The 55,209-nt window shown below is 70.1% G+C and carries 56 protein-coding genes and 1 tRNA gene (1 of these 57 running past the window's edge); 34 read left to right on the top strand and 23 right to left on the bottom strand.

Annotation, left to right across the window (positions count from 1 at the left end):
- Window positions 1-23: 23 nt before the first annotated feature.
- Complete coding sequence (glsA, locus tag ACH3VR_RS05510) at window positions 24-1,196, bottom strand: glutaminase A (RefSeq protein WP_396639765.1); 1,173 nt, start codon at window positions 1,194-1,196, stop codon at window positions 24-26.
- A gap of 20 nt (window positions 1,197-1,216) precedes the next feature.
- On the opposite strand from glsA, the gene rpe reads away from it, so the two are divergent.
- The 16 genes from rpe (at window position 1,217) to ACH3VR_RS05430 (ending at window position 18,785) form a co-directional block, all read left to right on the top strand.
- Window positions 1,217-1,897 carry a ribulose-phosphate 3-epimerase gene (rpe, locus tag ACH3VR_RS05505; protein WP_396639764.1) on the top strand — a complete coding sequence of 227 codons (681 nt, stop codon included), beginning with the start codon at window positions 1,217-1,219 and terminating at the stop codon, window positions 1,895-1,897.
- A gap of 52 nt (window positions 1,898-1,949) precedes the next feature.
- Window positions 1,950-2,213 (top strand): phosphoribosyl-ATP diphosphatase, encoded by a 264-nt coding sequence (locus ACH3VR_RS05500; RefSeq protein ID WP_345802511.1) that lies wholly within the window; start codon window positions 1,950-1,952, stop codon window positions 2,211-2,213.
- Between the two features lie 46 nt (window positions 2,214-2,259).
- Window positions 2,260-3,102, top strand: a complete 843-nt coding sequence (hisG, locus tag ACH3VR_RS05495) for an ATP phosphoribosyltransferase (protein ID WP_396639763.1) — start codon at window positions 2,260-2,262, stop codon at window positions 3,100-3,102.
- Window positions 3,102-3,881 (top strand): imidazole glycerol phosphate synthase subunit HisF, encoded by a 780-nt coding sequence (gene hisF / locus ACH3VR_RS05490; protein WP_396639762.1) that lies wholly within the window; start codon window positions 3,102-3,104, stop codon window positions 3,879-3,881. Before hisG ends, hisF begins: the two co-directional genes overlap by 1 nt.
- Complete coding sequence (gene hisI, locus ACH3VR_RS05485; protein ID WP_396639761.1) at window positions 3,878-4,237, top strand: phosphoribosyl-AMP cyclohydrolase; 360 nt, start codon at window positions 3,878-3,880, stop codon at window positions 4,235-4,237. Before hisF ends, hisI begins: the two co-directional genes overlap by 4 nt.
- Entirely contained in the window at window positions 4,234-4,836 is a 603-nt protein-coding gene (locus ACH3VR_RS05480; RefSeq protein WP_396639760.1) for a Trp biosynthesis-associated membrane protein, read from the top strand. The genes hisI and ACH3VR_RS05480 overlap by 4 nt, the downstream gene beginning before the upstream one ends.
- 34 nt (window positions 4,837-4,870) lie before the next feature.
- Window positions 4,871-5,101, top strand: coding sequence for a DUF6704 family protein (locus ACH3VR_RS05475; protein WP_396639759.1), 231 nt, complete (start codon window positions 4,871-4,873; stop codon window positions 5,099-5,101).
- A 2-nt stretch (window positions 5,102-5,103) separates the two neighbouring features.
- The gene (gene trpC / locus ACH3VR_RS05470; protein WP_396639758.1) at window positions 5,104-5,880 is read left to right on the top strand and encodes an indole-3-glycerol phosphate synthase TrpC; all 777 of its coding nucleotides are present in this window, start codon (window positions 5,104-5,106) and stop codon (window positions 5,878-5,880) included.
- Window positions 5,877-7,142 (top strand): tryptophan synthase subunit beta, encoded by a 1,266-nt coding sequence (gene trpB / locus ACH3VR_RS05465; protein WP_396639757.1) that lies wholly within the window; start codon window positions 5,877-5,879, stop codon window positions 7,140-7,142. Before trpC ends, trpB begins: the two co-directional genes overlap by 4 nt.
- On the top strand, window positions 7,139-7,930 hold the full coding sequence (trpA, locus tag ACH3VR_RS05460; RefSeq protein WP_396639756.1) for a tryptophan synthase subunit alpha: 792 nt from the start codon (window positions 7,139-7,141) through the stop codon (window positions 7,928-7,930). Before trpB ends, trpA begins: the two co-directional genes overlap by 4 nt.
- Window positions 7,931-7,978: 48 nt before the next feature.
- Entirely contained in the window at window positions 7,979-8,962 is a 984-nt protein-coding gene (gene lgt, locus ACH3VR_RS05455) for a prolipoprotein diacylglyceryl transferase (protein WP_396639755.1), read from the top strand.
- 79 nt (window positions 8,963-9,041) lie between these two features.
- Window positions 9,042-13,628: a glutamate synthase large subunit gene (gltB, locus tag ACH3VR_RS05450; RefSeq protein ID WP_396639754.1), complete on the top strand. Its 4,587-nt coding sequence runs from the start codon at window positions 9,042-9,044 to the stop codon at window positions 13,626-13,628.
- Window positions 13,621-15,090 (top strand): glutamate synthase subunit beta, encoded by a 1,470-nt coding sequence (locus ACH3VR_RS05445; RefSeq protein WP_396639753.1) that lies wholly within the window; start codon window positions 13,621-13,623, stop codon window positions 15,088-15,090. The genes gltB and ACH3VR_RS05445 overlap by 8 nt, the downstream gene beginning before the upstream one ends.
- 61 nt (window positions 15,091-15,151) lie before the next feature.
- A complete protein-coding gene (pyk, locus tag ACH3VR_RS05440) occupies window positions 15,152-16,594 on the top strand; it encodes a pyruvate kinase (RefSeq protein WP_396639752.1) in 1,443 nt (480 codons plus the stop codon).
- A gap of 82 nt (window positions 16,595-16,676) precedes the next feature.
- Complete coding sequence (locus tag ACH3VR_RS05435) at window positions 16,677-17,063, top strand: PLDc N-terminal domain-containing protein (RefSeq protein ID WP_396639751.1); 387 nt, start codon at window positions 16,677-16,679, stop codon at window positions 17,061-17,063.
- Between the two features lie 177 nt (window positions 17,064-17,240).
- Entirely contained in the window at window positions 17,241-18,785 is a 1,545-nt protein-coding gene (locus ACH3VR_RS05430; protein ID WP_396639750.1) for an APC family permease, read from the top strand.
- A gap of 46 nt (window positions 18,786-18,831) precedes the next feature.
- Here ACH3VR_RS05430 and ACH3VR_RS05425 read toward each other — a convergent pair.
- A tRNA-Leu gene (locus tag ACH3VR_RS05425) sits at window positions 18,832-18,914 on the bottom strand.
- A 31-nt stretch (window positions 18,915-18,945) separates the two neighbouring features.
- On the opposite strand from ACH3VR_RS05425, the gene ACH3VR_RS05420 reads away from it, so the two are divergent.
- Entirely contained in the window at window positions 18,946-19,563 is a 618-nt protein-coding gene (locus ACH3VR_RS05420; RefSeq protein ID WP_396639749.1) for an ANTAR domain-containing response regulator, read from the top strand.
- A gap of 52 nt (window positions 19,564-19,615) precedes the next feature.
- Here ACH3VR_RS05420 and ACH3VR_RS05415 read toward each other — a convergent pair whose 3' ends face one another.
- Entirely contained in the window at window positions 19,616-20,044 is a 429-nt protein-coding gene (locus ACH3VR_RS05415; RefSeq protein WP_396639748.1) for a hotdog fold thioesterase, read from the bottom strand.
- A gap of 96 nt (window positions 20,045-20,140) precedes the next feature.
- On the opposite strand from ACH3VR_RS05415, the gene polA reads away from it, so the two are divergent.
- Both polA and ACH3VR_RS05405 read left to right on the top strand, forming a co-directional pair.
- Complete coding sequence (polA, locus tag ACH3VR_RS05410) at window positions 20,141-22,780, top strand: DNA polymerase I (RefSeq protein ID WP_396639747.1); 2,640 nt, start codon at window positions 20,141-20,143, stop codon at window positions 22,778-22,780.
- 79 nt (window positions 22,781-22,859) lie between these two features.
- Window positions 22,860-24,533 carry a DUF885 domain-containing protein gene (locus tag ACH3VR_RS05405; RefSeq protein ID WP_396639746.1) on the top strand — a complete coding sequence of 558 codons (1,674 nt, stop codon included), beginning with the start codon at window positions 22,860-22,862 and terminating at the stop codon, window positions 24,531-24,533.
- Between the two features lie 44 nt (window positions 24,534-24,577).
- On the opposite strand, the gene ACH3VR_RS05400 is transcribed toward ACH3VR_RS05405, so the two are convergent.
- Window positions 24,578-25,204, bottom strand: coding sequence for a phosphoribosyltransferase (locus ACH3VR_RS05400; protein WP_396639745.1), 627 nt, complete (start codon window positions 25,202-25,204; stop codon window positions 24,578-24,580).
- Between the two features lie 86 nt (window positions 25,205-25,290).
- On the opposite strand from ACH3VR_RS05400, the gene ACH3VR_RS05395 reads away from it, so the two are divergent.
- Together ACH3VR_RS05395 and ACH3VR_RS05390 are read left to right on the top strand one after the other, a co-directional pair.
- A complete protein-coding gene (locus ACH3VR_RS05395) occupies window positions 25,291-26,334 on the top strand; it encodes an LLM class flavin-dependent oxidoreductase (protein ID WP_396639744.1) in 1,044 nt (347 codons plus the stop codon).
- A gap of 45 nt (window positions 26,335-26,379) precedes the next feature.
- A complete protein-coding gene (locus ACH3VR_RS05390; RefSeq protein WP_396639743.1) occupies window positions 26,380-27,138 on the top strand; it encodes an SGNH/GDSL hydrolase family protein in 759 nt (252 codons plus the stop codon).
- A 4-nt stretch (window positions 27,139-27,142) separates the two neighbouring features.
- Here the strand turns inward: ACH3VR_RS05390 and ACH3VR_RS05385 are convergent, their stop codons facing one another.
- Window positions 27,143-27,709 (bottom strand): dihydrofolate reductase family protein, encoded by a 567-nt coding sequence (locus tag ACH3VR_RS05385; protein ID WP_396639742.1) that lies wholly within the window; start codon window positions 27,707-27,709, stop codon window positions 27,143-27,145.
- Between the two features lie 87 nt (window positions 27,710-27,796).
- Between ACH3VR_RS05385 and ACH3VR_RS05380 the strand changes: the two genes are divergently transcribed.
- The 3 genes from ACH3VR_RS05380 (at window position 27,797) to ACH3VR_RS05370 (ending at window position 28,994) form a co-directional block, all read left to right on the top strand.
- A complete protein-coding gene (locus tag ACH3VR_RS05380; protein WP_396639741.1) occupies window positions 27,797-28,183 on the top strand; it encodes an ArsR/SmtB family transcription factor in 387 nt (128 codons plus the stop codon).
- Entirely contained in the window at window positions 28,176-28,622 is a 447-nt protein-coding gene (locus ACH3VR_RS05375; RefSeq protein WP_396639740.1) for an SRPBCC family protein, read from the top strand. The genes ACH3VR_RS05380 and ACH3VR_RS05375 overlap by 8 nt, the downstream gene beginning before the upstream one ends.
- 108 nt (window positions 28,623-28,730) lie before the next feature.
- Window positions 28,731-28,994, top strand: coding sequence for a DUF6458 family protein (locus ACH3VR_RS05370; protein WP_396639739.1), 264 nt, complete (start codon window positions 28,731-28,733; stop codon window positions 28,992-28,994).
- Between the two features lie 3 nt (window positions 28,995-28,997).
- Here ACH3VR_RS05370 and ACH3VR_RS05365 read toward each other — a convergent pair whose 3' ends face one another.
- Genes ACH3VR_RS05365 through ACH3VR_RS05355 form a run of 3 tightly spaced genes read right to left on the bottom strand, consistent with a single transcriptional unit; the run spans window position 28,998 to window position 31,191 of the window.
- Window positions 28,998-29,834, bottom strand: a complete 837-nt coding sequence (locus ACH3VR_RS05365; protein ID WP_396639738.1) for a carbohydrate kinase family protein — start codon at window positions 29,832-29,834, stop codon at window positions 28,998-29,000.
- Window positions 29,834-30,751, bottom strand: coding sequence for a pseudouridine-5'-phosphate glycosidase (locus tag ACH3VR_RS05360; protein ID WP_396639737.1), 918 nt, complete (start codon window positions 30,749-30,751; stop codon window positions 29,834-29,836). Before ACH3VR_RS05360 ends, ACH3VR_RS05365 begins: the two co-directional genes overlap by 1 nt.
- Window positions 30,748-31,191, bottom strand: coding sequence for a nitroreductase family deazaflavin-dependent oxidoreductase (locus ACH3VR_RS05355; RefSeq protein WP_396639736.1), 444 nt, complete (start codon window positions 31,189-31,191; stop codon window positions 30,748-30,750). Before ACH3VR_RS05355 ends, ACH3VR_RS05360 begins: the two co-directional genes overlap by 4 nt.
- Window positions 31,192-31,455: 264 nt before the next feature.
- Here ACH3VR_RS05355 and ACH3VR_RS05350 point away from each other — a divergent pair, with 264 nt between their 5' ends.
- The 3 genes from ACH3VR_RS05350 (at window position 31,456) to ACH3VR_RS05340 (ending at window position 35,567) form a co-directional block, all read left to right on the top strand.
- On the top strand, window positions 31,456-32,334 hold the full coding sequence (locus tag ACH3VR_RS05350; RefSeq protein WP_396639735.1) for a patatin-like phospholipase family protein: 879 nt from the start codon (window positions 31,456-31,458) through the stop codon (window positions 32,332-32,334).
- Window positions 32,335-32,814: 480 nt separating this feature from the next.
- Window positions 32,815-35,043, top strand: a complete 2,229-nt coding sequence (locus tag ACH3VR_RS05345) for a glycoside hydrolase family 43 protein (RefSeq protein ID WP_396639734.1) — start codon at window positions 32,815-32,817, stop codon at window positions 35,041-35,043.
- A gap of 80 nt (window positions 35,044-35,123) precedes the next feature.
- A complete protein-coding gene (locus tag ACH3VR_RS05340) occupies window positions 35,124-35,567 on the top strand; it encodes a hypothetical protein (protein ID WP_396639733.1) in 444 nt (147 codons plus the stop codon).
- 69 nt (window positions 35,568-35,636) lie between these two features.
- On the opposite strand, the gene ACH3VR_RS05335 is transcribed toward ACH3VR_RS05340, so the two are convergent.
- The 3 genes from ACH3VR_RS05335 to ACH3VR_RS05325 are packed head-to-tail and all read right to left on the bottom strand — an operon-like array spanning window position 35,637 to window position 37,233.
- Window positions 35,637-35,903 (bottom strand): DUF6510 family protein, encoded by a 267-nt coding sequence (locus ACH3VR_RS05335; protein WP_396639732.1) that lies wholly within the window; start codon window positions 35,901-35,903, stop codon window positions 35,637-35,639.
- The gene (locus ACH3VR_RS05330; RefSeq protein WP_396639731.1) at window positions 35,903-36,643 is read right to left on the bottom strand and encodes a ferredoxin reductase; all 741 of its coding nucleotides are present in this window, start codon (window positions 36,641-36,643) and stop codon (window positions 35,903-35,905) included. The genes ACH3VR_RS05335 and ACH3VR_RS05330 overlap by 1 nt, the downstream gene beginning before the upstream one ends.
- Complete coding sequence (locus ACH3VR_RS05325; RefSeq protein WP_396639730.1) at window positions 36,640-37,233, bottom strand: sulfite oxidase-like oxidoreductase; 594 nt, start codon at window positions 37,231-37,233, stop codon at window positions 36,640-36,642. Before ACH3VR_RS05325 ends, ACH3VR_RS05330 begins: the two co-directional genes overlap by 4 nt.
- Before the next feature lie 164 nt (window positions 37,234-37,397).
- On the opposite strand from ACH3VR_RS05325, the gene ACH3VR_RS05320 reads away from it, so the two are divergent.
- Together ACH3VR_RS05320 and ACH3VR_RS05315 are read left to right on the top strand one after the other, a co-directional pair.
- The gene (locus tag ACH3VR_RS05320) at window positions 37,398-38,318 is read left to right on the top strand and encodes an AEC family transporter (protein WP_396639729.1); all 921 of its coding nucleotides are present in this window, start codon (window positions 37,398-37,400) and stop codon (window positions 38,316-38,318) included.
- A 137-nt stretch (window positions 38,319-38,455) separates the two neighbouring features.
- On the top strand, window positions 38,456-39,016 hold the full coding sequence (locus ACH3VR_RS05315) for an HdeD family acid-resistance protein (RefSeq protein ID WP_396639728.1): 561 nt from the start codon (window positions 38,456-38,458) through the stop codon (window positions 39,014-39,016).
- Window positions 39,017-39,079: 63 nt separating this feature from the next.
- Here ACH3VR_RS05315 and ACH3VR_RS05310 read toward each other — a convergent pair whose 3' ends face one another.
- Window positions 39,080-39,853, bottom strand: a complete 774-nt coding sequence (locus ACH3VR_RS05310; protein WP_396639727.1) for an SDR family oxidoreductase — start codon at window positions 39,851-39,853, stop codon at window positions 39,080-39,082.
- A gap of 154 nt (window positions 39,854-40,007) precedes the next feature.
- Here ACH3VR_RS05310 and ACH3VR_RS05305 point away from each other — a divergent pair, with 154 nt between their 5' ends.
- The 4 genes from ACH3VR_RS05305 (at window position 40,008) to ACH3VR_RS05290 (ending at window position 42,805) form a co-directional block, all read left to right on the top strand.
- The gene (locus tag ACH3VR_RS05305; protein WP_396639726.1) at window positions 40,008-40,481 is read left to right on the top strand and encodes an NfeD family protein; all 474 of its coding nucleotides are present in this window, start codon (window positions 40,008-40,010) and stop codon (window positions 40,479-40,481) included.
- Entirely contained in the window at window positions 40,478-41,512 is a 1,035-nt protein-coding gene (locus ACH3VR_RS05300) for an SPFH domain-containing protein (protein ID WP_396639725.1), read from the top strand. Before ACH3VR_RS05305 ends, ACH3VR_RS05300 begins: the two co-directional genes overlap by 4 nt.
- Window positions 41,509-42,294, top strand: a complete 786-nt coding sequence (locus ACH3VR_RS05295; RefSeq protein WP_396639724.1) for a glycerophosphodiester phosphodiesterase family protein — start codon at window positions 41,509-41,511, stop codon at window positions 42,292-42,294. The genes ACH3VR_RS05300 and ACH3VR_RS05295 overlap by 4 nt, the downstream gene beginning before the upstream one ends.
- 127 nt (window positions 42,295-42,421) lie before the next feature.
- Window positions 42,422-42,805: an RNA polymerase-binding protein RbpA gene (locus ACH3VR_RS05290; protein ID WP_396639723.1), complete on the top strand. Its 384-nt coding sequence runs from the start codon at window positions 42,422-42,424 to the stop codon at window positions 42,803-42,805.
- A gap of 6 nt (window positions 42,806-42,811) precedes the next feature.
- Here the strand turns inward: ACH3VR_RS05290 and lnt are convergent, their stop codons facing one another.
- From lnt to ACH3VR_RS05245, 9 genes are all read right to left on the bottom strand, one after another.
- The gene (gene lnt / locus ACH3VR_RS05285) at window positions 42,812-44,407 is read right to left on the bottom strand and encodes an apolipoprotein N-acyltransferase (RefSeq protein ID WP_396639722.1); all 1,596 of its coding nucleotides are present in this window, start codon (window positions 44,405-44,407) and stop codon (window positions 42,812-42,814) included.
- Window positions 44,408-44,434: 27 nt separating this feature from the next.
- Entirely contained in the window at window positions 44,435-46,936 is a 2,502-nt protein-coding gene (locus ACH3VR_RS05280) for a DEAD/DEAH box helicase (RefSeq protein ID WP_396639721.1), read from the bottom strand.
- A complete protein-coding gene (tatC, locus tag ACH3VR_RS05275) occupies window positions 46,933-47,694 on the bottom strand; it encodes a twin-arginine translocase subunit TatC (protein WP_396640445.1) in 762 nt (253 codons plus the stop codon). Before tatC ends, ACH3VR_RS05280 begins: the two co-directional genes overlap by 4 nt.
- Before the next feature lie 63 nt (window positions 47,695-47,757).
- Window positions 47,758-48,012 carry a Sec-independent protein translocase subunit TatA gene (gene tatA, locus ACH3VR_RS05270; RefSeq protein ID WP_396639720.1) on the bottom strand — a complete coding sequence of 85 codons (255 nt, stop codon included), beginning with the start codon at window positions 48,010-48,012 and terminating at the stop codon, window positions 47,758-47,760.
- A gap of 69 nt (window positions 48,013-48,081) precedes the next feature.
- The gene (locus tag ACH3VR_RS05265) at window positions 48,082-49,044 is read right to left on the bottom strand and encodes a helix-turn-helix transcriptional regulator (protein WP_396639719.1); all 963 of its coding nucleotides are present in this window, start codon (window positions 49,042-49,044) and stop codon (window positions 48,082-48,084) included.
- Window positions 49,041-49,970 carry a helix-turn-helix transcriptional regulator gene (locus tag ACH3VR_RS05260; RefSeq protein WP_396640444.1) on the bottom strand — a complete coding sequence of 310 codons (930 nt, stop codon included), beginning with the start codon at window positions 49,968-49,970 and terminating at the stop codon, window positions 49,041-49,043. The genes ACH3VR_RS05265 and ACH3VR_RS05260 overlap by 4 nt, the downstream gene beginning before the upstream one ends.
- A gap of 123 nt (window positions 49,971-50,093) precedes the next feature.
- Window positions 50,094-51,041, bottom strand: a complete 948-nt coding sequence (locus ACH3VR_RS05255; RefSeq protein WP_396639718.1) for an FKBP-type peptidyl-prolyl cis-trans isomerase — start codon at window positions 51,039-51,041, stop codon at window positions 50,094-50,096.
- A 9-nt stretch (window positions 51,042-51,050) separates the two neighbouring features.
- Window positions 51,051-52,085, bottom strand: a complete 1,035-nt coding sequence (locus tag ACH3VR_RS05250; RefSeq protein WP_396639717.1) for a tRNA (adenine-N1)-methyltransferase — start codon at window positions 52,083-52,085, stop codon at window positions 51,051-51,053.
- The gene (locus ACH3VR_RS05245; RefSeq protein WP_396639716.1) at window positions 52,082-52,768 is read right to left on the bottom strand and encodes an HAD family hydrolase; all 687 of its coding nucleotides are present in this window, start codon (window positions 52,766-52,768) and stop codon (window positions 52,082-52,084) included. The genes ACH3VR_RS05250 and ACH3VR_RS05245 overlap by 4 nt, the downstream gene beginning before the upstream one ends.
- 117 nt (window positions 52,769-52,885) lie before the next feature.
- Between ACH3VR_RS05245 and ACH3VR_RS05240 the strand changes: the two genes are divergently transcribed.
- Window positions 52,886-53,752 (top strand): PAC2 family protein, encoded by an 867-nt coding sequence (locus tag ACH3VR_RS05240; protein WP_396639715.1) that lies wholly within the window; start codon window positions 52,886-52,888, stop codon window positions 53,750-53,752.
- A gap of 58 nt (window positions 53,753-53,810) precedes the next feature.
- Here the strand turns inward: ACH3VR_RS05240 and ACH3VR_RS05235 are convergent, their stop codons facing one another.
- Window positions 53,811-54,638: an undecaprenyl-diphosphate phosphatase gene (locus ACH3VR_RS05235; protein WP_396639714.1), complete on the bottom strand. Its 828-nt coding sequence runs from the start codon at window positions 54,636-54,638 to the stop codon at window positions 53,811-53,813.
- Between the two features lie 9 nt (window positions 54,639-54,647).
- Window positions 54,648-55,209, bottom strand: the 3' portion of a protein-coding gene (locus tag ACH3VR_RS05230; RefSeq protein WP_396639713.1) for a M20/M25/M40 family metallo-hydrolase. It continues 740 nt past the right edge of the window; 562 of the gene's 1,302 nt are visible here — the last part of the coding sequence; its start codon lies beyond the right edge, outside the window — the gene reads right to left on this strand; its stop codon occupies window positions 54,648-54,650.

Genomic DNA, 55,209 nt, shown 5'->3' with positions numbered 1-55,209 from the left:
GCACGCCGGAGGAAACCCCCGGGCTACTCCACGAAGCGGATCGTCGCCGGGAGCGCCTCGAGCTCCGACCGCAAGGCGACCATGGCGGCCGGATGCGAGCGGGCGAGCTCGCGCCCGTCGACGAGGATCACGGCATCCGGAGGAGCCATCGCCGCCATGTCTCCCAGCACGACCAGCACGCGCTCGGCCGCAGCGTACCCCAGCTCGCCGTTCAGCCGGATGACGCGGCCCTCGTCCGTGTCGACGGCGTCGACGACGGGGTGGGAGATGCTCTCGTGCGGCTCGAGCAGATGCATGCCCATGCGGTCCGAGAGCGCCTCGACGATCGCCTGTCCGCGCACGCTGTTGCCGTGCTCGTCGAGCCGCGGGCTGAACGCGGCGACGCCGAACTGCGACGGCGCGACGGCCAGGACGCCACCGCTGACGCCGCTCTTGGCCGGCAGCCCGACACGCAGGAGCCATTCGCCGGAGAAGTCGTACATGCCGCAGCTCGACATGATCGACAGAACGTCGCGGGCGACGCGCTCGTCGACGACACGCTCGTCGGTGACGGGGTTGACGCCGCCGAAGGCGAGCGTCGACGCCATGACCGCGAGGTCGCGGACGGTCACGAGGATCGAGCATTGCCGGAAGTACGTCTCCACCGCGAGCTCGACGGGCGCCTCGATGATGCCGTAGGAGCGCATGAGGTGGGCGAGGGCGCGATTGCGGTCGCCCGTCGTCGACTCGGAGCGGTAGACGTCCTCGTCGACCCGCAGGCGCCGACCCGCGAATGCCGACAGCGTCGTGAGGATGCTCTCGGTGCGCTCGTCGACGTCAGCGCCCGACACCATGCCCGTCGTCGCGATGGCACCGGCGTTGACCATGGGGTTGGCGGGGCGCCCGCTGCCCTCCTCGAGGCTGATCGCGTTGAACGGCTCTCCGCTGGGCTCGGCACCGACACGCTCCAGCACGGCGGTCAGCCCGCGCTCGGCGAGCACGTGCGCGAGCACGAACGGCTTCGACATCGACTGGATCGTGAACTCGACCTCGTCGTCGCCGACCGATCGGATGCGCCCGCGCGGGCCCACGACGCCGAAGGCGAGCCGGTCGGGATCGACGGTCGCGAGCTCGGGGATGTACGAGGCGGGGGCGCCGCGATCGTCCCCTCGGATCTCGTCGAGCACGTCCTGCAGCACCGCCGTGATGGGATCCACGGCTCGACCATAATGGACGGATGACACCCCGCGACGAGGACGCCATCCGGATCAACCCCAGCATCCTCGCCGCGGATTTCGTGAACATGCAGGCCGAGCTCGCGCGCATCGCGGGCGCCGACTTCGTGCACGTCGACGTCATGGACAACCACTTCGTGCCCAACCTCACGTTCGGCACCCAGATGGTCGGGCGCATCCAGGCGACGAGCCCCGTGCCCCTCGACGTGCACCTCATGATCACGAACCCCGACCGCTGGGCTCCCGGCTACGCCGAGCTCGGCGCGGCATCCGTCACCTTCCACCTCGAAGCCGCGACCGAGCCGGTCGCCCTGGCCCGCCGCCTTCGGGCGATCGGTGCTCGCGCCGGCGTCGCGGTCAAGCCCGCGACCCCCGTCGAGGGGCTGTTCGACCTGCTCGACGACTTCGACCAGATCCTCGTCATGACCGTCGAGCCCGGCTTCGGCGGGCAGTCGTTCATGCCCGAGACGATGCCCAAGCTCCGCCGACTCGCCGACGAGGCCAAGCGCCGCGGGTCTTCGGTGTGGCTGCAGGTCGACGGCGGCATCGGCGAGTCGACGATCGCGCAGGCCGCCGAGGCGGGCGCCGACACCTTCGTCGCGGGATCCGCCGTGTTCGGTGCGGGGGATCCGGATGCCGCGATCCGGGGCCTGCGCGACATCGTCCGCGCCCATCACCACTGACCAGAGCGTCACGCGGCGCCGGAGCATCCCGCCCGCCCGGTACCCTGGCATGGTGAAGACGTTCGACGAGCTGTTCGCCGAGCTCTCCGCGAAAGCGGTCGAGCGGCCCGAGGGATCGGGTACCGTCGCCGAGCTCGATGCGGGTGTGCATTACATCGGCAAGAAGATCGTCGAGGAGGCCGCCGAGGTCTGGATGGCGGCCGAGTACGAGTCGACGGATGCCACGGCCGAGGAGGCCTCGCAGCTGCTGTACCACCTGCAGGTGCTGCTGATCTCGAAGGGCCTGTCGCTCGAGGATGTCTACCGACATCTCTGAGCGCCGCTCCGAGACCCCTGACGCCCAGACACCGAAAGCCCCGCTCATGCTGCGCATCGCCGTGCCCAACAAGGGCTCGCTCGCCGAGACCGCCTCCGACATGCTCCAGGAGGCCGGCTACGTCGGCCGCCGGGACCCCAAAGACCTCCACGTCATCGACCCCCAGAACGAGGTCGAGTTCTTCTACCTGCGCCCCAAGGACATCGCGACGTACGTCGGATCCGGCGCGCTGGACGTCGGCATCACGGGCCGCGACCTGCTGCTGGATGCCCGGATGCCGGGTGCCCGCGAGATCGAGTCGCTCGGGTTCGGCGGCTCGACCTTCCGCTTCGCCGGCCCTCCCGGACGCTTCTCGACCGTGGGCGACCTCGAGGGCCAGCGCGTCGCGACGGCCTATCCGGGCCTCGTCGACGCGTTCCTCGACGAGCACGGCGTCGCCGTCGACCTCGTGCCGCTCGACGGCGCGGTCGAGTCGGCCGTGCGCCTCGGCGTCGCCGACGCGGTCGCCGACGTCGTCTCGACCGGCACGACCCTCAAGCAGGCGGGACTCGAGATCTTCGGCCCGGTGCTCCTGGAGTCCGAGGCGGTCCTCATCGCCGCGCCGACCGAGGCCGACGGCACCGACACGCTCCTGCGCCGCCTCCGCGGCGTCATGGTCGCCCGTCGCTACGTGCTGATCGACTACGACCTGCCGGCCCACCTCGTCGACGAGGCCGTCAAGGTCGCGCCCGGCATCGAGTCGCCCACGATCTCGCCGCTGCGCGACCCGGAATGGGTCGCCGTGCGGGTCATGAGCCCGCGCAAGGGCGTCAACCAGGTCATGGACGCGCTGTACAAGATCGGCGCACGGGCCATCCTCGTGACCGCGATCCACAACGCGAGGCTCTGATGGCCCTCGTCTGCCGCGTCATCCCCTGCCTCGACGTCGCGGCCGGCCGCGTCGTGAAGGGCGTCAACTTCCAGAACCTCCGCGACATGGGCGACCCCGTCGAACTCGCGCGGCTCTACTTCGAGCAGGGCGCCGACGAGATCACGTTCCTCGACGTCACCGCGACGGTCGACGAGCGCTCGACGACCTACGACGTCGTGCGCCGCACCGCGGAAGAGGTCTTCATCCCGCTCACAGTCGGCGGGGGAGTGCGCTCCGCCGACGACGTCGCGCGCCTGCTGTCCGTCGGGGCCGACAAGATCGGCGTGAACTCCGCCGCGATCGCCCGCCCCGCCCTGCTCGACGAGATCGCCGACCGCTTCGGCGCACAGGTGCTCGTGCTGTCGCTCGACGTCAAGCGCTCCGCGGCGACCGACTCCGGCTTCGTCGTCACGACCCACGGCGGTCGCACCGAGACGACGCTCGATGCGCTCGCGTGGGCGCGCGAGGCGATCGAGCGCGGCGCCGGCGAGCTCCTGGTCAACTCGATCGACGCCGACGGCACGCGCGAGGGCTTCGACCTCGAGCTCGTCGGCCTGATGCGCGAGATCTCGAGCGTCCCCGTCATCGCCTCGGGCGGCGCGGGTGCCGTGGAGCATTTCGCGCCCGCCATCCGCGCGGGCGCCGACGCGGTGCTCGCGGCATCCGTCTTCCACTCCGGCCAGCTGACGGTGGGCGACGTGAAGTCGGCACTCGTGGGCGACGGGATCGACGTGCGCGAGACGGAGACGGCGAAATGAGCGAGACGGTCGAGGAGCGCGTGTCCCGCGTCGCCTTCAACGATCAGGGCCTGGTCGCCGCGATCGTGCAGCAGTGGGACTCCCGCGAGGTCCTGATGCTCGGGTGGATGGATGCCGAGGCCCTGCGCCGCACGCTCACGGAAGGCCGCGTGACCTTCTGGTCGCGGTCGCGCCAGGAGTACTGGCGCAAGGGCGACACATCGGGGCACATCCAGCTCGTGCGCGGCGCGCGCCTGGACTGCGACGGCGACGCGATCCTCCTCGAGGTCGAGCAGATCGGCCCCGCGTGCCACACGGGCACGCGCACGTGCTTCGACGCCGACGACCTCGAGCCCGTCCGCGGGCCCGAGCGATGACGGCCCGCGCGCGCCTCCTCGCCGTCGCCGCGACCGTCCTCGCAGGCGCACTCGGCGTCATCTCGTCGACGCAGACCTGGCTCACCGTGATCCTCGCCGACGGCGCGGAGCACGCGCTGCCGGTGCCCGGCGCCTCGGCGATCCCCGTGCTCGCGCCGCTCAGCCTCGCCGTGCTCGCGCTCGGCGGCGCCCTGTCGATCGTCGGCCTCGTGCTGCGCTACGTGTTCGGCGCGCTCACCGTGATCATCGCCGTCGTGCTCGGCTTCCTCACTGCACAGGTCGCCTTCGCCCCGCCCATCGCCGCCGTCACCGCGACCGTGACGACCGCGACCGGCATCACGGGCGCGGAGGCCGTCGCGGCGCTCGTGCTGCGCATCGAGACGACGGCATGGCCGTATGCGGCCCTCGCCGGCTGGGTCGTGCTGCTCGCCGCGGGCCTGTTCACCCTCGCGACGGGGCGCCGCTGGCGGGGGAGCAGCAGGCGATATCAGAAGGATGCCGCCACCGCTGCGACGGGCGGGTCCGCGGCATCCCGCCCGCACGACGCCATCGACTCGTGGGACGACCTGTCGCGCGGCGACGACCCGACCGCCCGCTAGACTGGCCAGGCCCGCAGCAACACGGAGGAGATCCATGAGCAACCCCATCGGCGACCCTGGCCACGGACACTCGCCGGCAGCCTGGACGGCCGTGATCATCATGCTCGTCGCGGTCACCATCGGCACGTTCTTCTTCTTCCTGGACGTGCCCGCACTGGTCTGGGCGTCCGCGGTGCTGCTCGTCATCGGCCTCATCGTCGGCTGGATCATGGCCAAGGTCGGCTACGGCGTCAACGGCCCGAAGTACAAGGCGAAAGAGCACTGAGCATGCTCGCCGACCTCACGGCCGGCGCGGTGGAGGATGCCGAGGCGCGCGCTTCCGAGCGCCCGCTCGCGGCCGTCGAGGCAGCCGCCCTGGCACAGGCTCCCGCGCGCGATGCCCTCGCGGCTCTGGCTCCCCGAGACAGCGTCAAGATCATCGCCGAGGTCAAGCGGGCGAGCCCCTCGCGCGGCGACCTCGCCGCGATCCCGGACCCCGCCCTGCAGGCGCGCCTCTACGAGCAGGGCGGCGCCTCGGCGATCTCCGTCCTCACCGAGGGCCGCAAGTTCAAGGGCAGCCTCGCCGACCTCGAGGCCGTCAAGGCCGCCGTCTCGCTGCCCGTCCTGCGCAAGGACTTCATCGCGACCGAGTACCAGGTGCTCGAGGCGCGCGCCTCGGGCGCCGACCTCGTGCTCCTCATCGTCGCGGCGCTCGAGCAGGACGTCCTGGCGCGGCTGCACGCGCTGACGCTCGAACTGGGCATGACGCCGCTCGTCGAGACGCACTCCGCCGAAGAGGTCGAGCGCGCCGCCGACGTCGGCGCACGCCTCGTCGGCGTCAACGCCCGCGACCTGTCGACGTTCGCGCTCGACCGCGACCTGTTCGGCCGTCTGGCCGACCGCATCCCCGCGGGCACGATCAAGATCGCCGAGTCCGCCGTGCTCGTCCCCGCCGACGTCGCCCACTATCGCGCTGCGGGCGCGGATGTCGTGCTCATCGGCGAGGCCCTCGTGACGGGCGACCCCGTCGCGACGCTCGGCGCGTTCCTGGAGGCAGGCGCATGACCACCACGAAGCTCCGCGAGGCCAAGGGCCCGTTCTTCGGCGAGTTCGGCGGGCGCTACATGCCCGAGTCGCTCATCGCCGCGATCGACGAGCTGACCGCCGTCTACGAGGACGCGATCGTCGACCCGGCCTTCCAGGCCGAGTTCGCCGGCCTCCTGCACTCGTACGCGGGCCGGCCGTCGGTGCTCACCGAGGTGCCCCGCTTCGCGGCGCACGCCGGCGGAGCGCGCGTCTTCCTCAAGAGGGAAGACCTCAACCACACCGGATCGCACAAGATCAACAACGTGCTCGGCCAGGCGCTGCTCACGAAGCGGCTCGGCAAGACGCGCGTCATCGCCGAGACGGGCGCGGGCCAGCACGGCGTCGCGACGGCGACGGCGGCGGCCTTGTTCGGCTTCGAGTGCACGATCTACATGGGCGAGGTCGACACCGAGCGCCAGGCACTCAACGTCGCGCGCATGCGCCTGCTCGGCGCCGAGGTCATCCCGGTCAAGACGGGCTCGCGCACCCTCAAGGACGCGATCAACGACGCCTATCGCGACTGGGTCGCGACGGTCGAGAACACGAACTACATCTTCGGCACGGCCGCGGGTCCGCATCCGTTCCCCGCGATGGTGCGCGACTTCCAGAAGGTCATCGGCGAGGAGGCGCGCGCGCAGCTGCTCGACGAGCTCGGAAAGCTCCCGGATGCCGTCATCGCGTGCGTCGGCGGCGGCTCGAACGCGATCGGCATGTTCGACGCGTTCCTCGACGACGACGGCGTCAAGCTCTACGGCGTCGAGGCGGCCGGCGACGGCGTCGACACACCCCGCCACGCGGCCTCGATCGAGCGCGGCCGGCCCGGCGTGCTGCACGGCGCCAAGACCTTCGTCCTGCAGGACGAGGACGGCCAGACGATCGAGTCGCACTCGATCTCGGCGGGCCTGGACTACCCGGGCGTCGGCCCCGAGCACTCGTGGCTCGCCTCGATCGGGCGGGCCGAGTACATCCCGGCGACCGACGACGAGGCGATGCAGGCGCTGCGCCTGCTCTCCGAGACGGAGGGCATCATCCCCGCCATCGAGTCCGCGCACGCCCTCGCGGGTGCGCTGCGCATCGGCCGCGAGCTCGGCCCCAACGCCGTGCTCGCCGTGTGCCTCTCGGGCCGCGGCGACAAGGACATGGACACCGCTGCGCAGTACTTCGGTCTCTACGACGGCGCCGAGCCGGTCGCCGAGCCGACGACCGACGACGCCGCCAAGGGCGAAGGGACGAAGCTGTGAGCTCGCGTGTCGCCGCCGCCATCGAGGCGGCCCGCGCCGACGGGCGGGGCGCCTTCGTCGGCTACCTTCCGCTCGGCTTCCCCGACCTCGAGACGAGCATCGAGGCGGCCGTGACGCTCGCCGAGAACGGCGCCGACGTGCTCGAGCTCGGTCCGCCCTACTCCGACCCGGTCATGGACGGCGTCGTCATCCAGGAGGCGACGCAGGCCGCTCTGGCCGCGGGCTTCCGCATGCGCGACACCTTCACGGCCGTGCGCGAGATCACGCGCCGCGTCGATGTGCCGGTGCTCGTCATGACGTACTGGAACCCCGTCGTGCAGTACGGCGTCGACCGCTACGCCGACGACCTCGCCGCGGCTGGCGGCGCGGGGCTCATCACCCCCGACATCACGCCCGAGGCCGCGGGGGAGTGGATCGCCGCGAGCATCCGCACGGGCCTGGATCGCGTCTTCCTGGCGGCGCCGACCTCGACCGACGAGCGCCTCGACCTCATCGTGCGCAACTCCACGGGATTCGTCTACACGGTCTCGACGATGGGCATCACGGGCGAACGCGCGCAGCTGGATGCCGCGGCCCGCACCCTCGTCGCACGACTGCGCGAGCACGGGGTCGACCACGCGTGCGTCGGCATCGGCATCTCCAACGCCGAGCAGGTCTCCGGCGTCCTCGACTACGCCGACGGTGCGATCGTCGGCACGGCGCTCGTCCGCGCTCTGCGCGACGGGGGCCTCGACGGCCTCGCCGAGACGGCTCGCGCGCTCGCGGCGGGCACGGGCCGCGCCGCTTAGACTTCCACAGTCGGCCCGTCGCCGGCGAACCCTCTTCGAAGGACCAGCATGATCCGCGCCGCAATCGACGTCGTCACCAGCATCCCGAGCCCTCCCGTGAGCTCCTTCACGATCCAGCTCTTCTCGTGGACGCTGACGATCCACTACTACGCGCTGTGCATCATCGCGGGCATCATCGTCGCGGTCTTCATGACCAACCGGCGTCTCACCAAGCGCGGCGCCGAGCCGTGGGTCGTGATCGACATCGCGCTGATCGCCGTGCCTCTGGCCATCATCGCGGCGCGCATCTACCACGTGCTCACGCACTACAGCTTCTATTTCGGCCCGGGCTCGCGGCCGTGGTCGTTCCTCTACATCTGGGAGGGCGGCATCGCGATCTACGGCGCCCTCATCGGCGGAGCGATCGGCGCCTGGCTCGGCTGCCGGTGGACCGGCATCCGGTTCACGGCGTTCGCCGACGCGCTCGCCCCGGGCCTCCTGCTCGCGCAGGCGCTCGGCCGATTCGGCAACTGGTTCAACCAGGAGCTCTTCGGTCTGCCGACCGACCTGCCGTGGGGCCTCGAGATCGACAGCGACAACGCCGCGTTCCCGCCCGGACTCGCCCCCGGGACCCTGTTCCACCCGACGTTCCTCTACGAGGTCATCTGGAACACGCTCGGCGTCATCGTGCTCATCTGGGCAGGCCGGAAGTTCACGCTGCAGTGGGGGCGCCTGTTCGGCCTCTACCTCGTCTGGTACAGCGCAGGGCGCATCGTGTGGGAGTCGATCCGCATCGACCCGAGCGACGTCTACCTCGGTCTGCGCACCAATGTCTGGGCCGCCATCATCGGCGTCGTGCTCGGTCTGATCGTCATCTTCTGGCAGAAGCGGCGCCACCCCGGCCTCGAGCCGTCGCCATACGTGCCCGGTCGCGAGTGGAAGGGCAAGGGGGCTGTACAATCGCAGGAGACCGCAGACTTCGTCGATGTGAGTGAACCACCGGCGGAGCGGGTCGAATCGGGCAGCGCCACAAGCTCAGTCGCCTCGAAGTAATCGCATTCCACCAGTGCTCTTCAGCTAGAACCCGGGCCGACGTCGTCCCATTGTCAGCATCAACGTGAGGACGGTTGGTATGGCATCGAGCCCCCGTCACAGCGCCGGCCAGCCAGGCATGAGCGCTTTCCCGCCCAAGCAGGGAATGTACAACCCTGCATTCGAAAAGGACGCCTGCGGTCTCGCCATGGTGGCGACACTGCGCGGCGAGCCCGGGCATGACATCATCGCGCTCGCCCTCACGGCGCTGCGCAACCTCGAGCACCGCGGGGCCATCGGGTCCGACGCGGGCACCGGCGACGGTGCGGGCATTCTCACGCAGATGCCCGACGCCTTCCTGCGTGCCGTCGTCGGCTTCGAGCTGCCGCCGGTCGGCGAGTACGCGGCGGGTCTCGTCTTCCTGCCGCGCGACGCCGAGGCGCGCGCGGCGCAGAAGGCCGGCATCGAGAAGATCGCGGCGAGCGAGAACCTCGTCGTGCTCGGGTGGCGCGACGTGCCCACCGACGACGCGCACCTCGGCAAGCTCGCCCACGCGGCGCAGCCCGCCTTCGAGCAGCTGTTCGTGTCGCGGCCGGCGGTCGGCTCCGAGCCGGCGCTGTCGGGCATCGCGCTCGACCGCCGCGTGTACCGCCTGCGCAAGCGCGCCGGCCGCGAGCTCGACGCGTACTTCGTGTCGCTCTCCAGCCGCACGCTCGGCTACAAGGGCATGGTCACGACCCTCCAGCTCGAGCCGTTCTACCCCGACCTGTCCGACGAGCGCTTCATGTCGGAGCTCGCCGTCGTGCACTCGCGGTACTCGACGAACACGTTCCCGTCGTGGCCGCTCGCGCAGCCGCTGCGCATGCTCGCCCACAACGGCGAGATCAACACCGTCAACGGCAACCGCAACTGGATGCGGGCGCGCCAGTCGCAGCTCGAGTCCGAGCTGCTGGGCGACCTCGACCCGCTGCTGCCCATCTGCACGCCGGGTGCGAGCGACTCCGCGTCGTTCGACGAGGTGCTCGAGCTGCTCACGCTGACGGGCCGCAGCCTGCCGCACGCGATCATGATGATGGTGCCCGAGGCGTACGAGAAGCAGGTCGGCATCGACCCGACGCTGCGCGCCTTCTACGACTACCACGCGATGCAGATGGAGCCGTGGGACGGCCCCGCCGCGCTCATCTTCACCGACGGGACGCTCGTCGGCGCGACGCTCGACCGCAACGGCCTGCGCCCGGGCCGCTGGACCGAGACGACCGACGGACTCATCGTCATCGGCAGCGAGACCGGCGTGCTCGACTTCGAGCCCGAGCGCATCAAGCGCCGCGGGCGCCTGCGCCCGGGCCGCATGTTCCTCGTCGACACGGCCCAGGGCCGCATCATCGAGGACGACGAGATCAAGACGCAGCTCGCGCAGCTCGAACCGTGGAAGGAGTGGCTCGACGCGGGCCGCGTGCGGCTTGCCGACCTTCCCGAGCGCGAGCACATCGTGCACCCGATCGCGTCGATTACGCGCCGCCAGCGCACGTTCGGCTACACCGAGGAGGAGGTGCGCATCCTCCTGACGCCCATGGGCCAGAACGGTGCGGAGCCCCTCGGCGCGATGGGCAGCGACACGCCCGTCGCCGTCCTGAGCGACCGCCCGCGGCTGCTCTTCGACTACTTCACGCAGCAGTTCGCGCAGGTGACCAACCCGCCGCTCGACTCGATCCGCGAAGAGGTCGTCACGTCGCTCGCGCTGGGCCTCGGCCCCGAGCGCAACCTGCTGTCGTGGGGTCCCGACCACGCACGCAACGTCACGCTCGACTTCCCCGTGATCGACAACGACGAGCTCGCGAAGATCCAGCACATCGACACGGCGCTGCCGGGCCGCACGTCTGTCACGATCCGCGGCCTGTACCGCGTCGAGGCCGGCCACAAGGGCATGCAGAAGCGCCTCGCCCAGATGTGCCAGGAGGTCGACCAGGCCATCGAGGACGGCGCCGAGTTCATCGTCCTGAGCGACCGCGACTCCAACAAGGACCTCGCGCCCATCCCGTCGCTGCTCATGCTCGCGGCCGTGCATCACCACCTCATCCGCAAGCAGACCCGCATGAAGTGCGGTCTCGTGGTCGAGGCGGGCGACGTGCGCGAAGTGCACCACGTCGCGACGCTCATCGGATACGGGGCATCCGCCGTCAATCCCTACCTCGCGATGGAGACGGTCGAGTACCTCGTCCGCGCCGGCTACATCAGCGGCATCGCCCCCGAGAAGGCCGTCAAGAACCTGATCTACGCGCTCGGCAAGGGCGTGCTGAAGATCATGTCGAAGATGGGCATCTCGACCGTGTCGTCGTATGCCGGCGCGCAGGTCTTCGAGGCGATCGGCCTGTCCGAGGAGTTCGTCGCGAAGTACTTCACCGGCACCGAGACGAAGCTCGGAGGAGTGGGGCTCGACGTCGTCGCGGCCGAGAACGCCGCGCGGCACGCGTACGCGTATCCCGAGGATGCCGCGGTCCGCGCCCATGAGCGGCTCTGGACCGGCGGGGAGTACCAGTGGCGCCGCGACGGGTCGCCGCACCTCTTCAACCCCGAGACGGTCTTCCGCCTGCAGCACTCGACGCGCACGCGCCGGTACGACATCTTCCGCGAGTACACGAAGCTCGTCGACGATCAGGCGAGCGAGCTGAAGACGCTCCGCGGCCTGTTCAAGCTGCGCACGGGCCGGCGCCAGGCGGTGCCCCTCGACGAGGTCGAGCCGGTCTCCTCGATCGTCAAGCGCTTCTCGACGGGTGCCATGAGCTACGGCTCGATCTCGCGCGAGGCGCACGAGACGCTCGCGATCGCGATGAACCGCATCGGCGGCAAGTCGAACACGGGCGAGGGCGGTGAGGACGTCGACCGGCTCCTCGACCCCGAGCGCCGCAGCTCGATCAAGCAGGTCGCGTCGGGCCGCTTCGGCGTCACGAGCCTGTACCTCACCGAGGCCGACGACATCCAGATCAAGCTCGCGCAGGGCGCCAAGCCCGGCGAGGGCGGTCAGCTGCCGCCGACGAAGGTGTACCCGTGGGTCGCGCGCACGCGGCACGCGACGGCCGGCGTCGGGCTCATCTCGCCGCCGCCGCACCACGACATCTACTCGATCGAAGACCTCAAGCAGCTCATCTTCGACCTCAAGCGAGCTAATCCGGGCGCGCGTGTGCACGTCAAGCTCGTGAGCCAGTCGGGCATCGGCGCGGTCGCGGCGGGCACGGCGAAGGCCCTGGCCGACGTCATCCTGGTCTCGGGTCACGACGGCGGCACGGGCGCGAGCCCGCTGAACTCGCTCAAGCACGCGGGCACGCCGTGGGAGCTCGGCCTCGCCGAGACCCAGCAGACGCTCATGCTCAACGGCATGCGCGACCGCGTGGTCGTGCAGGTCGACGGCCAGCTCAAGACCGGCCGCGACGTCATCATCGGCGCTCTGCTCGGCGCCGAGGAGTTCGGCTTCGCGACGGCGCCGCTCGTCGTCTCGGGCTGCATCATGATGCGCGTCTGCCACCTCGACACCTGCCCCGTCGGCGTCGCGACGCAGAACCCCGTGCTCCGCTCGCGCTTCAACGGCAAGCCCGAGTTCGTGGTGAACTTCATGGAGTTCATCGCCGAAGAGGTGCGCGAGTACCTCGCAGAGCTGGGCTTCCGCTCGCTCGACGAGGCGATCGGCCACGTCGAGCTGCTCGACGTGAACGGCGCCGTCGACCACTGGAAGGCGAACGGCCTCGACCTGACGCCCGTGCTCGAAGGCCCCGCCTTCGCCGACGACGAGCCGCGCCGCAATGCGCGCGGGCAGAAGCACGAGCTGGAGGAGCACTTCGACGTGCAGCTCATCGAGCGCGCGCAGGACGTCGTGGCGCACGGCGGCCACATCGAGATCGACCTCCCGATCCGCAACACGGAGCGGGCGGTCGGCACGATGCTCGGCCATCACGTCACCCGCGCCCACGGCCAGAACGGCCTTCCGTCGGGCTCGATCGTCGTCAACCTCACCGGCTCGGCGGGCCAGTCGTTCGGCGCGTTCATGCCCGCCGGCATCACGCTGCGCCTCGAGGGCGATTCGAACGACTACGTCGGCAAGGGACTGTCCGGCGGGCAGATCGTCATCCGTCCGCCGCGCGGCGCGAACTTCGACGCCTCGCAGAACGTCATCGCCGGCAACGTCATCGGCTACGGCGCGACGCAGGGCACGATGTTCCTGAGCGGCGTCGTGGGCGAGCGCTTCTTCGTGCGCAACTCGGGTGCGACCGCCGTCGTCGAAGGTGTCGGCGACCACGCGCTGGAGTACATGACCGGCGGCCTCGCGATCATCCTCGGCAGGACGGGCCGCAACCTCGGCGCCGGCATGTCGGGCGGCACCGCGTACGTCCACAAGCTCGACCGCGATCTCGTGAACCGCGAGGCCCTCGCCAGCGGCGAGCTCGTCCTCGAGGAGATGGGATCCGGGGATGCCGAGATCCTCCGCGACCTGCTCGAGCAGCACGTCGCGGAGACGGGCTCCGCTCTCGCCCAGTCGTTCCTCGACGACTTCGACAACGCACTGGACGACTTCGTCCGCGTGCTCCCACGCGACTACGCCGCAGTCCTGCAGACCCGCCAGGAGGCGGTCGCGCAGGGACTCGACCCCGACGGCGACGTCGTCTGGAACCGCATCCTGGAGGTGACGGGTGGCTGACCCGAAAGGCTTTCTGAAGGTCACCGAGCGCGAGCTTCCCGCTCGCCGTCCGGTGCCCGTCCGCATCCTCGACTGGAAAGAGGTGTACGAGCCGGGCGACTCGGCCGTGCTCCGCCGGCAGGCCGGTCGCTGCATGGACTGCGGTGTGCCGTTCTGCCACAAGGGCTGCCCGCTGGGCAACCTCATCCCGGAGTGGAACGACCTGACCTGGCGCGGCGAGGGCCGCGCCGCGATCGAGCGCCTGCACGCGACGAACAACTTCCCGGAGTTCACCGGGCGCCTGTGCCCCGCGCCGTGCGAGAGCGCGTGCGTGCTCGGCATCAACCAGCCCGCCGTCACGATCAAGCAGATCGAGGTCTCGATCATCGACGACGCGTTCGGCAACGGCTGGGTCGAGCCCGAGCCGCCGGGGCGCCTGACGGGCAAGACCGTCGCGGTCGTCGGCTCCGGTCCCGCGGGACTCGCGGCGGCGCAGCAGCTCACGCGTGCGGGCCACACGGTGGCGGTCTTCGAGCGCGACGACCGCATCGGCGGCCTCCTGCGCTACGGCATCCCCGACTTCAAGATGGAGAAGAAGCACCTCGAGGCGCGACTTCGCCAGATGCAAGACGAGGGCACGAAGTTCCGCGCCGGCGTCGAGGTCGGCAAGGACCTCTCGTGGAGCGACCTGCGGTCGCGCTACGACGCCGTCGTGATCGCGACCGGCGCCACGGTGCCCCGCGACCTGCCGATCCCCGGCCGCGACCTCGCGGGCGTGCACTACGCGATGGAGTACCTCGTCGAGTCCAACCGCGCGACCGCGGGCGACTCGGTGCCCAACCAGATCACGGCCGAGGGCAAGCATGTCGTCGTGATCGGCGGCGGCGACACCGGCGCCGACTGCATCGGCACGGCCCACCGCCAGGGCGCCCTGAGCGTCACCAACCTCGCGATCGGCAAGCGCCCCCCGGGCGACCGCCCCGACCACCAGCCGTGGCCCATGACGCCGACGCTGTTCGAGGTGCAGTCCGCGCACGAGGAAGGCGGCGAGCGGTCGTACCTCGCGTCGACCGTCGAGTTCGTCAAGAACGACGCGGGCGAGGTCCGCGCCATCCGCGTCGCCGAGACGGAGTACACCGCCGACGGCCGCCGCGTGCCCAAGAGCGGCACCGAGCGCGACATCCCGGCCGACCTCGTCCTCATCGCGATGGGCTTCACGGGTCCCGAGCGGACGCTCCTGGAAGAGCAGCTCGGCACGCAGTTCACCGGTCGCGGCATCCTCCAGCGCGAAGACGACTTCGCCACGACGGTGCAGGGCGTCTACGTCGCCGGCGACGCCGGCCGCGGCCAGTCGCTCATCGTGTGGGCGATCGCCGAGGGCCGCGCCGCGGCCGCGCAGGTCGACGCGTACCTCATGGGGCACACATCGCTGCCGTCGCCCGTCCGGGCGTCCGATGTCGCGATCGGCCTCCAGCCCGCGTAGGCTGGCTGAGGTCGATTCCGACCGCTTTCCCGACAAATTCCCTCCCACGGAGCTATTACGGATGAGACGCGCCAAGATCGTCGCAACCCTCGGCCCCGCAACCTCGACGTACGAGATGGTCCGCGCGATCATCGAGGCCGGCGTCGACGTCGCGCGGTTCAACCTGAGTCACGGCGATTACTCCGTGCACGAGAACAACTTCGCCAACGTCCGGAAGGCCGCTGACGACGCGGGCCGCCCGGTCGCCATCCTCGTCGATCTGCAGGGCCCCAAGATCCGCCTCGGCAAGTTCGAGAACGGGCCGCACGAGCTCGCCGTCGGCGACATCTTCAAGATCACGACGGACGACATCCTCGGCACCAAGGAGATCGTCTCGACGACCTTCAAGGGGCTGCCGCAGGACGTCAAGCCCGGCGACTTCCTCCTCATCGACGACGGCAAGGTCCGCGTCGAGGTCGTCGAGACCGACGGCACGGTCGTCACCACCAAGGTGATCGTCGCCGGCCCCGTCTCCAACAACAAGGGCATCAACCTGCCCGGCGTCGCGGTCAACGTGCCCGCGCTGTCGGAGAAGGACGAGGCCGACCTCCGCTGGGGCCTGCGCATCGGCGCCGACCTCATCGCGCTGTCGTTCGTACGCGACGCGAAGGACGTCCAGCGCGTGCACGTCATCATGGCCGAGGAGGGACGCCACGTCCCCGTCATCGCCAAGATCGAGAAGCCGCAGGCCGTCGACAATCTCGAGGAGATCATCGACGCGTTCGACGGCATCATGGTCGCCCGCGGCGACCTGGGCGTCGAGCTGCCGCTGGAGGCCGTGCCGATCGTGCAGAAGCGCGCCGTCGAGCTGTGCCGCCGCATGGCCAAGCCCGTCATCGTCGCGACGCAGATGCTCGAGTCGATGATCGAGAACCCGGTCCCCACGCGCGCCGAGACGAGCGACGTCGCCAACGCCGTCCTCGACGGCGCCGATGCGGTCATGCTGTCGGGCGAGACGAGCGTCGGCAAGTACCCCGTCGTCGTCGTCGAGACGATGGCCCGCATCGTCGAGTCGACCGAGGACCACGGCCTCGAGCGCATCCTGCCCCTCACGGCCAAGCCGCGCACGCAGGGCGGCGCCATCACGCTCGCCGCCGTCGAGGTCGCCGACTTCGTCGAGGCGAAGTACCTGTGCCTGTTCACCGAGTCGGGTGACACGGCGCGGCGCATGTCGCGCATCCGCTCCAAGATCCCCATGATCGCGTTCACGCCCGAGCCGGCGATCCGCCGCCGCATGGCGCTCACGTGGGGCGTGCGCTCGACGCTCGTCGAGCACGTGCCGCACACCGACCGCATGTTCATCCAGGTCGACGACTACCTGCTCGCCAACGACCTCGCGAAGGTCGGAGACAAGGTCGTCGTGATCTCGGGATCCCCTCCCGGGATCATCGGGTCGACCAACGACATCCGCGTCCACAAGGTGGGCGACGCCGTCCACGGGGCGGCCCCGATCTACCGCCAGTAGAGCCGTTCACCCGGCTCAGGTGAGGCCCGCGCCCCTCTCGGGGTGCGGGCCTCTATGCTGGGGCCACTCTCTCGAAAGGACGGTGACACCGGTGTTCTTCTGGTGGCTCCTGTGGGCGTTCTACTTCTTCGCCTACCTCTATGTGATCATCTTCGTCATCCGCGACCTCTTCCGCGACGACAAGGCAAACGGCTGGATCAAGGCGCTCTGGATCATCCTGCTCGTCTTCGTGCCGTTCCTGACGGGCATCATCTACGTCATCGTCAACGGCAAGGGCATCGCCGAGCGCGAGTACCAGGCGCGGTCGCGCACGGTCGCCGAGTACGACGACTACCGCCCCGCCGCCTCCGCGAGCCCTGCCGACGACATCGCGCGCGCGAAGGCGCTGCTCGACGCCGGCACGATCTCGCAGGGCGAGTACGAGGCGCTCAAGAGCAAGGCTCTCGGCAACCAGTACTACGGCGCGTAGACGACCGCATCACGAGGAGCGGCGCGGAGCAGATGCTCCGCGCCGCTCCTCTGTTTCGGACGGATCGTCCTGCCGCTGTGGATATCCTTCCGGACCGGGATCCGGAGGTGTATCGTCCCCTCCGGTCGCCATGGTGGCGACCGTGGTCGCCGATGGAGGCGACAGTGAGGGGACCCGATGACCCAGAACAGCTCCCAGGTCGTGCCCGACGGCCAGAGGGATGCGGGCGGACACAACCTGCAGGAAGGCGGCGTGAGCGCCGCCGGCTCGATCGTGATGGCCGTGGCGGGCAGTGCACCCGCCTATTCGATCGCGGCCACGACCGCGACACTCGTGGGCGTCGCAGGCCTCGGCGCCCCCGCCGCGCTCCTGTGGTGCGGCATCCCGATGCTCGGCATCGCCTGGGCATTCCTGTACCTCGGACGCGCCGACGTCAACGCCGGCGCCGCCTACTCGTGGGTCGCCCGCGCGCTGCACCCGGCGCTCGGCTTCCTGTCCGGCTGGGCGCTGGTCATCTCGGCGACGATCTTCATGGTCGCCGGCGCGCTGCCGGCCGGAGCGATGACGGTGTCGCTCTTCGCCCCCGAGCAGGCCGACAACGTGCCCCTGATCACGTTCGTCGGAGCGATCTGGTTCGTCATCATGGCGGCGTGCGTCTACTTCGGCGTGAGCATCACCGCTCGTGCCCAGTGGATCATGTCGTGCATCGAGGTCGGCATCCTCGTCGTCTTCGCGGCCCTCGCGCTCTTCCGCGCGGGCACCACGGCGCACGACGGGCCGGACTTCTCGTGGGACTGGCTGGGCTTCCAGCACCTCACAGGCCCCGGCGTCTTCGTCGGAGCGGCCCTCATCGCCGCCTTCTACTACTGGGGCTGGGATGTCTCGTCGAACCTCAATGAGGAGACGAAGGACGGCCACAAGTCGGCCGGTGCCGCGGGCCTCATCGGCGTCGGCATCGTCTTCGTGCTGTTCGAGGTCTTCACGATCGCGACGCTCATCATGCTGTCGCAGCAGGAGATCGAGGACAACAGCGCCAACATCCTGTCGGTGCTCGGCGATGTCATCTGGCCCGGGATCGGCGGCAAGATCCTGATCATCGCGGTGGCCCTCTCGACGATCGCCACACTCGAGACGACGCTCATCCAGGTCACGAGGACCCTCTTCGCGATGGGTCGCGACCACACGATCCCGCGCGTCTTCGGTCGCGTCCACCCCCGCTGGAAGACTCCGACGTTCGCGACGCTCGTCATCCTCGGCGTGTCGCTCGTGCTGTTCGTCGGATCGAACTTCCTCGGCAGCGTCGGCGACATCATGGAGAACGCCATCCTGTCGATCGGCCTGCAGATCGCGTTCTACTACACCCTCGCCGGCGTCGCCGTCGTGGTGGCCTACCGCAGGGTGCTGTTCCAATCGACCAAGAACTTCATCCTCATCGGGCTGTGGCCGGCAGCGGGCGCGATCTTCATGGGGTGGGCGTTCTTCGCGTCGATCCCGCAGAACGATCCGATCGTGAACTGGCTCGGCATCGGGCTCATCGTGCTCGGCGTCGTGCCGCTCGTGCTGTTCTACCGCAAGGCGAAGGTGTACTACTCGCGGCGCCCGCTCGAGCTGCCGGCCGAGCTCGACAAGAAGGCACCGGTCGACGTCGACCTGCGCTCGCCCGAGCAGGTCGAGACGCTGCCCGACCCGAACACGCAGGTCATCAAGACCGTCGACGACTGAACCGGAAGGGGAGTGGATGCCTCAGCCGAGGCATCCACTCCCGTCGTGCCGGTGGTGGGAGTCGAACCCACACGTCCTTGCGGACAACCGAGTTTGAGTCGGTCGCGTCTGCCATTCCGCCACACCGGCGAGTCCGCGATTGACCATACCGTAGGATTCAATGGTGACAGAGCAAGAGCAGACCGCTTCGGCATCCGCCCCCCGTCGCGTCGTCGTGGCCGAAGACGAGTCGCTCATCCGGCTCGACATCGTCGAGATCCTCCGCGACAACGGGTTCGACGTCGTCGGCGAGGCCGGTGACGGCGAGACCGCCGTGGCCCTCGCGACCGAGCTGCGTCCCGACCTCGTGATCATGGACGTCAAGATGCCCCAGCTCGACGGCATCAGCGCGGCCGAGAAGCTCAGCAAGAACCACATCGCCCCGGTCGTGCTCCTGACGGCGTTCAGCCAGAAGGAGCTCGTCGAGCGTGCGAGCGAGGCAGGCGCCCTTGCCTACGTCGTGAAGCCGTTCACACCGAACGACCTGCTCCCGGCGATCGAGATCGCGCTGGCCCGCTACGACCAGATCATCACGCTCGAGGCCGAGGTCGCCGACATGGTCGAGCGCTTCGAGACCCGCAAGCTCGTCGACCGCGCGAAGGGCCTCCTCAACGAGAAGATGGGCCTCTCGGAGCCCGAGGCGTTCCGCTGGATCCAGAAGGCGTCGATGGACCGCCGCCTGACGATGCAGGACGTCGCGAAGGCCATCATCGAGCAGCTCGCCCCCAAGAAGGGCTGACCCCCACCCGCTTGGACGGATGCCGCGGCCCGGGGTCGCGGCATCCGTTCTTTCATTCCCGGGGGAGGTCCCGGATCATGTTCGTGATCCGGACAGTCGAGCACCGCCGGCCCTGATCGTCGCTCACGACGATCTCGTGCACCGTGAGGGTGCGGCCGAGGTGGATGGGCGTGCAGACGCCGGTCACGAACCCCGATGTCGCCGAGCGCGTGTGCGTCGCGTTGATGTCGATGCCGACGGCGAGGCGCCCGGGGCCGGCGTGCAGGTTGGCGTGCATCGAGCCGAGCGACTCGCCGAGCACGCAGTAGGCGCCTCCGTGGAACAGTCCGACCGGCTGCGTGTTGCCCTCGACGGGCATCCTCCCGACGGCGCGATCCAGCGTGAGCTCGACCCATTCGAAGCCCATCTTCTCGGCGAGGGCGCCGACGCCTCGGGCGCGCGCCCAGTCGAGCCGGTCAACGGTCGCGGGGGCGTCGGACATGGTCCTCCTCGGGGTCACGAACGGAGCGCGCGCGCCGGCGCGGAGGTCGGCGCAGGGGGTCGGATGCCTGTCGTAAGCCCTGACTAGGCTTGCAGGGTGACGGACTCCGCAAAGCCTACCCTTCTCGTCGTGGACGGCCATTCGCTCGCATATCGGGCGTTCTACGCACTCCCTGTCGAGAACTTCTCGACGAAGGACGGGCAGCACACGAACGGCATCTACGGCTTCCTCGCGATGCTCATCAACCTCATCAAGGCCGAGCGGCCCACCCACATGGCGGTCGCCTTCGACACGTCGCGGCAGTCGTTCCGCACGCGGGAGTACGCGGAGTACAAGGCCAACCGCTCCGAGACGCCGTCGGAGTTCAAGGGGCAGATCCCGCTCCTGCAGGACTGCCTCGCGGCCATGAGCATCCAGGTGCTCCAGCAGGAGGACATCGAGGCCGACGACATTCTCGCGACCCTCGCGACGCAGGGCGCCGAGGCGGGCTTCTCGGTGCTCGTGTGCTCCGGCGACCGTGACACGATCCAGCTCGTCAACGACGACATCACTCTGCTCTACCCGAACGTCCAGGGCGTCTCGCAGCTCAAGCGCTACGACCGGCAGGCCGTCATCGACCGCTACGGCGTGCCGCCCGAGCAGTACCCCGACATCGCCGCGCTCGTCGGCGAGACCAGCGACAACCTCCCCGGCGTGCCCAAGGTGGGGGAGAAGACCGCCGTCAAGTGGCTCACCCAGTTCGGGTCGCTCGACAGCCTGCTGGAGAACGCCGACAAGGTCACCGGCGTCGTCGGCGGCAACCTGCGCGAGCACCTCGACTCCGTGCGCCGCAATCGCGCCCTGAACCGCCTGCTGCGTGACGTCGACCTGCCCTTGCATCCCACCGATCTCGAGGTGCAGCCGATGGACGCGCAGGCCGTGCGCGACATCTTCGCGCGCCTCGAGTTCAAGACGCTCATCCCTCGCGTCGCCGAGCTCGCCGGCATCGAGCAGCAGATGGCGGCCGTCGCGTCAGCTGCCGCCGTGCCGATGCCGGTGCCCGCCGAGCCGTCGGCCGACGGGCTGCGCGCGTGGGTCGACGCCGCGAAGGGCGACGTCGCGGTCACGCTCGTCATCGAGGGCGGCCTGCCCCGGCGCATCGGCCTGGCGACGAAGGACGCCGCGGTCGAGTCCGACTGGACGCCGGCCGTCGCCGACGCGCTCGGCGAGTGGCTCGCCTCAGACGCGCCGAAGGTCCTGGGCGACGCGAAGCCCCAGGTCAAGGCGCTGACGCGCGCGGGGCAGCGGCTCGGCGGGCTCGTCTTCGACACGACCCTCGCGGGATGGCTCCTGCGGCCGAGCTTCCCCGACAAGACGCTCGCCGACCTCGTCGACCGCTACCTCGATGAGAAGCTGCCCGAGTCCGACCCCGCACAGCTCGTACCCGAGACCGAGGGCGCGACCCCCGGCCAGCTGTCCTGGTACACGCTCCGCGTCGCCGAGATGCTGCGCGCCGAGCTTCCCGAGTCGGTCGCCGCCGTCCTCGCCGACATCGAGCTGCCCACGCTGCAGACGCTCGCCGACATGGAGCTCGCCGGCGTCTCCGTCTCGCACGCCAAGCTCTCCGGGTTCTCGGGAGAGCTCGGCGACCGCGCCGACGCCATCGCACAGGACGCGTATGCCGCGATCGGGCGAGAGGTCAACCTGGGCTCGCCGAAGCAGCTGCAGGAGGTGCTCTTCGACGAGCTCGAGCTCCCGAAGACGCGCAAGACGAAGACCGGGTACTCGACGGATGCCGCGGTGCTGGCCGATCTGCAGGAGACGAACCCGCACCCGTTCCTCGACCTGCTCCTGCAGCATCGCGAGGCGACGAAGCTGCGTCAGATCATCGAGTCGCTCGACGTCGCCATCGCCGACGACGGCCGCGTGCGCACGACGTACCTGCAGACGGGAAGCCAGACGGGGCGGCTGTCGAGCACCGACCCGAACCTGCAGAACATCCCCGTGCGCACGGAGGAGAGCCGCCGCATCCGCTCCGCCTTCGAGGTGGGCGCCGGCTACGAGACGCTCCTGACGGCCGACTACTCGCAGATCGAGATGCGCATCATGGCGCACCTGTCGGAAGACCCGGGCCTCATCGAGGCGTTCAACTCGGGCGAAGACCTGCACCGCTTCGTCGGCGCGCGCGTGTTCGGCGTCGCCCCCGAAGACGTCACGGCGGCGATGCGCACGAAGGTCAAGGCGATGTCGTACGGCCTCGTCTACGGCCTGTCGGCGTTCGGCCTGTCCAAGCAGCTGCGCATCGAGCAGTCCGAGGCGAAGCAGCTCATGATGGAGTACTTCGCGCGCTTCGGTGCCGTGCGCGACTATCTGCGCTCGTCGGTCGAGCAGGCGCGCGTCGACGGCTACACCGAGACGATCTTCGGCCGCAGGCGCCCGTTCCCCGACCTCGCGAGCCCCAACCGGGTGCTGCGTGAGAACGCCGAGCGCGCGGCGCTCAACGCCCCGATCCAGGGCAGCGCCGCCGACATCATGAAGATCGCGCTGTTCCACATCCACGACGACTTCCGCGCGGAGGGGCTGCAGTCGCGTGTGCTCATGCAGATCCACGACGAACTCGTGGTGGAGGTGGCCGAGGGGGAGTGGGATGCCGCCGAGCGGGTCGTGCGCGAACGCATGGGCGATGCGGCACGCCTCTCCGTGCCCCTCGACGTGCAGATCGGACGCGGCGCCGACTGGAACGAGGCGGCGCACTGATCCCGCTCCCGCTCCTGCTGAGCGGGTGAGACCGCGTCCTGGATTGGTAGCGACGCGGTGCCATGCCTAGGCTCGACGCATGAGTGATTCTCTGCGCGCCTCCACCCCGATCGACGAGATCGCCGACCGCTGGGTCGACACCGTCGCCGAGCTCGACCCCTCGCTGGCCACCTACATCGGGCGCAACGAGTTCAACGACCGGTACGCCGACTTCTCGCCGGCCGGGCAGGAGCATCTCATCGAGGCGACGCGCGCCACGCTCGCGGCGCTCGAGGCGGCGACCCCGGTCGACGCCGTCGACGCCGTGACGCAGGAGGACCTGACTCGCGAGCTGCGGCTCGCGCTCGACCTGCACGAGGCGCAGTGGCACCTGCGCGACCTCAACGTCATCGCCTCGCCGGCGCAGGACATCCGCTCGGTCTTCGACCTCATGCCCACCGACACGGTCGACGACTGGACGGTCGTCTCGACGCGCCTGAAGGCCCTTCCGGCAGCCGTCGACGGCTACATCGCGACGCTGCGCGAGGGAATCTCGCGCGGAGTCGTGCCGGCACGCCGCCAGGTCGCCGAAGTCGTCACCCAGATCGCGCGGTACACGAACGAGACGGGGTTCTTCGCCGAATTCGCGGTCGAGGCGGCTCCCGAGGAGGGCCAGCTCCCGGCATCCCTCGCCCGCGACCTCTCCGACAACGCGAACGCCGCCCGCGTCGCGTACGACCGGCTCGCCGACTTCCTGAGCGGCGAGCTCGCTCCCGTCGCCGGCGAGGGCGACGCCGTGGGCCGCGAGCTCTACGCCCTCCACTCGCGCAGGTTCCTCGGCGCGACGATCGATCTCGACGAGACGTACGAGTGGGGCGTCGAAGAGCTCGCACGCATGGTGGCCGAGCAGGAGGAGATCGCGCACGAGATCAAGGCCGGCGCGAGCGTCGAGGAGGCCGTCGCCATCCTCGAGCAGGATCCCTCGCGCAAGCTCGTGGGCACCGAGGCCCTGCAGCGGTGGATGCAGGAGACGAGCGACCACGCCGTCGCAGAGCTCGGCAAGACGCACTTCGACATCCCCGAGCCGATCCGCAGGCTCGAGTGCATGATCGCGCCGACGAAGGAAGGCGGGATCTACTACACGGGCCCGACCGACGACTTCTCGCGTCCCGGCCGCATGTGGTGGTCGGTGCCCGAAGGCGTCGAGGACTTCGACACGTGGCGCGAGCTGACGACCGTCTACCACGAGGGCGTTCCCGGGCACCACCTGCAGATCGCGCAGGCGGTCTACAACCGCGCCGAGCTGAACTCGTGGCGGCGCCTGCTCGCCGGCACGTCCGGGCACGCGGAGGGCTGGGCGCTGTACGCGGAGCGGCTCATGCAGCAGCTCGGCTACCTCGACGACCCCGCCGACCGGCTCGGGATGCTGGACGGCCAGCGCATGCGCGCGGCCCGCGTCGTGCTCGACATCGGGGTGCACCTCGGAAAGCCCCGCCCCGACGGCCGCGGCACATGGGACGGCGACTACGCGCTCGAGTTCATGCGGCACAACGTCAACATGTCCGACGAGTTCATCCGCTTCGAGGTCAACCGCTACCTCGGCTGGCCCGGACAGGCGCCGTCGTACAAGGTGGGTCAGCGTATCTGGGAGCAGCTGCGCGACGACGTCAAGGATCGCGAGGGCGTCGAGTTCTCGATCAAGGCGTTCCACAAGCGCGCGCTCGAGCTGGGCGGCGTCGGTCTCGACACGCTGCGCTCGGCGCTCGTCCGCTGAGCCTGTCGAAGCGTGAGCCTGTCGAGCCTGAACCCGCTGCTGCGTCAGGGGAGGTCGCGCGCCAGCAGGCGCGCGACCTCCTCGTCGCTCGTCTGGGTGAAGTCGTCGTAGAACTGGCCGACCGCCCAGAACTCCCGCTCGCGGTGCGGGCAGACGAACTCGTCGACGACGGTGTCCTCGGGCAGCCACCGCAGGGGCGCGACCGGTGCGGCCAGCACGATCCGTGCGGCTCCCCGGCCGCGCTGAGCACGGCAGGCCGCGGTCGCCGTGGCACCCGTCGCGATGCCGTCGTCGACGATGATCGCGGTGCGGCCCTCGACCTCGAGCGGTGTCTCCGCGAAGAGGCGGTTGCGACGCTCGAGCTCGACCCGCTCGGACGCCTCGACGGCGGCGAGCTCCTCCGGCGTCACACCATGCAGCCGCGTCGCGGCGGGATCGACGACCCGCACGCCGTCGGCGATCGCTCCGACCGCGAACTCTTCGCGCGACGGCGCGCCGAGCTTGCGGACGACGGCGACGCCGAGGGGGAGCGCGAGCGCCCGCGCGACCTCCGCCGCCACGACGACGCCGCCGCGTGGGATGCCCAGGACGACGGCATCCGCTCCGCGATGATGTTCCAGCGCCGCCGCGAGCTCTCTGCCCGCCGCGACGCGATCCGGGAAGATGGCCATGCGCGCACTCTACGTCGCCGACCACGACGAGGGAATGCCCTCGCCGCCCTCGTGGTTCTATGCGTTCGAATGGAAGGAAGCACACCATGGCCACGAGCGATCAGTCGCAGGTGCAACTCGGACTCGACACCTTCGGGGACGTGACGCGCGACGAGTCGGGAGCGCTGCTGAGCGACGCCGAGACGATCCGCAACGTCGTCGACCAGGCGGTGCTCGCCGACGAGGTGGGCCTGTCGTTCTTCGGGGTGGGGGAGCACCACCGCCCCGAGTTCGCCGTCTCGAGCCCCGAGATCGTTCTCGCCGCCGCGGCGGGCCGGACGCAGCAGATCCACCTGGGCACCGCTGTCACGGTGCTGTCGAGCGATGACCCGGTGCGTGTGTACGAGCGGTTCGCGACGCTGGATGCCGTCTCCCGGGGTCGTGCGGAGGTGATCCTCGGCCGCGGGTCGTTCATCGAGTCGTTCCCGCTGTTCGGCTACGACCTGCGCGATTACGAGGTGCTCTTCGACGAGAAGCTCGACCTGTTCTCTCAGCTGCTTGCCGAGAAGCCCGTGACCTGGAGCGGCACGAAGCGCGCGGCACTGGAAGACGCCGACGTCTTCCCCAAGACGGAGAGCGGCCTGAAGGCGTGGGTCGGCGTCGGCGGCACCCCCGAATCGGTGGTCCGCGCCGCACGGCACGGCTACGGGCTCATGCTCGCGATCATCGGGGGACCGGCGGGACGGTTCCGCCCCTTCGTCGACCTCTACCACCGCTCGCTCGACTCGTTCGGCCGCGACCGGCTCCCGATCGGCGTGCACTCGCCCGGTCACGTGGCCGACACCGACCAGCAGGCGTGGGACGAGGCTTTCGAGGGATTCGAGGCGATGAACAACACGATCGGCCGCGAGCGCGGCTGGCCCGCCTACAATCGCCTGCGCTTCCAGCACGACGTCGGACCCGAGGGCGCTCTGTACGTCGGCTCGCCCGAGACGGTGGCGCGCAAGATCGCCGACACCGTCCGCACGCTCGGGGTCGATCGGTTCGACCTCAAGTTCTCGACGGGCACGCTGTCGCACGGCCGCATGATGCGCTCGATCGAGCTGTACGGCACGAAGGTCGCGCCGCTCGTGCGAGAGCTGCTGGCCTAGGTCGCGTCGCGAGCCGGGGCGACCGACGCCGCCTAGGCTGGTCGGATGGCATCCGTTCGATACGTCGCGATCGGCGACTCCTTCACCGAAGGCGTCGGCGACGAGCTTCCCGACGGCCGCGTGCGCGGATGGGCCGACCTGGTCGCGGAGGGCTGGGCGCGCGCGTCGGGCGAGCCGGTCGAGTACGCGAACCTCGCCATCCGCGGAAAGCTCGTGTGGCCGATCGTCGAACAGCAGCTCGAGCCCGCGCTCGCACTGCGACCCACGCACCTGTCGTTCAACGGCGGCGGCAATGACATGCTGCGGCCGCGCACCTCGGTGTCGCACATCGTCGCCGCGTTCGAGCGCGTGATCGCGCGCTGCGACGAGGAGGGCGTGAAGCTCGTCGTGCTCTCGGGTGCCAACCCGTCTGCCCAGCTTCCGCTCAGCCGGGTCATCCAGCGTCGCGGCGACGTGCTGTCGGCCGCCGTCGCGGAGCACCTCGATGCGCGACCCGACATCGTGCGCGCGCTCAACTGGCCCGACCGCGAGCTCTCGACGCCCGGGTACTGGTCCGACGATCGCCTGCACATGAACGCCCGCGGTCATCACCGCGTCGCGGCCCGTGTGCTCACGGCGCTCGGCTATGAACCGGCCGCCGGCTGGTGGTCGCTTCCGACGCTGCCCGACAGCGCCCGGTTGCGCAACGCTGCGTACTACCGGCAGCACGTCGGGCCGTGGGTGCGCCGCCGCGTGACGCGGACCTCGTCGGGGGACGGCCGCGAGCCGAAGTACGGCGCGTGGACGACGTTCGACCCCGTGTGACTGCCTACTCCGTCGCGCGCACCGAGTAGACGAGCTCCGCGAACTGCCCCCTCTGGGTCACCGACTCGAGTCTGAGCCGATCGGCCCCTAGTCTGCGGGGGAGCAGGGGCCGCCCCGAGCCGAGCGTCGCGGGCGCGATCGAGACGCGCACCTCGTCGAGCAGCCCTTCGTCGGCGAACTGGCCGACGACGTCGCCGCCGCCGACGACCCAGACGTCCTTGTCGCCGGCGGCCGCGACGATGTCGGCCCAGATGTCGCGCACCGCGCCCGAGTGGAGCCGCAGCCGCGCGCCGGGGATGAGCGGGAGGGTGCGGGTCGTCAGCACGAAGCTCGGCCGCTCGCCGTAGATCGCCTTCCACTTCTCGGGATGCTCGAGCAGGTTCTCGTGCCGCAGCACCCACTCGTAGGTCGTCGAGCCCATCACGAGCACGCCGATGCCCTCGAGGAACCGGGGGAACGCCGCCTCGGCCTCGGCGGAGCCGGGCACCGCGAACAGCCAGTCGAGGGAGTCTTCGTCGTCGGCGAGATAGCCGTCGAGTGTCGTGGCGGTGTTGAAGACGACGCGTGTCATGCGCACAGGCTAACCGCGGCATCCGACATCTTGACAGCGTATTCAACCGATTGGTATTGTACTTATCGGTTGAATAAGGAGGTCGAGATGGCGGCGAACTCTGAGGATGCCCTCAGTCGCACATTCGCGGCCCTGGCCGACCCGACCCGCCGCGAGATCCTCGCGAGGCTCGCGCGGGGCGAGGCGACGGTGGGGGAGGTCGCTGCGCCGTTCGACATGACCCTCGCCGCCGTGTCGAAGCACCTCCGAGTGCTCGAGGCCGCCGGGCTCGTCACCCGCGGGCGCGACGCCCAGTTCCGGCCCGCCCGGCTCGACGCGCGCCCTCTGGCCGCGGCATCCCAGTGGATCGGCGACTATGCGCGGTTCTGGGGCGATTCGCTCGACGCCCTCGACTCCTACCTCAACGCCTTTCAGCAGCTCACACCGCACCACAACACGCAGGAACCACACGACAAGGAGAATCCCCATGGCTGAGTACTTCACGATCACGCGGCAGCTCGCCGCTCCGCGCGAGCTCGTCTTCGACGCGATCACCAAGCCCGAGCACTTCGCGGTCTGGTTCGGCACGGCGGCCGTCGAGGTGCCGCAGGACTCGCTCACGATGGACGTCCGGGTCGGCGGCGACTTCCGCGCGACGATGCTGCTGCCGGACGGCAACCGCATCGACTGGGCGGGGGAGTACGTCGAGGTCGACCCGCCGGCCCGCCTCGCGATGACCCTGACCGACAACCCCGACCAGTACGCGGGTCTTCCGGTGCTCTTCGACCTCGAGGAGGTCGACGGCGGCACGCGGCTCACGATCAGCCAGGATCGCGCCGACTTCTCCGACGAGCAGGTCGCGGCGACGATCGCCGGGTACAACGCCTTCATCGACGACATCGAGAACGAGCTCGCTCGCATGCAAAACGGCTGATCGCATGGATTTCGAGGGGTTGTCAAGCCCCTCCTGGGCCTCCGCGACCGCTGTCAGCATGGTTTCGGATGGGAGGCCGCATGGGGTCTTCCCGGAAAGGAACCTCGCATGAGCATCGGTGCAGGAATCGTCCTCTTCGTGATCGGCGCGATTCTCACGTTCGCCCTCAACGTCCAGCTGGACTGGGTGAACCTCGACCTCGTCGGGTACATCCTGATGGGCGCCGGCGTCGTCGTCGTCATCATCGGGATCGTGCTTCTCATGCGTCGTCGCCGGTCGGAGGTCGTCACGCGCAACACCGTGGACCCCGTCGCGGGCGAGCAGGTGACGCGCCGCTCCGCGTCGCACCCCGACGACGCCGCGGGTCTGTAACAGCTAGAGCGCACCGGGCCGGTGCAGCGCTCCTCTCGCGAGCGCTGCGCCGGCCCTCGCGCATCGTGCGGGCGTCTCACCCGTGAGCGCGGCAGCGAGGAACCCGGCGGCGAAGGCGTCGCCGGCACCCGTCGAGTCGACGACGCCATCGACCTGCTCGACCTCGACCTCATCCTCGACGCCGCGTGCGCGCAGGATCACCGGCTCGCCGCCGCGCTTCACCACGAGCCGGAGCTCACCGGGCAGGTCGAGCTCGAAGCTGTCCAGCAACTCCGCCTCGTCGGCGTTCGCGAAGACGACCGCGGGGGAGAGCGCGTCGACGACGGCGCGCAGGCCCTCGACACCGAGTTCGCGCATCGCCGAGACGCTCGACAGGTCGAGGCTCACCGGAAAGGCAGGGGAGGGCCCGACGGCCTTCAGAACGGCCGCGCGTGAAACCGCCGTCGCGAAACCGTACAGCGGGACGTGCAGCCACCGCGTTCCGTCGAGCCACGCCGGCTCGATCGCATCGAGCTCCGCCGCCGCGCCGCGGTCGGTCAGCATCGTCCGCTCGCCCGCCTCGTCGACGAGGATCACGATGCTCCCGGTGCGGCCGCCGCGCTGCACGCGCACCTCGACTCCCGCGGCCTCGAGCTCCGCGACGAGCGCCTGGCCTTCGGCATCCGTCCCCACCCGCCCGATGAAGCGCACCCGCGTGTGCGGCGCTGCCGCCGCCGCGACGTTCGCCGCGCTGCCGCCGCGCGTGTGGGTGATGGCCGCCGGGTTGTCGGTGCCGCGCACGAGGTCGGCCGCCCCGAGCACGATCACGTCGGCGATGAGGTCGCCGATGACCGTGAGCATCAGCCCTGCCCGGCGAGCGCCGCCGCGATCTCGGCGCCGAGCGAGACGTTGCCCCGGTACACCGCGACGTTGACGTCGAGGCTGCGTCCGCCGGTCTCGCGCTGCATGTAGTCGAGCAGGAACGGGGTCGTGTCGTGGCCCGAGACGCCCTGAGCCGCCGCGTCGGCGAGTGCGCGGCCGAGCACCTCGTCGTGGAGCTCCGCGGGAAGCTGCGCCGCCGCGTCGACGGGATTCGCCACGAGAAGCGTGGAGGGGATGCCGAGGGCATCGCGTGCCGCGGCGACGGCGGCGATCTCGGCGGGGGAGTCGACCGAGTACTCGATGTCGAACCCCGAGTCGGCGATGTAGAACCCCGGATAGTCGGTCGTGCGGTATCCGACGACGGTGAGGCTCAGCGTCTCGAGGCGCTCGAGCGTCAGCGGGATGTCGAGGATCGATTTCACGCCCGCGCTCACGACCACGAGCGGGAGGGTGGCGAGAACGGGCAGGTCGGCCGACTCGTCGAAGGTCTGCGGCGCGTCACGGTGCACGCCGCCGAGGCCCCCCGTCGAGAAAACGCGGACGCCGGCGCGATGCGCGAGGTACGCCGTCGCAGCCACCGTCGTGCCGCCGTCGAGGCGCTTCGCCGCGGCGACGGGCAGATCGCGCAGGCTCAGCTTGACCGCCTCGTCGGTCGTGGAGAGCCGCTCGATCTCGGCCCGCGACAGCCCGACCACTGGTGTTCCGTCGACGACGCCGATCGTCGCGGGCACGACGCCTGCGGCACGCACGCGGTCCTCGGCCTCGAGTGCGACCTCGAGGTTGCGGGGCCGGGGGAGCCCGTGGGTGAAGATGGTCGACTCGAGCGCGAGGATCGGGATGCCGCGGTCCGCGGCATCCTGCACCTCGTCGGCGATGCGCAGACCGGACGGCGTCATTCCGCGTCGATCCGCTCCAGCAGGAAGACCGGGATCTTGCGCTCCGTGCGCTTCTGGTAGTTCGCGTAGTCCGGCCACGCCGCGACGGCGTGCTCCCACCAGGTGTCGTACTCCTCGCCGTGCAGCTCACGCGCGAGGTAGTCGCCCTTGTCCGCGCCGTCCTGCAGCTCGACGTGCGGATTGTGCACGAGGTTGAAGTACCAGGCGGGATGCTTCGGCGCACCGCCCAACGACGCCACGACGGCGTACACCCCGTCGTGCTCGACACGCATGAGCGCCGTCTTGCGCAGGGCGCCGGTCTTGGCGCCGACGCTCGTCAGGACGATGACGGGCTTGCCGCGCAGGAGCCCTTGAGCGGCGCCGTCGCTCGACTCGTAGGCCTCGGCCTGGCGCTGCGCCCAGGCGGCCGTGCTCGGCAGGTATTCGCCTTCCAGCGGCATGTGCTCCTCCTCGGATCGACTCACGGCCCAGTCAACCAGCCTTCGCGACCATCGAGGCGTGCCGAAGCTCGGCTGTGCCGACCCCGATGAAGGGGAGGAGCCGGTGGGGGGAGGAGCAGGTAGGCTTCTCGGCGAACGTGACACGAATCGAGGAGGTGAGCCCGATGCACACACCGTCCATTCCGGGCGCTCCTTCGAGTTCACGGTCGAGCGACTGACGCAGTCGTCGCGGGGAGCGCCGCAGCACTCTCGAAAGCAACGACCATGAACACTTCGCACTCTTCACGCACGGCCCTCGTCCTCGGCGGCGGGGGATCGGTGGGCAACGCCTGGCTCGTCGGCGTCGTCGCCGGCCTCGCCGAGGGCGGACTCGACGTCACCCACGCCGACCTCATCATCGGCACGTCTGCCGGCGCGACCGCCGCGGCCCAGATCACCGGCGCGAGCCCGGCACACCTGTACGACCAGACCATCGCGCCGATCCCGGCCGGAGCGGGCCGCCCCGCATCGCGGCCGATCCTCAACCGCGATCACCTCGACCGCACGAACGCCGTCATCGCGGCATCCTCCGACCCGGCCGACATGCGCCGCCGCATGGGAGCAGAACTCCGGGCGGATGCCATGTCCGACGACGCCGGCACCGCCCGATGGAGGGCGATCGTCACCCCGCGCCTTCCGCGCCAGGAGTGGCCCGAGCAGCGGGTGCTGATCACGGCCGTCGACGCCGACACGGGGGAGCCGGTCGTCCTCGATCGCGACAGCGGCGTCGACCTCGTCGATGCCGTCGCGGCGAGCACCGCGGGCGGCTTCGCCTATCGCATCGGAGACCGCCGGTACATCGACGGCGGCTATCGCTCCAATGCCGAGAACGCGGACCTCGCGTCCGGGTACGACAAGGTGCTCGTGCTGTCGCCGTTCGGCGGCCGGACGCGGCTTCCCCTGGGGTGGCACCTCGACCTCGCGCACCAGATCGACGATCTGCGCGCCGAGGGCAGCACGGTCGAGGCGATCCACCCGGATGCCGATGCGCTCGAGGCGTTCGGCGACAACATGATGAATCCCGCGGCGCGCCCGCCGGCCGCACGTGCCGGCTACGAGCAGGGTCGCGCGCTCGCGGCGCAGCTCAGCCCCTTCTGGCGCTGACGCCGCCATCTCGTAGGGGAGCGCCTCGACGACGCACCAGACGGGAACTCTGGGCGCTCTCCTGCGCGAGTTGACATAATGTGCATTATCGGCGATTACGGTCGCAGATCATCCACGAGGGGCGATGGATGCCACAGCTGGAGCGCCCGCGCGAGCGTCGAGGCGCGGCATCCGCCGTCTGGGCGATCCCTCAATGCGCAGCATCCGTCGTCCGCGCGATCCTCGAGGAACCTCGCGGGCCGACGGATCCGCGTCACTCGGCGACGCGACATTCCGACAGCTCCACAGGCCGCGCAGGCGAATCCGGGGGTCGTTCTGCGAAGTCTTTGTGCTTCCTATGCGTGTCCTCATATCAATGTGAGCGCTAACTGGATAGCGTTTCCCCAACTCCGCGCATGGACGCGCGGGGTGCCGGCCGCGAAGGAGAGGTTGTCGTCCTCCGCGGACGGGAGACGCAGTTCACCCCGAATGGAGCAGTCCATGGCGCTTTTCCACACTCCGCCACCGACGAAGACCAGGAAGTCCCGAGGCCGAGCAGTCGGCCGCATCCTCGCCGCCGGCATCGCCGGCGCCGTGTGCGTCGGCATGATGGCCGCGACGCCTGCCATCGCCGGACCCACCGACCAGCCGAACGGCGACACCGGCACGACGGCGACCGAGACGAGCGCCGCGAGCGACCAGACCTTCGAGCGCTACCTCTTCGCGTCGTTCCACGGCGGCGACGACGGTGGCCGCAACGGCGAGCAGATCTGGATCAGCGCGTCGAAGGGCAACGACCCGCTCAACTGGTACGAGGTCAACTACGACCAGGGCACGTCGGTCTCGCAGCCGATCCTGCAGACCGTCAACCCGCCGCAAGGCCAGCAGGGCCTGCGCGACCCCTCGCTCATCCGCTCGGCCGACGGCGAGCACTTCTACCTGCTCGCGACCGATCTCAAGACCTACCAGGACGGCCAGTCGTGGTCGTACCGCCAGTCCCGCGGCTCGCGGAACCTCGTGGTCTACGAGTCCAGCGATCTCGTGACCTGGTCAGAGCCCCGATTCATCAAGGTCGAGGACGACCACGCGGGCAACGTGTGGGCGCCGGAGGCCTTCTACGACGCGAAGAACGAGCAGTACATCGTGTTCTGGGCCTCGAACCTCTACCCGGACGAGGACATCGCGAACCGCAACACGTCGCAGATCTCCTACAACCGCATCCGGATCGCCACGACGAAGGACTTCAAGACCTTCTCCGAGCCGACCACGTGGATCAACCTCGACCGTTCCACCGGCCGGCAGGGCTGGGGAATGATCGACTCGACGATGATCGCGGCGAACGACAAGATCTACCGGCTGACGAAGGACGAGAACGGCTTCCGCGTCCTGCTCCAGTACATCGACTCCCTGGACGACCTGTACGACACGTGGGGCCCGGAAGACACGACGCCGCACGCCGTCAACAAGAATCCGATCACGGCGCTGACCGAGAGCCCGAACGCCTGGACGATGGTCGGCAACGCCAACGGCTCGAGCAAGTGGCAGATCCCGGGTCTCAGCGGCGGCAACCTCGAGGGACCGCTCGTCTTCAAGGACAACGTCGATGACAAGTGGTATGTCTTCATCGACTACGCCTCGGGCGGTGGCTACGTCGCGTGGCGCTCGGACTCGATGGACAAGGCGCCCAACGAGTGGGAGTACCTCGGCCAGTCGTGGTGCAATACGACAGGCCTGTCGAGCACGTGCAACGCGAAGTCGGCGACCTCGCCGTACTGGTCGCTGCCGGTCAGCCCGCGGCACGGCTCGGTGCTTCCCGTCACGCTCGAGGAATGGGAGCGCGTCATGTCGCACTACAACTCCCCCGTCCACGTCGAGACTTCGCTCGTGAAGGCCGACGGCACGGCGGTCGGCAAGAACGCCTGGGTCAACGAGGTCCCGAAGCTCGAGATGAACTGGACCGACTTCAACGGCACGGGTCTCTTCCCCGCCTGGCTGCGCCTCATCGAGGGCCACAACGGCGGCGCCCGCGTCGTGGCCGACTCCACGATCAGCTCAGGCATCAGCCAGGGCATGACCGTGCCGGTCAATGCGGTCGAAGGCACCAACTGGGCTCAGCTCGAATACCGGGATGCCTCCCTCGGCGGCGACGCCGTGATGCTGTGGACGACCGACGTGTCGTACAGGCTCGACACGACGGCTCCCCGAGCCGACATCACCGTGGACGGCTGGGACGTCGATGTCGCCGCGACCGATCCGGCCCCGGCGAACGGCGCGGAGAGCTCGGGCGTGGCTTCGTGTCAGCTGCGTGTCGAGGGCGGCGCGTGGTCGGACTGCGCACCCACGACCCTGGCACCGGCGATCCTCGATCGCACCGCGTCGGTCCGCGTGACCGACAAGGCCGGCAACGTGTTCGACACGACGGCGGTCGTGGCGGGGACGGGCCTGAAGGTCGAGCTCGACGTGACGACCCGCTGCGTCGGATCGAAGGTCATGCAGGTCCTGACCGTCAGCAACGGTGAGGATGTGCCGGTCTCGTCGACGGTGACCACTCCCTACGGATCCAGGCCGGTCCCCTCGATCGGCTCCGGCAAGGCCAGGTCGCAGGTGTTCAGCACGCGGCTCGAGAGCATCCCGGCCGGGTCCGCCGAGATCTCGACCACGGCGACGATCGACGGCCAGAACGTCACCGTCGAGAAGGTCGTCGACTATCCGGCGGCCTCCTGCCGCTGACCCACTCGCAGCACCCTGAACGAGGGGCGCGTCGCCGGAACCCCGGCGGCGCGCCCCTCGTCGCGTGTAACGTCTGCGCTGTGCCGCACCGTCCCCGCCATGTCTGCACGGGATCCCTGACCGTCGCACTCCCGTCCGAGGAGGCGTTCCCGCTTTTCACAGCCCGCGGCGAGACGCTGTGGGTCCCCGACTGGACTCCGGAGTTCTTCGCCGACGTCGACGACGACACCGCCGTCGGCACGGTGTGGCGCACGCACGCCGGCGATCACGAGACGACGTGGATCGTCGTCGCGTCCGAGCCGCCGCACGCCGCGACTTATGCGCGGGTGACACCGGGACACAGTGCGACGACCGTGCGCGTGCGCCTCGAGCCGTCGCCGGAAGGCTCGATCGTCCGCGTCGGCTACGACATCACGTCGCTCGACGAGTCGGCCGACGATGAGCTCGCCTCGTTCGCGGCGCACTTCGACGACATGCTCGCCGAGTGGGCGCGTCTGATCGCCGCGGCGCTCGACGGCAGCTGAGCTCGCGAGACTTCGCGAACGGGGCACGACACGCCGCGCGGACGCACCAACCCTGAAGTCTCGCGCAGGTCAGGTCGTGGCGATCTCGATCGCACCCTCGAAGCGCAGGCGGATGCCTCCCCCCGCGCCGCGCAGGATCACGAGCAGCGTGTGCTCGCAGCCGTGGCACCGCACGATCGAGCCCACGTCGTCGCGTTCGACGATCACCTCGGCCATGTCGCCGTGCAGCCCGCAATGCCGGCACACGATCGTGAGGGTCGAGGCATCCGCGCTCATGAACTCCGCGAGCACGCCCGCGAGGGCGTTCCCGTCGACGTGATCGACATGCGACCGCATCAGGCACCTCCGAAGCGCTCGGTCTTGATCCGGCCAGCAGGATGTCCGCGCGCGACGAGCTCTCGCGCGACGAACTCGACGAAGCCCGTCGGGCCGCACACGTACACGACGGGATCGTCGGCGACCGGCCAGACTGCCGCATCGATGGCCTCCGGCGTCAGACGGCCGACCCGCCCTTGCCATCCGTCAGGCGCGGATCGCGTGTAGGCCCACGCGGCCCCTACTCCCCCGTCGCCGTCGAGCTTCTCCAGCTCTTCGCGATATATCGCGTCCTCCGGGGTGCGCACCGACACGAGGAGCCGGAACGGCTGATCGGTGGATGCTGCGAGCCGGGCGCGGATCATCGCGCGCAGCGGCACGATCCCGGAACCGCCCGCGATGAGCTGCACGGGCGACGGATCGTCGTCGCGCCACACGAAATAGCCGCCGAGCGGACCGAGCACCTCGAGCGAGTCGCCGGGACCGACGTCGTGCACGAGATACGGCGACACCTCCCCGTCGGGCACCTCGTCGATGCCGAGCTCGATCGTGTCGCCGTCCCCCGCGAGGCCCAGCGAGTACGAGCGCACGGCTTGATAGCCGTCCTCGGCCGTGAGGCGCACGTCGACGTGCTGCCCGGGAAGACTGCCGGGCCAGTCCGACACGGCGAGCGTCAGCAGCCGGGCATGCGCGTTCGCGGCGACGGCGCCCACGACACGGGCGTCGCGCCACACCGCACGGACGGCGGGGGCCGCCGTCACCAGTACCGTTCCTCGGTCCATGGGTCGCCGTGCAGGTGATAGCCGTTCTGCTCCCAGAAGCCCGGGTCGTCGTGGGGCTGCAGCGAGAGGCCCCGCACCCACTTGGCGCTCTTCCAGAAGTAGAGGTGCGGAACCAGCAGCCGCGCCGGACCGCCGTGCTCCGGGTCGAGGGGCTCCCCGTCGAATTCGTACGCGATCCACGCCTTGCCGTCCAGCAGATCCTCCAGCGGCACGTTGGTCGTGTAGCCGCCGTAGGAGTGGGCCATCGCGTACTCGACCTCGGTGTCGATGTCGGCGAACAGCGTGTCGAGCGACACGCCGCGCCAGGACGTGCCGAGCTTCGTCCACCGTGTGACGCAGTGGATGTCGGTCGAGATCTCTTCGCTGGGGAGCGCCATGAACTCGTCCCACGTCCAGCGCTTGCCCGACCCCGTCTCGGTGCGGATCGTGAACCGCCACTCCGCCAGGTCGATGTCGGGCGTCGGACCGGCCGACAGCACCGGGAAGTCCTCCGTGAGGTACTGCCCCGGGGGCAGTCGCGGATCGGACTCGCGGCGCCGGGCGCCGAAGCCGCGCGAGAACACAGCCATGAACCCCTCCTCGCTTCGCGGCGGGGAAGCCCTGCCGACGGCACCAGGCTAGCGACAGGCATCCGATCAGGAAAAGGGATGCCGCGCGCCAGGGCGGAACGCGCCGCGCACGGCGCTGGCTACCCTGGGAACGTGGCATCCCCCGGCTCCGCCCCCGTTCGCACGTGATCGAGTCGCTCACCGGATTCGTCGTCGTCGGCGTCGCCATCCTCGTCGGCTGGATCATCGGACGTATCGACCTGCTCGGTGAGCACGCGAGGCCTGTGCTCAGCCGCCTGACCTTCTTCGTGCTCTCGCCGTTCCTCCTGTTCGTCGTGCTCGCGAACGCCGACGTGCACACGCTGTTCTCGGCTCTCCTTCCCGTCTCGGCGATCGCGGCCCTCACCGTCATCGCCGCCTACGCGCTCATCGCGAAGCTCGCGTGGCGCCGGCCCGTGGGCGAGGTCGTGATCGGTGCACTGTCGGCGGGTCAGGTCAACTCGAACAACATCGGCATCCCCCTGTCGCTCTATCTGCTGGGCTCGGCCGCCTACCCCGCGCCGGTCATCCTCATGCAGCTGCTCCTGTTCACGCCGATCTCGATGACGATCCTGGAAGCGGTGACGTCGGGGAGCTCATCGCTCCGGCGCGCGGTGCTGCGGACCCTCACGAACCCGCTCGTGATCGGATCGGTGCTCGGCACGCTCGTCTCGGTGATCGGGCTCGACCTCCCGCCGATCGTCATGCAGCCCGCGCAGCTCATCGCGAACGCGTGCGTGCCGGTGCTTCTCATCTCGTACGGCATCTCGCTGCACGGCCAGCGGGTGCTCGCGCCGTCGGGGCGGCGCCGCGACATCACCCTCGCAACGCTTCTCAAGCTGTTCGCCATGCCGCTCGTCGCGTGGGCGGTCGCGGTCTACGTCTTCCACCTCGCGCCGCACGACGTGCTCATCGTGGTCGTGCTCGCCGCGCTCCCCACGGCGCAGAACGTCTTCAACTACTCGCAGCGGTACGGCGTGGGCGAGACGATCTCGCGCGACACGATCTTCCTCACGACGATCGCGTGCGTGCCGATCCTGTTGCTGGCGACCTTCCTGCTCGGCTGAACGACTCCCCCGACATGTGCGGACACCTGCGGACACATGCGGTGAACGCACCGCGACGTTGACGGGCAAGGGCCGGGCCGGGGTCTAGGCTGTTGTCCCGAACCTTCACAGGAAACATTCAGAAAGGGCTCGCTCCCATGTCAACCGAATCCGCCGCCGAGAAGTCGGCTGTCAACGGCATCCGCACCGCCTTCGGCGTCGGCGGCGTGCTCTCCATCATCATCGGCATCCTGATCCTCGCCTGGCCGGGCAAGACGGCCGTCGTCGTCGCGGCGATCATCGCGATCTACGCGATCGTCGCCGGCCTCGTCTACGCGGGTCTCGGGATCTTCTCGAAGTCGAAGGGCGGCTGGGCGCGTGTGGGCCACATCGCCCTCGGCGCCCTGTTCGTGATCGCGGGCGTCGTCGCGCTGTTCAACCTGCAGCAGACGACCGCGTGGCTCGGCGTCTTCGTCGGCATCCTCGTCGGTATCCTCTGGATCGTCGAGGGCATCGTGTCGCTCTCGACGCTCGGCGACGCCGCCTCGAAGGGCTGGACGATCTTCTTCGCGATCATCAGCATCCTCGCGGGCCTCGTGCTGCTGTTCAACCCGTTCTACGGCACGGCCGTCCTGTGGTGGCTGCTGGGTATCGCGCTCATCGTCCTGGGCATCATCCAGGTCGTGCGCGCGTTCCGCTTCTCGGGCCGCGACCTCTGATCGACGCATGAAAGAAGGGCCTCGGGGATCATCTCCCCGAGGCCCTTCTTCTCTGTGTTCAGATCACTCGGCGCCGAAGGACTCCGTGTCGCCGACGAGGCGGGTGTTGTCGGCGGGCACGGGCTCGACGGCGGCGCGCGCGACCTCGGCCGCGAACTCCGAGACGTTGTAGAGCTTGCCGGCGTCCTCGCGGCGCGCGGCGATGGCCCCGGGGTTGGCGCGCTCGAGGAGGGTCGCCGTGATCGTGCCTTCGATCATGTCGCCCGAGACGACGACGAACTCGATCCCCTTCTCGGTGAGCGCGGGGATGCGCTCACGCAGCGCGTCCTCGCCGGCGCGCTTGGACAGGGCGACGGGCTCGTACTCGGGCATCGTGGGCGTCGTGCGGATGAAGTGGGCCTGGTGGCTCGTCACGAAGACGACCCGCGCGCCCTCGCCGAGGAGAGGCAGCGCGGTCTCCAGCACGCGCACCTGCGCGTCGCGGTTGAGCTGGAGCGCGTAGTCCTCGGCCATGCCCGACTCCATGCCGCCCGAGGCGTTGAGCACGAGGATGTCGAGGCCGCCGAACGTGCGCTGCACCTCGTCGAACATCGCCTGCACCGACTCCGCGTCGGTCAGGTCGGCGCCGACGACGAGCGCCTCGACACCCAGTCCGCGCAGCTCGGTCGCGAGCTTCTCGGCGCGCGGCGCCTTGTTGCGGTAGTTGATGACGACGTTCGCGCCAGCCTCGGCGAGGTAGCGCACGGTGTCGGCGCCGATGCCGCGCGACGAGCCGGTGACGAGGGCGCTCTTGCCGGCGAGGGAGCCGGGAGCCAGGGGCGTGAGGGATTCGGACAAGTGATTTCCCAACGGGTGGCGGAGGTGCCGATCAGCGGATGCCGCGGCCGCCGCGCGGTGCCGCGCGACGCTGAATCGACCCTACCAACGGCGGCCCCGCACAACGGATCCGGGCCCGATGGCGCGTGGTAGGTTCGAGCCGAGGAGGCACATCGTGGAGGTCATCCAGACGATTCAGGATTGGGCGTGGATCGGGTGGCTGGTCCTGATCCTGATCTTCCTCGTGATCGAGATGCTCACGCTCGACTTCACCTTCCTCATGATGAGCATCGGCGGGGTCGCGGGCCTCGCGTCCGACCTGCTGGGCGCGCCGCTCTGGCTGCAGGTCGTCATCGCCGGCGTCGTCGCCGGCGCCCTCATCTTCCTGCTGCGCCCGCCGCTGCTGCGGCGCCTGCGACGCGGAGAGGACCCGACGCCGAGCAATGTGGCGGCGCTCATCGGGCTGCCCGGCCGCGTGCTCTCCACCGTCTCCGGCGACGCGGGCCAGGTGAAGCTCTCCAACGGCGACATCTGGACGGCCCGCACCGAAGCCAAGGGTGCGATCGAGCCCGGCACGCCCGTGCGGGTCAGCCGCATCGACGGCGCGACCGCCTTCGTCCGCCCCGAATCCGAGGAGACCCCCGCATGACCGTCGAGGAAGTCGTCCCCATCGCGATCGGCTGGACCCTCGCCGTCGCGGTCGTCATCTTCGTGTTCGTCGTCATCGTGCGGTCCGTCCGCATCATCCCGCAGGCCACCGCCGGCATCGTCGAGCGCCTCGGCAGATACCACAAGACCCTCGCCCCCGGTCTGAACCTCCTCGTGCCGATCATCGACCGGCTGCGGCCCCTCCTCGACATGCGCGAGCAGGTCGTGTCCTTCCCGCCGCAGCCCGTCATCACGGAGGACAACCTCGTCGTCTCCATCGACACGGTCGTCTACTTCCAGGTCACCGACGCGCGCGCCGCGACCTACGAGATCGCGAACTATCTCGGCGCTGTCGAACAGCTCACGACGACGACGCTCCGCAACGTCGTCGGCGGGCTCAACCTCGAAGAGGCGCTCACCAGCCGCGACGAGATCAACGGCCAGCTGCGCGTCGTGCTCGACGAGGCGACGGGCAAGTGGGGCATCCGGGTGTCGCGCGTCGAGCTCAAGGCGATCGACCCGCCGCACTCGATCCAGGACTCGATGGAGAAGCAGATGCGCGCCGAGCGCGATCGTCGCGCCGCGATCCTGACCGCCGAGGGCACGAAGCAGTCCGCGATCCTCCAGGCCGAGGGCCTCCGCCAGGCGGAGATCCTCAAGGCCGAGGGCGACAAGCAGGCAGCCGTGCTGCGCGCACAGGGCGAGGCCGAGGCGATCGAGACGGTGTTCAACGCGATCCACCGCGGCGACGCCGATCCCAAGCTGCTGGCCTACCAGTACCTGCAGACGCTGCCCAAGATCAGCGAGAGCCCGTCGAGCAAGCTCTGGATCATCCCGAGCGAGTTCACCGAGGCGCTCAAGGGCGTCAGCGGCGCGTTCGCAGGCTCGCTCGCCGACGCCGCGAAGCGGGCGGATGCCGCGACGATGCCCGCTCCCGCACGGCATGCGGCGTCGCCCCCGCCCGCCGTCACGCCGCCCACCCCGACGCGGACCAGCGAGGCATCCCCCGACGACACGCTGCCGCACGCGTGACGCACCCCTGGTTCGAGGGCGCCGAGCGCCCTCGCGTGCTCGCGCACCGTGGACTCGTCACGCCCGACGGTGCACGGCACGGCATCGTCGAGAACTCCTTCGCCGCCGTCGCGGCCGCCCACGCCGCCGGCGTCGACTATGTCGAGAGCGACTGCCACCTCACCCGCGACGGCGTCGTCGTGCTCTTCCACGACCCCGATCTCGCGCGTGTGACGGGCGATCCGCGCCGCGTCGACGAGGTGACGGCACGCGACCTCGAGCACATCATGGCGAACCACGGCGGCCTGATCACCCTCGCCCAGGCTCTCGACACCTTCCCGGCTGTCCGGTTCAACCTCGACGTCAAGGCGGAGGGTGCCGCGGAGAAGGTGGGACGCCTCGTCGCCCGCCACGGGCACCGGGTGCTGTTGACGAGCTTCTCCGACGAGCGGCGCCGCGCGGCCCTCGACGCGGCCGCCGCGGCAGGCGGCGGGATCCGCCCCGCGACCTCGGCGGGAACCTCGGTCGTGACGCGCGTCGTCGGCGCCGTCTCGGTGCGGTCGCGCCGCCTCGCACACCGCGCTCTGGCGGGCGTCGACGCGCTGCAGGTGCCCGAACGACAGGGTCGACTGCGCGTCGTGACGCCTCGTCTGATCGACTACGCGCACACCGCAGACGTCGAGGTGCACGTGTGGACCGTGAACGATCCCGCCGACATGACACGACTTGTGGCGATGGGCGTCGACGGCATCGTGACGGACCGTGCCGACGTCGCCGTCACAGCGCTGCATCCACGGTCCTGAGTCCCACTCGGAGTGAGACGCCGTCCCCGCTGTGCATCGACTGTGAATGCCTGCCGGATGCCCCTTGTTCGGATGAGACGCCCAGGTCGCTTCGTTATACCTGTCTAGCGACGAGAGGACCCGAACAATGGCAGATCGCAGCCTGCGCGGCATTCGACTCGGCGCCCAGAGCCTGCAAAGCGAAGAGGGCGTCGTGTTCCATGAGCGTGCACAGCACATCTATTCGTGCACATCGTGCGGACGTGACACGACCCTGACCTTCGCGGCCGACGCTGAGGTGCCCGAGACCTGGGAATGCCGCACGTGCGGCGCCGAGGCTCTCCTGCGCATCGGCGAGGGCACCGCGACCGTCGACCACAGCGGTGACAAGACGCCGCGCTCCCACTGGGACATGCTGCTCGAGCGGCGCACGATCCCCGAGCTCGAGGAGCTCCTGGAGGAGCGGCTCGCCTATGTCCGCGCGCGCCGCGGCGCCGGCGAGGACGTCACCGTCGACAAGATCAGCGCCTGACCCGAATCAGACGTTCTCCGAGACGCCGGTCCCTTCGGGGGCCGGCGTCTCGCTGTGCGCGCCGCGCTCGCGACGGCGTACGCGGGCGATGATCCCGATCGCGACGAGCGCGGCGAGGCTCCCCCACGCGAGGAGCGCCTTGATGCCGGCACCCGCGACGACGGCCGGAGTCAGCCCCGTGCGCACCGGCACGTCGGTGAGCATCTGGCCCGCCTTGTCGGCCGGGAGCCCGTCGATCGTCGTGCCGTCGGGCGCGATGACCTGACTCGTGCCGACCGTCGAGAGGTTGACGACGGAGCGACCCGTCTCGATGGCGCGCATGCGCGCGAAGGCGAGCTGCTGCAGGTTCTCGTTCGTGCCGCGGAAGTCGGCGTTGTTCGTCTGGAACATGTAGACCTCGGCGCCGGCCTGCGCGCCGTCCCAGATGACGTCGTCGTAGATGACGTCGAAGCAGATCGCCAGGCCGACCCCCACGCCGTTCACGTCGACCATCGGCGTCGAGGTGCCGGGCGTGTACTCGCGCTGGATGAGGTCGATGAGCTCGGGCGCGAATCCGCGCCAGAACCAGCGGTCGGGCACGTACTCGCCGAACGGCACGGGATGCCGCTTGTCGTAGGTGTCGACCGGGTTGTCAGCGTGCGCCTCCCACAGCAGCGACGAGTTGAAGTACTCGTCGCCGCGCTGCGTCACGGCGCTCACCAGGAGAGGTGCGTCGAGGCGCTGGGCGAGGGAGTCGAGGACGACCGCGGTCGACTCGTTGCGCGTCGGGTCGGAGTCGATGCCGCCCTCAGGCCACAGCAGCACGTCCATGTCCTCGTCGAGCAACGGCTTGGTCGCCTCGAGCTGCGCCCGGAACACGTCGTTCGGTCCGCGCTGGTCGAAGTAGCCGGCGGGCCCGTTGCCCTGCACGGCTCCCACGCGGATCGTGCCGTCCGGCGTCGTCGGGAACTGCGGCGGCACGACCAGCAGCACCAGCGCGACCGCGACCGGGATGAGGGTGCGCAGGTCGCGCCAGCGCGCGACCCGGATGTACTCGACGCCCGCGGCGCACACGAGCACGATGAGGAACGACAGGCCCGACATCCCGACCCATGACGCGACGTCGGCGAGCGGTCCGTTCGCCTGCGAGACGCCGAGCCGCCCCCACGGGAAGCCGCCGTAGGGGAACGTCCCGAGCACCTCTTCGCGCAGCGTCCACAGCCCGGCGACGAGTGCGGGCAGCACGACCAGGCGGCCCCACGCGCCGGGCAGCACGCGCGGCGTCCAGCGGTACGCGAGCGAGATCGGCACGGCGAACGCGGCCGTGAGGAGCGACTCGAGCATCGACAGCGCGATCCACGGTTCCGGACCGAGGTAGCGCGCCGTGAACCACAGGTTGACGAAGAAGAAGGCCGCGCCGAACACGAAGCCCACCAGCACCGCCGACCAGGCGCGGCGGCCGACGAGGCTCACGAGGGCCAGCGGCACGCAGGCGAACACCATGGGCCACCACGACATCGCGGGGAACGCCGTGTTGAGCAGGAGACCCGAGACGAGGGATGCCGCGACCGCCGCCCACAGCGGCAGGAGAGGTCGCACGGGGTCGAGCGGGGCGTCGGGCACGGAACGAGCCTAAGCGTCTGCGAAGGGTCAGACCGACGAGTAGGCGACGATGCCCCACCGCACCGAGTCGAGCGCCTTGCGCGCGACACCGCCGAGACCCGCATCGGCCACGAGCGAGAGCTGGTCGAGGAGGTCGATCGTCTGCTTCGCCCAGCGCACGAAGTCGCCCGCCGCCATGTCGGCCTCGGTCAGAACGCGATCGAGCGGCACGCCCTTCGCCCAGGAGTGCATCGCCTGCGCAAGCCCCGCCGCGGGCGGCTCGGAGCCGGGAAGGTGGTGATCGCGCTCGACGTCGTCGAGGCGCTGCCACAGGTCGAGCGTGTCGCCGAAGGCGCGGCGGAAGGGCCCCCGCGGCAGACGCTGCTCCCCCGGTGCGCCCTCGTCGCGGCGGGGCTCGTAGACGAGGCAGCACGCGAGCGCGGCGAGGGAGGCGGCATCCAGCTCGTTCCAGATGCCCGTGCGCAGCGACTCGGCGACGAGCAGGTCGCGCTCGCCGTAGATGCGTCGCATCGTGCGGCCGGACGACGTGAGGGCCGTCGTGCCGGCCTCGTCGATCGTGACGTAGTCGAGCTGGGCGAGCACGTCGACGACGCGGTCGAAGATGCGCGCGACCGTGCCGGTGCGCGTCTCGATCTGCCGGCGGATGCCGTCGATCGTGCGCTTGAGGCGCCAGTACCGCTCGGCCCAGCGCGCGTGGTGCTCGCGGTCGGGGCATGAATGGCAGGGATGCCGCTGCATCTGCCGGCGCAGCGACGAGATCTGGCGCTGCCGCTGGTCGCGGGTCGCCCGCGAGGCGTTCGCGTCCTTGCGGTTGGTCTTCTCGAGGTCGCTGAGCTCGCGGCGGATGCGCGAGTACTCGGCGTAGTCGCCCCGATCGCACGTCATCGCCTTCTCGTAGCCGGCGAGCGACTCCTCCTGCTCCTTGACCTGCCGGGCCAGCCCGACGACGGCGCGGTCGGCCTGGAACTGCGCGAACGAGGACTCGAGGATCTCGCGCGCCTTCGCACGGCCGAACTGGTCGATGAGGTTCACGGCCATGTTGTAGGTCGGCCGGAAGCTCGAGTTGAGCGGATACGTGCGCCGCGAGGCGAGGGCGGCGACGGCCTGCGGATCGAGGCCCTCGGTCCACTGGATGACGGCGTGGCCTTCCACGTCGATGCCGCGCCGGCCGGCGCGGCCGGTGAGCTGCGTGTATTCGCCCGACGTGATCGCGACGCGGGCCTCGCCGTTGAATTTCTCGAGCTTCTCCAGCACGACGGTGCGCGCCGGCATGTTGATGCCGAGCGCGAGGGTCTCGGTCGCGAACACGACCTTGACGAGCTTGCGCTGGAAGAGCTCCTCGACGACCTCCTTGAACGCCGGAAGAAGGCCGGCATGGTGCGCCGCGACGCCGCGCTCGAGGTTGTCGAGCCAGTCGAAGTAGCCGAGCACCGCGAGGTCTTCGTCCAGCAGCGTCCGCGTGCGGTCCTCGACGATCGCGCGGATCTCTCGCCGCTCGTCGGGGCTTGTGAGACGGACGCCGGACCGCCGCACCTGCTGCACGGCGGAGTCGCACCCGACCCGGCTGAAGATGAAGAAGATGGCGGGCAGGAGGTTCGCCCGGTCGAGCAGTTCGACGACCTCGGGGCGGTCGAGCCGCTCGATGCGCTGCACGTTGGCGGAGCGCACGGGACGCTGGCCCCCCTTGTGCGGACGACGACGGGATGCCTCGTACCCGCGCTGGCCGGCGCTGCGCATCGACTGCGCCCGCCGGTTGTTCTCGAAGGTCGAGCCCTTGAACGACCGGATGCGCATGAGCTCCTGGTTGACCTGCGCCGTCGCGATGCCGGCGCGGTCGTCGAAGAGCGGGAGCAGGTCTGCGCGCACGAGGACGTGCTGCTCGAGCGGCACGGGGCGGATCTCGGATACGATCACCTCGGTGTCGCCGCGCACCGTGTCGAGCCAGTCGCCGAACTCCTCGGCGTTGGAGACCGTCGCCGACAGCGACACGAGCCGCACCTCGGGCGGGAGGTGGATGATGACTTCCTCCCACACCGCCCCGCGGAACCGGTCGGCGAGGTAGTGCACCTCGTCCATCACGACGTAGCGGAGGCCGCGCAGCGCCGGGGAATCGGCGTAGAGCATGTTGCGGAGCACTTCCGTCGTCATGACGACGATGCGCGCGTTCCCGTTGATGTTCGTGTCGCCCGTGAGGAGCCCCACGTCGTCGGGGCCGTAGACGTCGACGAGCTCGCGGAACTTCTGATTCGACAGCGCCTTCATGGGCGTCGTGTAGAAGGCCTTCGGCGGATGTTTCGCGTCCGAAGGCTCGCGCATCGCGAGGTGGATGGCGAACTCGCCGACGATCGTCTTGCCGGCCCCGGTCGGCGCCGCGACGAGCACGCTGCGACCCTCTTCGAGGGCGCGGCATCCCGCCAGCTGGAACGGGTCGAGCGTGAACCGCTGGGATGCCGCGAACGCGGCCGTGACGGGATGCGCACGCTCGTCACGCGCGCGGGAGTAGCGCTCGGCCGGGCTCGGCTGGCTCACGCGGCCGCCTCGGGCGGCAGCAGCGCGGCTTCGCGCCGCGCCCGGCGGCGATCGAAGAGCATCGAGATCGCCGCCGCCGCGAAGAACAGCACGATGAGGATGCCGGCGAGGATGAGCATGCTCACGATGTCGGCGGCCGGCGTCGCGAGGGCCGCGAACGCCGTCGCGACGATGACGGCGACGCGCCAGCCCTTCAGGATCGCGCGACCCGACATGACGCCGGCGAGATTGAGCGCGACGAGGAAGACGGGCAGGACGAAGGCGACGCCGACCACCACGAGGAGCTTGAAGACGAAGTCGTAGTAGTACTGGGCGTCGTAGAACGACGCCCCGCCCTCGGGGACGAAGCCGTTCATGAGCTCGACGATGTGCGGCATGACCTGCAGACCGACGTAGGCGCCGATGAAGAACAGCGGGATCGCGGCGCCGAGGAAGCCCCACGTGTAGCGGATCTCCTTGCGGGTGAGGCCGGGCATGATGAACGCCCAGATCTGCCACATCCAGATGGGGGCGGAGAGCATGATGCCGATCGCGAACGAGATGCGCAGGCGCAGGTCGAACGCCGACGTCACTGTGCTGTACATGAGCTCGACCTTGGCGGAATCGCCCTGCTCGGCGGCGATGACGCGGATGGGCTGCGTGATGAGCCAGAGCACCCAGTCGGTGATGAAGAACGCGACGACCATGCCCACGATGAGGGCGATGGCGGCGATGACGAGCCGCTTGCGCAGCTCGACGAGGTGCTGCCCGAGCGACATGCGCTTGTCATGCCGCGGTGATTCGGGCTCCTCGATGCGCGGCGGTCCGGCCGTGGCCACGGACTACGGCTTGGGTTCGGCGGAGTCCGCGGGCTTCGGGGGCGTCGCCGCTGTCGACGTCGTGTCTGCGGCGGTGGAAGAGGCGGTGCCGTCGGCCGGCTTCTCGTCGTCTTCCTTCATCGCCTTCATCTCGCCGCGGAACACGCGGGCGGACTGGCCGACGCTCTTGGCCAGGGCGGGAAGCTTCGCAGCGCCGAACAGGAGCAGGATCACGGCGAGCAGGATGAGAAGGTGCCAGCCGTTGAGGTTGCCGAGCATGTTGGGCTCCGAGTCTGTGTGCGGGGATCCAGTCCAGTCTAAACCCGGGCGCATCCGCATCCGCCCGCGTCAGCGGTACTGCGCGAGTCCCGCGGCGGCCCAGTCGGCCGCCGCACGGCGCGCCGCGTCGGGCTCGAGGATCTCGACGGCACCGCCGCGGCGAGCCGCGAGACGGCGCAGGCTCCGCTCGTCCGCGACGCGCATCGTCGCGATCGACACGTCGTCGGTCGTGTGGACGTCGGCGCGGTCGAGGTAGTCGCCCAGCAGCGGACCGACGGCCGCCGGGAACCGCACGCGCACGACGATGTCGTCGTCGCTCGTCTCGAACCAGGCCGGGGCGGGATCCTCGCCGTGCGTGATGGGGATGTCGGTGAGCCGGATCTCGCTGACCCGGTCGAGGTGGAAGGTGCGCATCGCCTCGCGCAGGTGGCACCAGCCCTGCAGGTACCACTGCCCGTTGGCGATGTGCACCTTCACGGGGTCGACGGTGCGGGTCGTGGGCGCGGCATCCGGAGCCTTGTACGTGAACGAGACGGCGACGCCGTCGCGGACCGCCGCGGAAACGACAGCGCGGGCTTCGTCGACGGGCGCGGGAGCGACGATGACGTCGGCGGGCGTCGCCGAAGCGCCGCGCGCGAGTTTGGCGAGGAGGCCCGTGTACAGGTCGGTGTCGCCGACGCCGGGGATCGTGCGCGCGAGCTGCAGGCCCGCCAGAAGCGCGGCGGCTTCGCGCGCCGTGAGCTTGGGGCTCCGCTCGAGCCCGACGGAGTTGGTGATGACGATGAGTCCGCGCTCGTCGAGCAGGTCCCAGTCGATGTCGAACAGGTCGTTGGCCATCTGCCAGTACCCGCGCTCGCCCGGGAGGCCGATCACGGTGAGCTTCTCGACCATCGACCGCATCTGGTCGGGCGACACGTCGAACTCGTCGGCGGCCTCCTCGATCGACACCTCGCCCTTGCCGATGAGGTACGGCACGAGCTGGAGCAGGATCGCGGCGCGGTCGGTCGCGATGAGGGGTCGGCGTGTCGTCATGCCGCGCCTCCGTGCAGCTCCAGCGTCGCGGCGAGGCGCGCGATGACCTGTTCCCGGAGCCTGTCGGGCTCGACGACGCGCACCTCCGGACCGTACGACGCGAGCTCTTCGGCGAAGATCTGCTCATCGACGTAGGGCACGCGGATGCCCTGCGGCGCCGGCCGCGACCGTCGGCTGAGCCGCAGCGCCGCCTCCGTCCCGGGGTTGACCTCGAGGAGTGCGAGCTGCCGCTCCGCGAGCTCCTCCAGCCCCGCGAGTGCCCGCTCCCCCGCCCCGTCGCGCAGCGCGGGCTCGAAGCCCTCGCGGGTCGTCGCGACCTCCCCGACGATGCGGGAGAGGAGGAACGTGCGGTCGGCGTCGACATTCAAGTCGAAGCCGAAGATGTGCCAGCGCGCCTCGTACTCCACGAGCGCCAGCGGTCGCACGCGGCGCTGCCGAGGAGCCTGCTCGCCGGGCTTGAGATACGCGAAGGTCACGACGCGGCACTCCTCGATCGCCCGCTGGAGCGCGGGAAACGACGGGTCGTGGAGGCTGATGCGCGGCGAATAGCCGATGATCGGATCATCGACCGCGATGCCCAGGGCACGGATCTTGCGCAGGCCGCTGCGGGCGTCCGACGACATCGAGCTCTCGCTCCAGACGCCGCCGGCGAGGTTGAGCAGGGCGATCTCGGCGGGCGTGAAGACGATGTCCTCGGGCAGCTCGTACTCGGCGGAGGGCACGCGGTAGCGGGCCTCGCGGAGGTCGTCGGGGTCGGTGCGGTCGCCGATCGTCTCGATCGGGACGCCGAGGCCGCGCAGGCTCTCCTTGTCGCGCTCGAACATCTTCTCGAGCGCGTCCTTGGACGCGCCCGCGTCGCCCTGCTCGCGGTAGCCCGACACGCTCGTGAGGATCGTGTCCTTCGTGAGGCCCTGCTCGGTCGCCATGAGGGCGACGACGAGGTTCAGCAGCCGCTCCTCGGGCGGATTGCGGACAGGGGGCTTCGCGGGCACCTCCTCATCCTAGGGTCGCCCGGGGGTCGCGCCGCCGCTCGGTGAGGCGCCTGCGACCTACTGGGCGGCCGCCGCGTCGACGCCGAGGACGTCGATCACGAAGACGCGCGCGCCGCTCGCCGACGACCCTCCGGACGCCTTCTCGGCGGGGACCACGACGAGCAGCTGCGAGCCGACCGTCACGTCGCCGAGAGCCTTCGCCGCGCCGGGCACGAGCGCCTCGAGCGTCGTCGAGGCCGCTTCGCTGTCCCATGTCGTCTCGATCACCTTGCGGTCGTCCCACGACACGCTCGTGTAGTTGACGCGGACGTTCTGGTCGCCCGACACCTTCTCGCCGTCGCCCTTGATCAGGGTCTGGGCGGTGAGCTTCTCGGGGGCGGCGGAATCGGGGACGATGACGCCCGGCCGGCCGTCGGGCGCGCGCACGACCGTGGGCATGCCCATGGCGTCGTTGTAGACGAGCGATCCCTGAGCGCGCGGCAGGTACACCTTCTGCAGGTCGACGATCGCGACCGCGGAGTCCTTCTCGCCGAGGCCCAGGCTCGCCGCCGTCTCGGTCTCGATGCCGCCCGGCGGGATCGCGACGACGATGCGCGAGCCCTCCGTCGCGCATTCGAGCGCCGTGTCCAGCGCCGGCACCGCCTGCGTCCACCGCGAGAACGCGTTGACCCGCGAGGCGTCGCCGTTGTACTGCGTCGCGACGACGGGCTCCCCCGTCTTGCCGCTCACGATCGTGATGTCCAGCACGACCGCCTGGTTGTCGGACGAGATGGCCGGGCCATCGCCCGTCACGGCGTCGGAGAACGACGTCTCGTCGACGTGGAACGGCGTGTTCACGCTCACGTCGGGCTCCTTGCCCACCTCGCCCGACACCGTCACGAGGTCCGTCGCCGACGTCGTCGACGACGGCCGGGGGCACGACTCGAAGCCGGCAGGCACGGCGCAGCCGGCGAGGCCGACGGCGGTCAGTCCGAGGACCGCGAGGAGAGCGGGGAGTTTGCGCACCGGAACAGTTTAGGCGGAAGGCTCCGGGTCGCCCGACGCGCCCTGCTCCGGCTCGCCCGACGCCGCGGCGGCCTGACGTGCGCCGTCGGCCGCGCGCTGGGCCTCGCGCACGCGCTTGCGCAGGTTCTTGTCGGTGATCTGACGGTCGCCGACGGCTCCCGGGGTCCACAGCTCGACGTCCTCGTCGCCGTAGCTGGTCTTCGACGCCCGGCGCTTCTGCTCGGGCGGAACGGCGCCGGGGGCGAGCCGCCGCGCCCACACGAGGAATCCCGTGTGCGCGACCATGCGGTGATCGGGACGCACGGCGAGGCCCTCGACGTGCCAGCCGCGCACCATCGTCTCGTTCGCGTCGGGCTCGGTGAAAAGGCCCGTGCCCCGGATGTACTCCGCCACCCGGCTCAGCTGCGTCGCCGTGGCGACGTAACAGACGACGACACCGCCGGGGGTGAGCGCGTCGGCGACGACGTCGATGCACTCCCACGGCGCGAGCATGTCGAGCACGACGCGGTCGACGGATGCCGGAGCCACGGCCTGCGGCAGCGCCTCGACGAGGTCGCCCACGACGACCTCCCAGTTCGGCGGGGCCTCGCCGACGAAGGTCTCGACGTTGGCCTGGGCGACCTCGGCGAACTCCGGGCGCCGCTCGAACGAGACGAGGCGCCCTTCCGTCCCGACGGCCCGCAGGATCCAGAGCGACAACGCGCCCGATCCCACGCCCGCCTCGACGACCGTCGCACCGGGGAAGACATCGGCCTCGGCGAGGATCTGCGCGGCGTCCTTCGGGTAGACGATGGCGGCGCCGCGCGGCATCGACATGACGAAGTCGCGCAGCAGCGGGCGGAGGGCCAGGTACTCGTGGCCGCCGCTGTTGACGACGACCGAGCCGTCGGGCTGCCCGATGAGAGCCGTGTGCTTGAGGACGCCGTGGTGCGTGTGCAGCTCTCCCTCCTCGCGGAGGGTGATGGTGTGCAGCCGGCCCTTCGGGCCCGTCAGCTGCACACGGTCGCCGATGCGGAACGGTCCGCTGGGTCGCGACGAGGTCATCGGACGGCTCCCTTCCGAGCGGTGTGCTCGCTGTGGAACGCCGCGATGTCGTCGGCGGTGCGGCCCTCGAGAGTGGGCCAGACCGCGTGCGCGCCGGCACCCGCGACCGACACCATGAGGGGCACCCCGATCACCGCGGCGCCGGATGCGACGGCCGATCGCAGGCCGTTGGGCGAGTCCTCGATCGCGACGGTGTCGGCGGGCGCCACGCCGAGCAGGTCGCACGCCTGGAGGTAGGGGTCGGGGAAGGGCTTGGGCCGGGTCGCGTCGTCGCCCGCGACGATGACGTCGAACGCGTCGAAGTCGATGAGGCCGACGACCGACTCCGCCATGCGCCGCAGCGACATCGTCACGAGGCCGGTCTTGATGCCGGCCTCGCGGAGGCTCGCCAGCAGGTCGCGGGCCCCGGGGCGGAACGGCACGCCCTTCGTCGCGAGCTGGCCCATGACGTCGTCGGTGAGGTGGTCGACGATGTCGGCGATGCCCATGCGCACGCCCGCGTCCTGGAAGATGCGCGCGGAGTCCTCGAGGCCGAGGCCGACCAGGCGCAGCGCCTGCTCGTGCGACCACGTGCCGCCGTACTCCTCGACGAGGGGCGTCTCGGCGGCCATCCAGTAGGGCTCGGTGTCGACGAGAGTGCCGTCCATGTCCCAGAGGACCGCGGCGGGAAGGGGCGTACTCACCGCACCATGCTACCGAGCGGCTCCCGCGGGCTTCGGGCGCGCCGACGCCCGGGCCGCCCGGTCGGGCGGCGAGACGCCTATCCTGGAAGGAACCCCCGAGGGGGTCGAGGAGGGTGCGTGGACGGACTGGGACGCCGAGTGCTCGTTGCCGCGTTCGACGGCTGGAACGATGCGGGCGAGGCCGCGTCCTCCGCCATCACGCAGCTGCGCGAGAGCGGCGACTACGAGACCGTCTTCTCGATCGATCCCGAGCTGTACTTCGACTATCAGTACACGCGTCCCCAGATCGCGAGCGACAACGACGGCCGCCGCACGCTCCGCTGGCCCGAGGCCACGATCCTGCGGCCCAAGCGCGCGACGCGCGGCACGCAGCTGTGGCTTTTGACGGGCGTCGAGCCCGCCCGGGCCTGGCAGGCGTTCGCCGGAGAGTTCATCGACGTCGCGCTCCGCGAGGACATCACCGGCTTCGTCGCGATCGGGTCGATGATGTCGGACGTCCCGCACACGCGCCCCATCTCCGTCTTCGCCGGCAGCGAGAACGACCGCCTGCGCACGGCGCTGAGCCTCGAGCGCAGCACCTACGAGGGCCCCGTCGGCATCCTCAGCGTGCTGTCGTACGCCGCCGACGCCGCGGGCATCCCGGCGGCGAGCCTCTGGGCCAGCGTGCCGCACTACGTCGCGGGGCACACGCCCTCGCCTAAGGCCACCCTCGCCCTCCTCGACCGGCTGGAAGACATCACGGGCGCCCAGATCGAGCGCGGCGACCTCGCGAGCGAGGCCGTCGCGTGGGAGGCCTCGATCGACGCGGCCGCGGCCGACGACGAGGAGATGACGGAGTACATCCGCCAGCTCGAGCGCACGCGCGACACGTGGGACTCCCCCGAGGCGTCTGGCGACGCCATCGCGCAGGAGTTCGAGCGCTATCTGCGGCGCGGCGGCGGCGAAGGGCCGAGCAAGCCCGGCCGCGACGAGCCGCGCCGCTAGCGCGGCATCCACTCCCCGATCGACGGGCGGACAGCATCGAGCCGCCCGCCCGCGCCGATCAGTAGGGCTGCAGCACGCCCGTCAGCAGCAGCACGATGAGCGTGCCGCCGAGCAGGAGCCGGTAGATGACGAAGGGCAGGAAGCTGTGCTTCGAGATCCAGGCCATGAGGAACGCGATGATGCCGAGGCCCACGAGGAAGGCGACCACGGTCGCGACGGCCGTCTCGGCGAGCGTGAAGACCGTCGGCTCGCCGAGGCTCTTGACCAGCTGGTACAGCCCGCTGCCGAAGACGGCGGGGACGGCCAGCAGGAAGGCGTAGCGTGCGGCCGCGGCGCGCTCGTAGCCGAGGAACAGACCCATCGTGATCGTGCCGCCTGAGCGCGAGACGCCCGGGATCAGGGCGAGCGACTGCGCGAGGCCGTAGAGGATGCCGTGGCCGACCGTGAGGTCCTCCATCTTGCGGCGCTTGCTGCCGACCCAGTCCGCCACGCCGAGCAGGATGCCGAAGATGATCAGGGTCGCCGCGACGAGCCACAGCGAGCGCAGGGTCGTCTCGATCAGATCCTGGAACAGGATGCCGAGGACCACGATCGGGATCGTGCCGATGATGATCATCCAGCCGACCTTCGCGTCGGGGTCGTTGCGCGGGATGCGGCCGATGAGGGCGCGCCACCAGTGCGAGACGATGCGCACGATGTCGCGCCAGAAGAACAGCAGGACGGCCGTCTCGGTGCCCAGCTGCGTGATCGCGGTGAACGCGGCGCCCGGGTCCTGTGCACCGGGCAGGAGCTCGCCCAGGATGCGCAGATGCGCGCTCGACGAGACGGGGAGGAATTCGGTGAGTCCTTGGACGAGCCCGAGGATGATGGCCTCGAAGAAGTGCATGGACGCCTTTCAGTAGCTGCGGATGAGATCGGTCAGCACCTGCTGACCGAAGACGAGCGCGTCGAGGGGAACGCGTTCGTCCACACCGTGGAACATGCCGGTGAAGTCGAGTTCGGCCGGCAGTCGCAGCGGTGCGAATCCGTAGCCGGCGATGCCGAGAGTCGACAGCGCCTTGTTGTCGGTGCCTCCGCCCATCAGGTACGGGATGACGGGAACGCCGGGGTCGTGACGGCCGAGGGCCGCCACCATGGCGTCGACGAGATCGCCCGCGAACGGCACCTCCAGGCCGATGTCCTGGTGGACGACCTCGATCTCGACGTCGTCGCCGACGATCGCCTGGATCTCGGCGAGCACGGCCGCCTCGGTGCCGGGAAGCGCCCGCACGTCGATGAGCGCCTCGGCGCGATCGGGGATGACGTTGTGCTTGTAGCCCGCCGTGAGCCCCGTGGGGTTGGTCGTGGTCCGCAGCGTGGAGCGGATGAATCCGGATGCCGCTCCCGTCGTCTCCGCGAGAACATCGGGGTCGTCGGCCGAGACGCCGGTGAGGGCGGCGAGGCCGTCGAGCAGCTCG

It is taken from the genome of Microbacterium alkaliflavum, assembly GCF_044325405.1.
GTDB lineage: Bacteria > Actinomycetota > Actinomycetes > Actinomycetales > Microbacteriaceae > Microbacterium > Microbacterium alkaliflavum.
Note: the sequence above shows the minus strand (reverse complement) of the source record. Positions and strands in the feature narration are given on the sequence as shown.

What these genes read in the sequence shown, in the direction of transcription:
- ACH3VR_RS05260 (WP_396640444.1), bottom strand. Translation starts at nt 49,970, where the DNA reads ATGGCGACCGAGCAGGGCCTCACGAAGGACACGATCCTCACGAGCGTG.
- ACH3VR_RS05360 (WP_396639737.1), bottom strand. Translation starts at nt 30,751, where the DNA reads ATGACGCCGTCCGGTCTGCGCATCGCCGACGAGGTGCAGGATGCCGCG.
- ACH3VR_RS05400 (WP_396639745.1), bottom strand. Translation starts at nt 25,204, where the DNA reads ATGGCCATCTTCCCGGATCGCGTCGCGGCGGGCAGAGAGCTCGCGGCG.
- lgt (WP_396639755.1), top strand. Translation starts at nt 7,979, where the DNA reads ATGATCCGCGCCGCAATCGACGTCGTCACCAGCATCCCGAGCCCTCCC.
- ACH3VR_RS05395 (WP_396639744.1), top strand. Translation starts at nt 25,291, where the DNA reads ATGGCCACGAGCGATCAGTCGCAGGTGCAACTCGGACTCGACACCTTC.
- ACH3VR_RS05325 (WP_396639730.1), bottom strand. Translation starts at nt 37,233, where the DNA reads ATGGCTGTGTTCTCGCGCGGCTTCGGCGCCCGGCGCCGCGAGTCCGAT.
- ACH3VR_RS05315 (WP_396639728.1), top strand. Translation starts at nt 38,456, where the DNA reads ATGTCAACCGAATCCGCCGCCGAGAAGTCGGCTGTCAACGGCATCCGC.
- ACH3VR_RS05235 (WP_396639714.1), bottom strand. Translation starts at nt 54,638, where the DNA reads ATGCACTTCTTCGAGGCCATCATCCTCGGGCTCGTCCAAGGACTCACC.
- ACH3VR_RS05370 (WP_396639739.1), top strand. Translation starts at nt 28,731, where the DNA reads ATGAGCATCGGTGCAGGAATCGTCCTCTTCGTGATCGGCGCGATTCTC.
- ACH3VR_RS05420 (WP_396639749.1), top strand. Translation starts at nt 18,946, where the DNA reads ATGGTGACAGAGCAAGAGCAGACCGCTTCGGCATCCGCCCCCCGTCGC.
- ACH3VR_RS05355 (WP_396639736.1), bottom strand. Translation starts at nt 31,191, where the DNA reads ATGCCGCTGGAAGGCGAATACCTGCCGAGCACGGCCGCCTGGGCGCAG.
- ACH3VR_RS05375 (WP_396639740.1), top strand. Translation starts at nt 28,176, where the DNA reads ATGGCTGAGTACTTCACGATCACGCGGCAGCTCGCCGCTCCGCGCGAG.
- trpB (WP_396639757.1), top strand. Translation starts at nt 5,877, where the DNA reads ATGACCACCACGAAGCTCCGCGAGGCCAAGGGCCCGTTCTTCGGCGAG.
- ACH3VR_RS05385 (WP_396639742.1), bottom strand. Translation starts at nt 27,709, where the DNA reads ATGACACGCGTCGTCTTCAACACCGCCACGACACTCGACGGCTATCTC.
- ACH3VR_RS05475 (WP_396639759.1), top strand. Translation starts at nt 4,871, where the DNA reads ATGAGCAACCCCATCGGCGACCCTGGCCACGGACACTCGCCGGCAGCC.
- ACH3VR_RS05300 (WP_396639725.1), top strand. Translation starts at nt 40,478, where the DNA reads ATGACCGTCGAGGAAGTCGTCCCCATCGCGATCGGCTGGACCCTCGCC.
- pyk (WP_396639752.1), top strand. Translation starts at nt 15,152, where the DNA reads ATGAGACGCGCCAAGATCGTCGCAACCCTCGGCCCCGCAACCTCGACG.
- hisF (WP_396639762.1), top strand. Translation starts at nt 3,102, where the DNA reads ATGGCCCTCGTCTGCCGCGTCATCCCCTGCCTCGACGTCGCGGCCGGC.
- hisI (WP_396639761.1), top strand. Translation starts at nt 3,878, where the DNA reads ATGAGCGAGACGGTCGAGGAGCGCGTGTCCCGCGTCGCCTTCAACGAT.
- ACH3VR_RS05350 (WP_396639735.1), top strand. Translation starts at nt 31,456, where the DNA reads ATGAACACTTCGCACTCTTCACGCACGGCCCTCGTCCTCGGCGGCGGG.
- ACH3VR_RS05415 (WP_396639748.1), bottom strand. Translation starts at nt 20,044, where the DNA reads ATGTCCGACGCCCCCGCGACCGTTGACCGGCTCGACTGGGCGCGCGCC.
- ACH3VR_RS05480 (WP_396639760.1), top strand. Translation starts at nt 4,234, where the DNA reads ATGACGGCCCGCGCGCGCCTCCTCGCCGTCGCCGCGACCGTCCTCGCA.
- ACH3VR_RS05265 (WP_396639719.1), bottom strand. Translation starts at nt 49,044, where the DNA reads ATGACGACACGCCGACCCCTCATCGCGACCGACCGCGCCGCGATCCTG.
- hisG (WP_396639763.1), top strand. Translation starts at nt 2,260, where the DNA reads ATGCTGCGCATCGCCGTGCCCAACAAGGGCTCGCTCGCCGAGACCGCC.
- ACH3VR_RS05335 (WP_396639732.1), bottom strand. Translation starts at nt 35,903, where the DNA reads ATGCGGTCGCATGTCGATCACGTCGACGGGAACGCCCTCGCGGGCGTG.
- ACH3VR_RS05430 (WP_396639750.1), top strand. Translation starts at nt 17,241, where the DNA reads ATGACCCAGAACAGCTCCCAGGTCGTGCCCGACGGCCAGAGGGATGCG.
- ACH3VR_RS05405 (WP_396639746.1), top strand. Translation starts at nt 22,860, where the DNA reads ATGAGTGATTCTCTGCGCGCCTCCACCCCGATCGACGAGATCGCCGAC.
- ACH3VR_RS05345 (WP_396639734.1), top strand. Translation starts at nt 32,815, where the DNA reads ATGGCGCTTTTCCACACTCCGCCACCGACGAAGACCAGGAAGTCCCGA.
- ACH3VR_RS05380 (WP_396639741.1), top strand. Translation starts at nt 27,797, where the DNA reads ATGGCGGCGAACTCTGAGGATGCCCTCAGTCGCACATTCGCGGCCCTG.
- gltB (WP_396639754.1), top strand. Translation starts at nt 9,042, where the DNA reads ATGGCATCGAGCCCCCGTCACAGCGCCGGCCAGCCAGGCATGAGCGCT.
- ACH3VR_RS05250 (WP_396639717.1), bottom strand. Translation starts at nt 52,085, where the DNA reads ATGACCTCGTCGCGACCCAGCGGACCGTTCCGCATCGGCGACCGTGTG.
- rpe (WP_396639764.1), top strand. Translation starts at nt 1,217, where the DNA reads ATGACACCCCGCGACGAGGACGCCATCCGGATCAACCCCAGCATCCTC.
- trpC (WP_396639758.1), top strand. Translation starts at nt 5,104, where the DNA reads ATGCTCGCCGACCTCACGGCCGGCGCGGTGGAGGATGCCGAGGCGCGC.
- ACH3VR_RS05365 (WP_396639738.1), bottom strand. Translation starts at nt 29,834, where the DNA reads ATGCTCACGGTCATCGGCGACCTCATCGCCGACGTGATCGTGCTCGGG.
- ACH3VR_RS05390 (WP_396639743.1), top strand. Translation starts at nt 26,380, where the DNA reads ATGGCATCCGTTCGATACGTCGCGATCGGCGACTCCTTCACCGAAGGC.
- tatC (WP_396640445.1), bottom strand. Translation starts at nt 47,694, where the DNA reads ATGTCGCTCGGGCAGCACCTCGTCGAGCTGCGCAAGCGGCTCGTCATC.
- tatA (WP_396639720.1), bottom strand. Translation starts at nt 48,012, where the DNA reads ATGCTCGGCAACCTCAACGGCTGGCACCTTCTCATCCTGCTCGCCGTG.
- ACH3VR_RS05290 (WP_396639723.1), top strand. Translation starts at nt 42,422, where the DNA reads ATGGCAGATCGCAGCCTGCGCGGCATTCGACTCGGCGCCCAGAGCCTG.